Origin of the sequence: Parasphingopyxis sp., from assembly GCF_028279465.1 — a bacterium.
Lineage (GTDB): Bacteria > Pseudomonadota > Alphaproteobacteria > Sphingomonadales > Sphingomonadaceae > Parasphingopyxis.
This window is the reverse complement of sequence record NZ_JANQNS010000014.1, coordinates 1-57201: the sequence shown is the minus strand read 5'-3', so window position 1 is coordinate 57201 and position 57201 is coordinate 1. Positions and strand designations below refer to the sequence as shown.

The following is a 57201-nucleotide window of genomic DNA, read 5'->3' as shown; positions in this document are numbered from 1 at the left end:
ATCGGCCCTCGTTCGGGGTCGATTGGCTTGTGCTCCATTGTTCCAGGGTTGAGATATCCAACTGGAGCGCGATGTGTCCAAAGGCCATTTTTCCGGTTGCGGTGGATCGCAATTTTGACTTTCTCGCTCGTAATACGGGAGTGTGAGCGAGCGTACATGCCGTCAATATCCATGTGCAGATCGCCTGCGCTGCTGTTGTCATATGTGGCGAGCGCAAACCGAATATCGACGCGATTACGTTTTAGTTTTTTGAGGACAGTATCGTCACCGTCATTCCGACTGGCGCGATCCCAACACAGAAAAACGATACCCTTGAAGTAGCCAGCAGAAAGGAACTGCGCTGCCTGCAAAAATTTTGGGCGGTCGATGTGGTATTGCACCTTTCCGTCTTTGGAGAAGGAAATCTCGCCGTCCTCCTTGAAGCCGGAATGGCGCTCGTTGATAATGCCATTCTCGCAAAAGCCTTCAAGCGTTACGTCGGCAATGGGTAGGTTCTCTTTCGCCATGAACTGCCCATTGATTTCATCCTGATATTCAATGGAATTTACTTGGCTGTCTGCCTCGTCAGAACTCTTCCGTTGGTACTTGAGGTAGCAATCCTGATACTTGCCACGCCTAATTTCGCGAAGCACTTGCTCCGCTGTCTTTTTTCGATTCTTCATTTTTATCGGTGAGCTTAACGGGCTTGCCGTCGATCACGGCGTAGCCCGCTCGTTTCATTTCTAAATGGATCGTTCGCAGCACGAGACCGAGCTGTTCCAGTGCTTCAAGTGTCTCTTTGGGAAAGGGGGCCCGAGCTGATTTTTGAAGCGATCTACGTTTGTGTTTCATAGTAACATGCTTTGGTTAGAGATCATGAGCAGCGCTCGCGAGAAGTTCTAATGTCTTCGAGATTGAGCCTGTACCGACAGTTTCAATCATGGAAACGGCGGCCGAGTTTGGAACGAGAATGGAGCGGACTTTCGACCGTCAATCATAAGCTGCGCAAAGCCGTGATAGTTCGGCAGCGATACGAGAAAGCTGGAATCAAGATCGCCTAGTTGCCGAGCGATCTTCGGCGCGTCAGTCGCCCCTAGCCGCAAGGCCAGGAGCGTTCCGACATTCCCCAATATGGCGTCTAGGATCGGCTTGTCGGTCTGCGCCGTGTGTTGCTGGCACAGAATAGCGCCAAGCGCATATTTGCGGGCCTCTGCCAGCATGTCGGCAAAGACAGCCGTTGTGAAATTGTGGAATTCGTCGGCATATAGAAAGAATGGCCTTCGTTCCGTTTCGGCCTGTCCGCTCCGCGAAAACGCAGCGTTCATCACATTGCTTATCAATAGCCCACCGAGGACGTTGGCGATGTCGGCTCCGGTGCGTCCCTTCGCCAGATTGATAATGATTATCTGCCCCTCATCCATAGCCCGGCGGAACCGGAGGGGGTGGGAGGGCTGGCACACCGCATTACGAACAACTGGGTTCGCCAAGAATGCACCCAGCTTGTTCGTAATCGGGGGCAGCCCGTCGATTGTCCTCACGTAATTCAGCTTTGCAATTTCCACCGTCCAAAACGCGCGGACTTGGGGATCCCGAACACGGGCTATCACCTCGCGCCGAAAATCCTTCTCGAGATAGAGTCGGATAATGTCGCGCATATCGGCGTGCGGTAAATCAAGTAGGGCCAAGACCGCGTAGCGCAGCATATGCTCCATGCGAGCACCCCAGCTATTGGCCCACTGCTTCTTCAGCGCATCAATGAAGCCTGACGCTACCAGCGGTCGTAAGTGTCGTGGGACGCGGGCGAGCGGATTGTACCCGTAGGGGCTGTGTTCGTCGGCCACGTCCCAATAGACGTGCTCGACCGACAACGACCGAGACAATCGCTCGGCCGTATCGCCGTGCGGATCGACGAAGATCAGACCGCGCCCATGGTTAGCGTCTTGCCGGGCAAGGTTAGCGAGTAGCGTGGATTTCCCCGTGCCGGTCTGGCCGATGAGGTAGCAGTGATGCAGTCGGTCGGCTTGTTTGATGCCGAACGGTCGATCGCCGTAGCGATGATAGGCTAACCCTATGTGGGAAACCGACTGTTGTGGGAGAGACATGCAATGATCGTCTCACCCGGAGCAATCAGGGACTAGGGGGCGGTTATCCCTCTAGCTTCACGCGCCAGAGTTTTCATATCCTGTCCGTACACCTTGAGACTAACGCAGCATGACCACGAGGTCCGGAGACAAGCCGGAACGGTTCTACCGTTCCGTCCCGTTGGTCGGCCGGGCCTCGTGGTCATGGTGGTGGGCTTCTAAAGAAAAAATAGAATTGCCCCGCTACTGCCCGCTGGAGCCGGGCTCTAAACTGGGCGGGCTTTATCAGCTTAAGCATTCAAAACATGAAAACACTGTTCGCACATGATCTGCGGGTAGCGCGCCGGCGGGCCGCGCTGACACAACAGGACATTTCCATTCTGCTCGATACGAGCATCAAGGACGTGTCGGCGCTCGAAGCCGGAAAGCGGCTACCATCGATTGTCCAACTCACAAAGCTGGCGATCATCTTCCAACGCAATTTCCAAAGCCTGTACGCGATGATCTTCCCGACAGCGAAACGGGAGTTATTCCAACAACTGCCGTCACTGCCTGAGACGAGGCAGGGTCTCGTCAACAAATTTACCCGTGATAATACGCTGAAACGCCTAGAGAAGCGCCTGGTTGCAGACCTAACCAAGCGTAATGGCGAGGCTTAGCGTTCTGGCCTTTGCCGCGGCAAGCAAGCGGGTTGGGGTTGTCTATCTTGAGGGCAATCGATTGCTATTTTGGCAGATGTCCACCTACGCGGGCATAGATCACGCATTCGCCGAGAAATTTGCGAAGCGAATGATCAAACGCTGGCAGCCTGACGTCATCGTGACGGAGCGCGCGGATCAAGCCCGGCGCAAAGGGGCAAGAACCAAAGCGATCATCACGACGCTAACAAACGTCGCTGATGACAGTCCTATGCTCAGCGTCGCGATTGAGCGGCGGCAAAGACATAGAAACAAGTACAAAGAGGCGGCCGCGCTGGCCGAGCGCCACCCCCACTTAGCGCGGATCAAGCTAAAGCCGCGACGGGTATTTGATGATGAACCTCGCGCGACAGTTGTCTTTGAAGCTGTCGCCTTAGCCGAGAGCGTCAAGGAGGGGCCGATTGGTCGCGCAGCGGCGACCGAGCGGTAGCCCGTATGGGCCGAAAAAAAGGCAGCACTAAGAGCTGCCTTTTTTCTGTGAAGCCTCCAACTCGCGATATTCTTCGTACGTCAGGATTTCCACTCGGTCAGGAAACGACTTGTGAAGCCTCACGTCCTCGCCGCTGGTTATCAAGGTGGTCATTTCGTCGATCACATCGTGTGGATTGCAACCGATAACTCTGCAAAAGGCAAGAAAATCGACAACATCCAATCGAAGCGATCCATTTTCGAATTTTGAAATATAGGCCTGAGAGCGGTTTGTCTGTTCGGCCAAATCGCTTTGACGCAGGCCGGCCTCTTCGCGCTTGCGCTTCATAATCTTACGAAGCAACCAGTTTTCCCGCTGGTACAAATCAAATCGCATTTGGCACCGGTTTCCTTCCCCGGCGCAGCTAAATTCCTATTGTCATATATTCCAAACAGTTATATTGGCTCGTTTTCGAGTGTTGCGAGTTGGAAGTTGGGGAGGGTGATCAGTATGAGAACTTTGGTACACATTGCGATTGCTAGCCTGTGTCTGCCAATCGCCGGTTGCAACAATGACGCACCGATTGAGCCAACTTCCGAAGGAGGCGTGGCGGCGGAATCTGTTAGACTGCTGGAAGAAGACGCTCAGGTGAGCGAGGGCGAACTGGCGGCCACCGAACTGCAGCGAGCCGGCGATAACGCGGAAATTGAGACCATGAGTCTAAGGGACCGTTGTGGAAATGCGACGTCCGGCCAACTTGCCGTCCAAGGCATCACCATCGGCGCATGGGAAGACGACGTAATGAGGTGGTTTCAATGCGAGGGCGGATATCGCGTCAATCGGTCGCGCCTGAATGCAATGAGAAGCCAAATTTATGGTGAGAAACGGCTCGGCACAACTCGCGAGCGAATTCGATTTTATCTTGTTGGAGGAGCAATTCCGCGCGTGTGGAGAATTCGGCGCGAAGTAGAGTATCGCGACGAAGTGATCCCATTGCAAAATGCGATTGACAGTGTCGTTTCGACGTATGGCGTTTCACACCAAGGTTCGAACCAGTACGGCAGACGCTATGCCGGAACTGCAAGTGTGACCATCGATGAATTTGATTTTGATGCGGAAATAGCCGTTGGAATAGTCGCTCGTACCAGAAACAGGGTGACACCGATTGTTAGACGAATGTCAGTCAAAATCGAAAGCCGACCATTCAACCGTTATATTAGAAACCGGATGGCGGCCATGAATGAGGCGAGGAGTCGCGCCGCGATTGAGGCAGGCGTACGGCCCGAATTGTAGACCTACGTAGGAAAAGAACCCGGCATATGGTGGTGCCGGGTTCGGTGTGGGTGGCGTTAGACGCCTGCTTCGAGACGAAAATCGTCAGCATCATGATAGAGCGCTTCAAGCGCATCATCAGTGATTTCAACGCCCCATCGCGTGTCGCTCTGTTGCAGCAAGAGACGATAGGCGAATTTGAGCTTGCGTTTATGCTCAGTGGTCTTCTGCTCAAGCGCGCATTCGCTAAAACTGTGGACTGCGCCCACGGTTTCGGTGATGGCGGCGGCGTGATGATCAGCGAGCTTTGTTAGCTGCTCCTGCCAGAAAGCAGTTGCTTCACGCAGAAGTGCCTCCCTGCGAAGCCGTCGTTCGGACTGCTCGGGGGTTTCAGGACTGGGTTCCCAAAATGGCCGGTCGAACGGATCGCCAGTATGGGTGCCGCGAGAGCCACTTTTCAAGTTAAGAAAGGACATGTTGTGTTCCTGTGCGCTACTGACCGACGACTATTCGTGGGTCAGATGGCACACGGGAACCTCGCGATTGATTATGTCATAGATCGCAAAAATTGCAAATTTTGACCGGTGTTATAGTGTGCTCGCGACGGAGGGCATCGTGAGCGAAAAGAAAAACAGTCCAATTGAAATTAAGTCAAATAAACCGCCTGCGGTGCGCGAGAAGCGGAGTATTGCAGGCAATTATGTTGAGCGTCTTCACGAAGAGTCGGCGGCGAAGCTTGAACGAGCCAAGAACGCGCGACGATCGGAACAGGTCAGAGCGGGGGAACTTGGCGTTGCTTATGAAAATTCTAGGGCCGATTATGCTCGTGCTTTGGCGAGGAATGATCCGAAGAACTTACAGGAAGAGATTAAGCGCGACCGAGAAAGGGTAAAGGCGGATCGAGCCACAGCCAAAACGGAACGAAAGATGGCGGTCGCTCAAGGCAAGCAGATCGCCGGAGAATTTGAAGCTCTCGCGGAAGAAGCGAAACAACGCAAGAACGAGGCCCGACTGGCGAACATCAATCTGAAAAAGCAAATCAAGGCAGCGAAGAAAGCTAAGATCGAGGACGATATAGCTGAACTCGAAGCCGAGAAAGAACAGGTCGAACTGGCTATCGAGTCAAAGGCGGCCGAAGTCGAAGAATTGAACACGGCGGACGATGAGGCGAGCATTGCCACTAAGCGAGCGCTGGAAGCCGAGATTCGCGATCTCAGGGCGCGGCTGGCGGAAATCGATAAACAGCTAGCGGAGCTGAGCTTCTAGCGGTGGGAGATGGTTTCAGCGTTTCGCTCGGTCAAGGGGCCGACGGCCCGGTGTCGCTGTCCAAAAAGGCCCGAGACACCCACCTGCATCTGATTGGATTGTCGGGTCAGGGCAAGAGCTACCTGATCGAGCATATGATGCGCCAGGACATCGAGAACGGCGCTGGGGTATGTTTGATTGATCCGCACGGCGAAGTGTACCGGCATATGTGTGACTGGCTATCGGCGGGCGAATGGCACCGGACGCGCCGAATCCACCTAATAAACCCGGCCGACGGTCATTGGTCCATCGGTTTCAATCCGTTGTCGTTGGATGATCCATACATCCCCGCCCGAGTGGGAGCGATGATTGAGGGCTGTCAGAAGGTTTGGGGAGACGAAGAAAGCACTGGTCACAAGACGCTCGCAAACCTGCTTGAGATGGTGTTCACGACGCTCGCCTTTCACAAACTCAGCTTAATGGAAGCGCCGCTGTTAACCTCGCTCCAACATCGCGAGACGCGGCAGCGGCTAGTCGAAGCGACTGGTGACGCTGGGCTGATCGATAAGTGGAACGAACTCGATTTTTTGAAGACCAATGAGTTCGTCACGATCTTCAGCGCTGTCACCAATCGCATGCGAGCTCTGACAGGCAGTCCCGGCGTGGCGGAAATGTTGGGTCAAACTGAAGACGTGATCGATTTCAAACTATGCATGGATCGTGGCGATGTGATCTTGGTGAATTTGAACGATCAAGGTCGTGTTCCGCCTCAGGTGGCACAGACAGTCGGGGCATTGATTACGGCCGACTTATTCCGGGCAGCAAAACAGCGAGATGTTGATCGCGCCGGGGAGGCGCCATTCTATTGCTACATCGATGAATGCGGCGAGTATCTGAATGAGACCGTGATTCACGGCCTCGATCAAACTCGCAAATACGGTTTGCATTATATTCTATCTCACCAGCGATTGGCTCATCTCGGTGATAGTCCCAATCACCCGATCCGCAACGGTGTGATGAACGGAGCCCAATCGAAAATTGTTTTCCTCCAAGAAGATCGCGAAACGACCGGAGAGCTTGGTGAATTGCTGTTTGGCAAGACATTCGATTTGGAGCGCCCCAAAGAGGTGCTCATTAAGCCAACCGTCGTTGGCTACAGTCGCGAATGGCTGGAAGCGGAGGGTGAGGCGTTCGGTAAATTCGAAGCTGAAACCAGTGGTTCGATGTCCGGCGTGGCGACGGGCACCAGTGCCCTTGATATTGAAAATGCGATTCCGGTGATGTTCGAAACGGAATCGAGCGGCGATAGCAATTCAAGCAATTCAGGCACGTCACGGATTCAATCGCGGTCGTGGCATGAAGCGCTGGTGCCGATCCTCGAAGACTTGCCGGGGGGTGTCTATTCGCTCGAAGAGCTGAAACATGAGGCAGCGGTTGCCATTCGTTTGTTGCAAAAGCGACAGGCATTTGCCTATCGAGCCGATGATCGTCTTGCGCTCCAGTTTGCCACGGCTGACGTACATCCGGCTCGTCCAACGGCTGAGCAAAACCAATACTTTTATGACACCGTGCGCCGTCGTGAACCAAGCGCCAAACGGCCGGCGGACGTACAGCGGGACGTATCGAAACGTCGGGCACACTTAACCGGCGACGTCGTCGATACGTTAGACCCGGACGCGTGTTGGGAGGATGTTGATAGCTCCTGATGTGCAATCACTTTCGCAACCTGCCGGAAGCTCTTGCAACCGTCGAAAGCTGGCGCGAGTACGTAAGTCACTTCAGATATGATGACCCACCGGAAGAGGTTTATCCCAAAAGACAGGCGGTGGTGGTTCGCGCAACCGATGAGGGCAATGTCGCGGAAACGATGCACTGGGGTTTTCCGTGGGTGACTAAGGGCAAGCGACCCGGCACCACTAAGAAGATGAACACCACTAATGTGCGCAATCTCAAGAGCCCATTGTTTCGGGGGATCATCAATAGCCCAGAAAATCGGTGTTTGGTTCCTTTCACAGAATTTGCCGAGCCGAAACCGAAAGCCGGGCGCGAGGAGGTGTGGTTCACTGTTACCGAAGCAGAAATATCGGCTTTTGCTGGGATCTGGCGTCCCGACAAAGTCGTAGGAAACGTGTTCGCGTTTTTGACCTGCGAGCCGAATCCGCTGGTGAAGCCAATTCATCCCAAAGCGATGCCGGTAGTTCTCGAACCTGATGACTATGACCGTTGGCTGAGCGGCGAGGATGCAGCAAGTTTCCAACAACCGTTCCCATCACAACTCATGGCGATTGTGGACTAGTCGCCTTCTTCTCGGGCTTTGATCCGCTCTTCCATGGATTTGATGTCGGCGAGCGTTTCTTCTAGCTCGGCGGCCATTGACGCCCGCCGGACCTCTTTGCGTCGAGCCGACGGTGATCGTGGCATGTCCGGGCCAAACTCATCGTCAAAGCCAAACTCATCCGGTTCTTGTTGGAATCTAGCGGTCAATGCCGCTTTCACGCGAAGGAGAAACCGGATGAAGACCGGAACGCCAGTTAACAGGAGCATCAAGAACCAGAATACGGCGTGCGGTTCGGCGACGTGAACAGGAACCGTTGAGAGATAGTCTCCGGTATCGAGGAATGGAAGGAACGCGAAGACGAGTTTCAGATACCAGACGCATATGAATGAGAGGATGAGTATGGCGATCATCACTGGGAATAGAAGCAGCTTAACAAGGAAGGGAAACGACTGGACGTCAGACTGAAGCCAATCCGCAAGCAGAGGCGCCACGGTAACAAGGAATAGAACACCGCAAATCTGCGCTGCGCGCAATTGAATCCGGTGCAGCAACGCTTCGTTCATCGATCGCTCTTTTCTTGCATTGATCGTTCAACCTCTTCGGAGAGTTCCGTTACCCTCGCGACAGCAGCTTCATATTCTTCCATCAGGACATCGTCTTTCGATTGCTCGGCCTTCTGGCGTTGCTCGATGTCGGCCAAACGATCCTTCTCGGCCTTAGCTTCGTTTAGCAAACGCTGCAGCTCTTCGAGGTCTTGTTCGCGCCTAATGGGATTGCTGGCTGGACTGAAGAAAGCATTGCCAGTGTTAAGGCCAGCTCTGACTCTTCGGACTGTTTCGGACGGAAACACGGTCACCAATACCTTTATCGGACCGATGTAGACGACGACTGCGAGTGCGCCGATCAAGAATGCCCAGAATAATCCCCAGCGAGCTCCGGCGACTATATCTGCGCTAGAATCCAATGACGATAGACGTTGGATCGGCGGTTGGCATTGACTGCCGTAACACAGGTTTTCTTGATACCCGTGCGAGGGGGGTATGCTGATGCCGTATCGATACGTACCGAAGCCAGTTCGGATCATCTGCAAGCGGTCGCTCGTGAACGTCAGCCTGACAAAACCGGGCGTAGATCGCCCCTGGATTTGAACGATCTCTTCGAAATTGATTGGTTGCCAATTTCCCTCGCCGTCGCGTGTCACGGTTGGGGAGAACTCGGACCGCACTGAAAGGGAATCTGGTCCGTGTTCTGCTTCGTAGGACAATACGGTGCCAAAATTGTACCGGCGTTGAAGTCCGAAGGTTACAGTAACTGGCTGGTTTGGCGCAATGATCGTCTGATGGCTTTCCATCCAACCGGCTGTTTCGATTTCTTCCCATTCTCCGATAGAAAGGTGGAATTCGCCCACGTTTGCTAGCCGATACCAATACATGATCAGCAGCAAGACCGCTACGCCGGCCAGCATCTTGGCAACACGCTTATTGTCCCACTGCCCCCAATCCATTGGTAATAACTAACCGAATTTCTCGCAAAATCCAGCAGACAGCGCCAATAGAACCGAACTGAGTTCAATAGATCAATCAGGGCAATTTAGGCTTATTCATTTCGGCTTCGGCGCACGTTTATCGCCGCTGCATCCAGACTATTCTTGAGGTGCACTGCATAGTGCTTCTCGATCATCTCGACACTCGTGCGGCAGTTCTTGGCAATCTGATAGATGTCTGCGCCTTCGAGCAACCGGAAAGATATGTAGCTGTGGCGTAGCGAGTAGAGCGTGCGGCGGTTGCCGAGCCGGTCAATCTTCAATCCTAACTCATCGAGAATTTGGTTGAACTTCTTCTTGTGATCTACCGGAAAGAGACGGTCGGTCGGTTCCGGTTGGTTGCGTTCAACCATCCGTTCAAAGGGACGAACAGCGCCGGTGGTGCTTTTACAATATCCCACGCCGCGCTTGCCGCGCACTTCTATTTCGAGGATCGTCTCGCCGGTGGCGTCATCTACGACGATCTCGACATCACGGTATTGCAGGCCGTTGGCCTCATCAGGGCGAATACCGGTGTTAGCTAAGAACAGCACTTTGTCGTGCAGTTGCTCGGCATTCCATTGATGTTGCTTGCCTCGCTGCTCCCGCGCATATTTGCGCGTGGCTTCGTAGAGCTGCTTGTACTCGTCATGTGAAAACCAACCGCGATGGGTGATTTTTCCATTGGTTTTATAAGGGGCGGAAAAATCAGGCAGGTGTTTAATCCAACCGTGCCGCTGCGCGGTTTTCATAACTTGCCGCAACGTGACGATTTCCGAGTGTAAGGTGCTCCGCGACGGTGGGCGATCAGACTGCAAGCGGTGCGCTCGATAGTCCTGTACCTTGCCGGACGTCACCTCTGATAACGGTTCTTTCCCGAAATACGGATTGAGGTGTAGCCGTATTCGACTTTCGTGATCCCTAAGCCATTTATGGCTTCGTTCTTCCGCCAGAATGGCGGCCGATTCGGCGACGAACTTTTTGGCCGCGTCGCGGAAGGTCTTTTCGTTGGTCAGTTCCCCGCGATGTTGCTTGCCGCGTAACTCTAAATACCAATCTTCCGCAAAGTCCTTGGCGCGAGCCAAGCTGTCCTCTTTCGTACTGGCACGATGATTTTTGCCGTTGAGGTAGGTCGAGCATTGCCAACGGCTGCTGCGCTCGCGCTGATAGAGATGAACTTTCCCACCGAGGATCGTGTGTTTGGTCACTGAGACTTACTGCCACCCCTTTGTATGCAAGAGTGTGAAAGGAGTGTGTAAGGGTATTTCCAGCCTATCCGGCTGTCAAACGAGTGCCATAATTAATTGAAAATATGGGAGAAAATGGTGGACGCACCAGGGCTCGAACCTGGGACCCGCTGATTAAGAGTCAGCTGCTCTGCCAACTGAGCTATGCGTCCATACCGTTTCGGCGTCCCGCACGGCCTCTGCCTGTCGGGAAGGCGGGGCGGTTAGCATGGGGATTATCTTTCCGCAAGCGCGAAGCTGTACCCGATCAGCGGCGGCGCATCCGGTTCTCGCGATCGATCGACATCAATATGCCGATACAGATCAGCACAGTCAGCATCGCCGACCCGCCATAGGATACGAGCGGCAGCGGAATGCCGACCACCGGCGCGAGACCCATCACCATCATCAGGTTGATCGCGAAATAGAAGAAGATGGTGGTCGCGAGGCCCGCTGCGGTCAGTTTGGCGAAGGTCGATTCCGAGCGGCGGCCGACCCGGATCCCCCAGCGGATCAGCAGCGCGAAGCCGAGTATGAGCAATAGCCCGCCAAGCAGTCCGAATTCCTCGGCCATCGTCGCGAAGACGAAATCCGTATGGCCTTCGGGCAGATAGGCGAGGTGGCTCTGCGTGCCGTTCAAAAAGCCTTTGCCAAACAATCCTCCCGATCCGATTGCGATCTTGGATTGGGTGATATGATAGCCCGTCCCGAGTGGATCATTTTCGGGGTTGAGGAACGTCAGCACGCGATTCTGTTGGTAGGGTTGCAGTAGAAACTGGAAGGCGAGGGGGATCGCCGCCGCCATGGCGAGCGCGCCGCCGACGAAAATCCGCATCGGAAGACCTGCCAGAAACATGACGGTCACCCCAGCAGCGACCAGCACTAGCGTCGTACCGAGATCGGGCTGGATAACGACAAGCGCGGCGGGCATGCCGATGATAAGCAGCGCCGGCCATATTGCTATAAAACGGCGAAGCTCGCCCGAAGGGAGCGTGTCGTAGAATTTCGCGAGCGCCAGGATCAGCACCGGTTTCATGATTTCGGACGGCTGGATGCGCATGAAGCCGAGGTCGAGCCAGCGCTGGCTGCCGCCGCTGACCTGGCCCATGATCTCGACGCCCAGCAGCCCGAGCAATGTTGCGCCGTAGAGCGGGAAGGCGAAGAATTTCCAATGCTCCTCGCGGAAGCGTGACAAGATGATCGCAAAAGCGAAGAACAGAGCAAACCGAATAGCGTGGTTCGAGGCCCATGGCTGGAGATCGCCGCCGGCCGCGGAGTAGAGGACCGCAAGGCCTAGGCCGAATATGGCAAGCACCAGCAAGATCAGCCGCCAGGGCAGCTGGGCCAGCGGTTCAGGGACGAGGGAGTCGGGATTGGACGCCATCAGGTAGTCTGCCACCCGCCATCCTCGTCTTCGCTGTTGGTGCGCGCGGGGACGATCGGCAGTCCCTCGCGCGGCGCCAGCCCCTGGTCGCGGCGATATTCGGCTTCCTGCCGCGCCATCCGGGTGAAGATATCGCCGCCCCAGCCCTCTTCCAGCCGCTCCAGCTCTTCCATCGCCCGGTCTGGATCGTAGAGATAGGTGATCGCGTCGCGCGCGACGGGTGAGGCCGCCCGGCCGCCCGACATGCCGTGTTCGACAACGACGGCGCAGGCGTAGAGCGGATCGTCGGCCGGCGCGAAGGACACGAACAGGCCGTGATCGCGGAACCGCCAGGGTACACCGCGCCCGCCGCGTCCGGCCGAGAGGTTGACGACCTGCGCCGTGCCCGTCTTGCCGGCGAGCCGCACATCGTCGAGCGGCAGGCGCGCACGGGGCGCGGTGCCCGCACCATTTACGACCTCGTCCATGGCGGCGCGGACGAGCTGCAGATTTTCCGCCGAAACACCGGTGAGGCGGTTGGCCAGTCCGCGGTCATTCTGCAGGAAGCGGGGATTTACATCGCGTCCCGATGCAATCCGCGCGGACATGACGGTCAGCTGCAGCGGCGTCGTCAACAGATAGCCCTGACCGATAGACGTGTTGAGCGTGTCGGCCTCGGTCCATTCGCGATTGTGCCGACCTACGATCCATTCATCATCGGGCACCGTGCCATAATTCTGGTTGGCGACGGGAATCGGATATTCTGCGCCGAGACCCAATCTGCGGGCGGCCTCTGCGATCCTTTGGATGCCAACACGCCGACTCATCGCATAGAAATAGGTATTGCAACTGCGCGCTATGGCTTGGTGCATGTTCACCCACCCATGCACGCCAAGGCAGCGAAAGCGGCGATTGCCAAGTGTATAGCCGCCATCGCAGTAGATGCTTTCCTCCGGATCTACCCCGGCTTCCAACAACGCAAGGGCTGCCGCAGGCTTGAAGGTCGATCCGGGCGGATACATGCCGAGCAACGATTTGTTGCGCAGCGGCACGCGCTCGTCCTCGGACAGCATGTTATATTCTGGATGACTGATCCCATCGGAAAAACTATTGGGATCGAAGCAAGGCATGCTCGCCATCGCCAGCACATCGCCAGTCTGGCAGTTCATGACGATGGCCGCACCCGATTCATTGCCGAGCCTGCGCCCGATATATTCCTGCAGGCCCGCATCCACCGTCAGCTGGAGCGTTTCGCCGGGACGATCGGGTCGGGTATCGAGTTCGCGGACAAGCTGACCGCGCGCGGTAACCTCGGCGCGGCGCGCGCCCGGTTCGCCGCGCAAACTGTCCTCGAATGTCTTTTCCAGGCCGTCCTTACCCACCTTGAAGCCCGGGAAGAGGAGCAGGGGGTCCTCGTCTTCCTCCAGATATTGTTCGCGGGTCGGTGCGCCGACATAGCCGACCAGATGACCGACAGCCGCGCCTGCCGGATAGTAACGCGCAAAGCCCTGCACCGGCGCGACGCCCGGCAGTTCGGGCAGCCGGACGTTAACGGCGGCGAACTGCTCCCATTCCAGCCCGGCCGCGACTTGGACGGGTTGCGCGCCCGGAACCGTATCGAGCTCTTCATTGATGCGGGCGATCTCATCGCTTGGCAGATCGAGCAGCTCGGTCAGCGCAGCGAGCACGGGTTCGCGGTCATGCAGCCGGTCCGGGATCAGGTCGACGCGGAAATCGGACCGGTTCATCGCGATGGGCTGGCCGTCCCGGTCGACGATCCAGCCCCGGCGCGGCGGGATCAGGCTGAGCTGAACGCGATTGCTTTCGGACAGCAATTGCCATTGCTCATTCTCGGCGATCGATATCCAGGCCATCCGCGCACCGAGCAGCCCGGCGACACCGAGCTGTGCGCCGCCCAATATGATCGCGCGCCGCGAATACATGGTCTTGCGCATATTGTCGTTGATCGACAGCGACGGGCGGCGGCGTTTCATAGCATCAGCCTCCGCCGGTCGAGCCGCGCGCACAGGCGCAAGGCAAGCGGAAAGAGCAATATCGTCGCAGCAATTTGTGGCAGCAGCGGCCAGAATATCCAGCCACCGCCTGTCAACGCGTTCAACACCATGGTGCCGATGATATAGGAAGTCAGCGCGCCTGTCGCGACCAGCCAGTCGATCCAATAGTCGCGCCACATCGCCCGGTTCTCAGCGAAGTCGAGCGCGAGTAGGATCGCCGTCCAGAGCAGCATGCCGCTTCCGATCGGATTGCCGGAGAGAAGATCGTCGAAAAGACCGAAGGGCAAGCCCGCCCAGATCGGCCAGATTTCGGGCCGCAGAAAGCGCCAGGCGAGAAAGATCATCAAAGCGAAAGGCGGCAAAAGCGGCGCCTGGGCGACGATCGGCATCAGGCAAATCAGCGAGCCGGCGATGACGCTGGCCGCCGGTATCAGGCTCAGCTGCGCCCGGATTACCGCGATATTCTCGTCTGCCGCGCGTAACCGGCTCATGGCATTTCCGAAAATCCGGGCGCAGCCGCCGTCTCCGCCTCTTCGTCGCTTTCTGCCGCGTCATCCTCTTCGACAACCGGCTCATAGGCGGGCTGCACAATCGCGAAATCGAGCGATGCCGGGTTGGCGAGCGGCGTGGCCATGGCGGAGTCACCGAACACCTCGACGATCACGGCGACCGGTACATTGGGCGGGTAGATGCCGCCGGTGCCGCTGGTGATGAGGACATCGCCTTCTTCGAACGGGCTTCGGCCCGCTTCGAGGGCGCGCACTTCAATCTGTCCGTCGCCGCGGCCCGTTGTGAAGGCAGGCGTTCCGTCTCGCGTCAGCCGGACAGGGACGATATTGGAGCGATCGGTCAGCAGCAACACGCGCGACGCGGAGGGGCCGCTATCGATGATGCGCCCGACCAGGCCATCGGCGGCGCTCACCGGCTGGCCCGAGCGGACTCCCTGATTGCGGCCGGCGAACAGGGTCGCCGTGCGCCGGGCGCTGGTCAGGCTGGAATTGACGAGCCGGGCCGTGACGATGATTTCGCTCTCGCCCTCGATCAGGTTGACGAGTTGACGCAGGCGGCGGTTTTCCAAATCCGTCGCGCGCGCCTCGATAAGCTGCCGCCGGGCGATATCGAGTTCGGCCCGCAGTTCCGCATTTTGCCGCCCGGCGTTCCACCAATTCGCAATATAATCGTCGATTCTCCCGCCGCTCTGCACTGCGCCGCGTCCGGAGGCGGAAACGGGCGCCGTCGCGCTGCTCACCGCTCCGCGGATCGAGGCGAAGCCTTGCGGATCGAATATCGCGACAATGATAAGCCCTGCGCCGACAAGCGCGCCCGTGATGGCAACCACATAACCGGCGAACAGGCCGAAGCGCGCGCGGCGGGAAAAACCGGGGCGCTTCGATCCTTGTGAGGCCACTGGCCGTCTCCCTTGGCTTATCCGGCCCGATTATCCGGTGCTGAGCACGCCGCGGAAAACTTCCTCTTCGAGTGCGCGGCCCGTGCCAAGCGCGACGCAGGTCAGCGGGTCTTCGGCGATGGTGACCGGGAGGCCCGTCTCGCGCCGCAATACCTCGTCTATGCCTTCGAGCAGCGCGCCGCCGCCTGTGAGCACGATTCCCTGATCGACGATATCGGCGGCAAGTTCGGGTGCCGTGTTTTCCAGCGCGATGCGCACACCCTCGGTGATCGTGCCGACCGGTTCGCTCAAAGCTTCGGCGAGCTGGCCCTGATTGATCGAGATTTCCTTGGGCACGCCATTCACGAGGTCGCGGCCCTTGATGTGGATCGTCTGACCCTTGCCGTCGGCCGGCATCAGCGCGACACCAACTTCCTTCTTGATCCGCTCGGCCGTTGCTTCGCCGATCAGTAGGTTATGGTTGCGGCGGACGTAGGAAGAAATCGCCTCGTCCATCTTGTCGCCGCCCGTGCGGACCGACGTCGTGTAGGCAAGGCCGCGCAGCGAAAGCACCGCGACCTCGGTCGTGCCACCGCCGATATCGACGACCATCGATCCGATCGGTTCGGTCACCGGCATGTCGGCGCCGATCGCGGCGGCCATCGGTTCCTCGATCAGGAACACCTGACTGGCACCGGCATTGGAGGCGGCGTCGCGGATCGCGCGGCGCTCGACCTTGGTCGAGCCGGAGGGCACGCAGATCACGATCTGCGGCCAGCGCGGAAAACGGCGCGCGCCGTGCACTTTCTGGATGAAATGCTTGATCATCTGTTCGGCGACATCGATGTCTGCGATCACGCCGTCGCGCAGCGGGCGGATGGCTTCGATCGCGTCGGGCGTCTTGCCCATCATGACTTTGGCGTCCTCACCTACGGCCTTGACCTTCTGGATGCCGTTTTCGGTCTCGATGGCGACCACCGAGGGCTCGTTAAGGACGACGCCACGGCCGCGGACATAGACGACGGTGTTCGCCGTACCTAGGTCGATCGCCATGTCATGGGACATGATCTTGAAAAAACGTTGGAACCACATGTTTGGAACTGTCTCGTACAAAGGGTTTAAAGCTTGGGGAATCGGCGCTTGACAGGCCTTGACACCCCCATAGCGCTTATCGGCGCTTTTGCACTAATATTTTCCGCGAATCGCTGTGGATCGTCCGCTCGTACGATGGCGGCACATGCGGTAAAGACTTTTTATGGCAATCCGCCGTCTCCCCGAACACCTAGTCAACCGGATCGCAGCCGGCGAAGTCGTTGAACGGCCGGCGAGCGCGCTCAAGGAACTGGTCGAAAACGCCGTGGATGCTGGCGCGACGCGGATAACGGTGCGCCTCAGATCCGGCGGTATCGACCGGATCGAAGTGATCGACGATGGGTGCGGGATGAGTCCGGAGGAGATGGCGCTTGCGCTGGAGCGGCATGCGACATCCAAGCTGCCGGACGACGATATCGAGAACGTCGAAACGCTCGGTTTTCGGGGCGAAGCGCTGCCTTCGATTGCGAGCGTCGCGAGACTGACGATCGAAAGCCGCGTGCGCGGCGCCGAGGGATGGTCGCGGATCGTCGATAATGGCGAGCTGGCTGAGGAGGGACTGGCGGCGCTGCCGCCCGGCACGCGCGTGGTCGTCGAAAACCTCTTTGCCAAGGTACCGGCGCGGCGCAAATTTCTGCGTACGCCGCGATCCGAATATGGTGCGGCGGCCGATACGATTAGGCGGCTCGCGATGGCGCGACCCGATATCGGCTTCACGCTTGAGCATGACGGGCGGCGCAACATTTCCGTCCAGCCCGGCGAAACGCGCGCGGAACGCGTGGCCGCGCTGACCGACCGGCAGCTTACCGAGAACAGCGTTGCCGTCGATTATGAGCGTGGCACGGCGAAGCTCGAAGGCGTGGCGAGTCTGCCCACCTTCAATCGCGGCGTCGCCGATCATCAATATCTGTTCGTCAATGGCCGACCGGTGAAGGATCGCTTGCTGATCGGCGCTGTGCGCGGGGCCTATCAGGATTTGTTGGCGCGGGACCGGCATCCGGTGCTCGCCCTGTTCCTGACCGTGCCGCCGGGCGAGGTCGATGTGAATGTCCACCCGGCAAAGACCGAAGTGCGCTTTCGCGAGCCCGGCAATATCCGCGGGCTGATCGTCGGCGGGCTGCGCCATGCGCTGGACGAGGCCGGTTTTCGGAGCGTGCAGCGGCCGTCGGCGGGCGCGCTCGGCAATTGGCAGACGGAGCCGGTCGGTGCGGCATCCGCCGGCGTGCCCACGGCTTCTCCACAGGCTTATCAACAGGATTATGGACAGCGAGGCGCCTTTTTCGCCCCGTCACCCGGTTCCGAGCCAGCGCCCGGACAATCCAGCGTCTGGGACCGATCGCCGGATTATCGACCCGCGCCGGAAGGCCGGGCAGAAGCCGCCGAAGCACCGGTGCCCGAAGCCGCCGATCATCCGCTCGGCATCGCGCGCGGACAAGTCGCGGAAACCTATATTGTTGCCGAAGCCGAAGACGGCCTCGTGATCGTCGATCAGCATGCCGCCCATGAACGGCTGGTGCTGGAGCGCATGAACCGCGCCATGGCGGAGGGCGGGGTCGCGTCCCAGGGCTTGCTCGTCCCCGAGGTCGTCGAGCTCGACGAAAGCGCCTGCGATGCGCTCGAAGAACGGATCGGCGAGCTGATCGAACTCGGCCTCGAACTCGAACGCTTCGGCCCCAAGGCGATGCTGGTCCGTGCGACGCCTGCCATGCTCGGCGCCGGCGATATCAAAGGGCTGGTCACCGACCTCGCTGACGAGATCGCCGCCTATGATCAGCATCTGAGCCTGAAAGAGAAGCTCGATCATGTCGCCGCGACGATGGCCTGCCACGGATCAGTGCGCGCCGGGCGGATTCTCAATGTGGCCGAGATGAACGCGTTGCTCCGCGAAATGGAAGTGACGCCGCATAGCGGTCAATGCAATCACGGCCGCCCGACCTGGGTAAAGCTCGGCCATGGCGATATCGAGAAACTGTTCGGGCGGAAGTGATCGCGCGTCAGTCCGGCGACCCGTTACGATAATGCCCGGTCGTCGTCGTGCCGAAGCTGATCGCGCACATATGTTCGAAACGCGCATGGTCGCCACAGCCTACCCCGGCGTAACGAAATTCGTCGGTGAAGATCAGGTGGCGGTGGCCGCGATCGGGGACGCCATCGTCGACAATCAACTGACGCACCACTTCCGCGCCCTCCGACGGGCCATAGGATATCGCTTCGGCGACATAGCGGCCACCGCCGCGCCGCTGTGCCCGGTCGCCGGCTCGTGCGCCGTCGCGCGACGCATGGCCGAGCGCGCCGCGCGGTCCCTGCTCGTCGACATGATCGTCGGCCGCTCGCGCGAGGAGCCTGCTGGCAGCGAATGGCGGCAGCGGCGCCTGCAGTTCGAGAAAGGCGATCGCTTCGTCGACCACGGAGACGCCCTCGTTCGTCAGGATACCGTCGCGGTCGCCCGGTCGCCGCATGATCCGGCCATTGAAATAGGTACGATATTCGCGGAGCATATCGGCGTAGGCGGCTGGATCGGCGCGCGCCCGGTTCATTTCGGCAAGCACCGCGGATTCGCGCACCGATATTCCGTCCACGGATTGCGCATGCGTGGCGCCGGAAAACCCGTATAAGACCAGCCATGCCGCAATTAGCCATTTCATATGGTCTTGCTCCTCGGGCGCTGTACAATAGCGGTGCGCCGGTGATCGGCGGGTTAACGCGATCGGTGCGGAAAACGGAAGCGAAGATGCTGCGCATCCCTGTCCTGTCTGCTCAAGGCCATCGCCCATGAACGTCATCGCTGTCAGCCGAAAAGCCGCGCACGGGATCGCCAAACCCAATGTGGATGTCATCCGCCTGATCGCCGGTTATGGTATCGAAGGCGATGCGCATTATGGCACGACGGTTCAGCATCGTTCTCGCGTTGCGCAGAACCCGGATCAGCTCAATCTGCGCCAGGTGCATCTGATCCATGCCGAACTGTTCGATGAGCTGGAAGCGAAGGGGTTCTCCGTCTCGCCCGGCGATATGGGCGAAAATATCACGACGCGCGCCATTGACTTGCTGGCGCTACCTGCGGGAGCCGAACTGGCGTTGGGCGAGGCCGCGCGAATCCGGATCACCGGGCTTCGCAATCCCTGCAAACAGTTGAACGGTCATGCGCCGGGCCTGATGAATGCCGTGCTGGATCGAGGCGAGGATGGGGCGCTGATCCGCAAAGCCGGCGTTATGGGCATTGTCCTCGACAGTGGAGATGTGCGGGCGGGGGATACGATAGTCGCAACACTGCCCGAAGGCGAACGGCGCGCGCTGGAACCGGTTTAATCGATCCCGTTTGCCGCGCTCAGCACGGCCCGCACACTAGCTGTCGCGACGTCCCGGCTGATGCCCACGCCGAAGACCGTGTTTCCATCGCCATCCACACACTCGATATAGGCGGCCGCCTGTGCGTCCGAACCGTGGCCGATCGCGTGCTCGTTATAGTTCACGACGTCGAGGGCGATGCCCCATTCGTCTCGCAGCGCGGCGATGACGGACGAGATAAGCCCGTTGCCGCGGCCGCTTACAGACCGTTCTTCGCCGTCATGGCCGACCGTGCCGGTGAAAATGCGGTCCGAGCCGGCCCGGCCTTCTTCATAGTCGATCAGCGTGAAGCGCTGTTCGCCGGTCAGGCCATAGCGTTTTTGAAATGCCTGCCAGATATCGTCGGCATTGAGCTCACGGCTCGTCGCGTCGGCCAGTTCCTGCACCACAAGACTGAAATGCGCCTGCAGGCGTTTGGGCAGTTTGAGCCCCTGATCCTGTTCGAGCACCCAGGCGACGCCGCCCTTGCCGGATTGGCTGTTGACCCGGATCACCGCCTCATAATCGCTGCCGATATCGCGCGGATCGAGGGGGAGATAGGGCACTTCCCAGAGTTCGTCGTTGCGGCTTTCCTGCGCCGCGAAACCCTTTTTTATTGCGTCCTGATGCGAGCCGGAAAAGGCGGTGAAGACCAGTTCTCCGCCATAGGGGTGACGCGGATGCACGGGGATCTGGTTGCAATATTCGACGGTGCGTTTGATCTCCTCGATATCCGAAAAATCGAGGCCGGGATGCACGCCCTGGCTGTACATATTGAGTCCCATGGTCACGAGATCGCAATTGCCGGTGCGCTCGCCATTGCCGAACAGGCAGCCCTCAATCCGGTCGGCGCCCGCCATTAAACCGAGCTCGGCGGCGGCGATGCCCGTGCCGCGGTCGTTATGCGTGTGTAGTGAGATGACGACGCTGTCGCGGCGCGAGATGTGGCGGCCGAAATATTCGATCTGGTCGGCATAGATATTGGGTGTTGCCGCCTCGACCGTCGCTGGCAGGTTGAGGATCAGCGGCTTTTCGGGCGTTGGATCGGCAATCGCGATCACGGCGTCGCAGATGCGGACACTCAGATCGATCTCGGCCGTGCTGAAGGTTTCGGGCGAATATTCGAAATGCCAGTCGGTTTCCGGATATTTCGCGGCCTGCTCCATCAGGATGTCCGCGCCCTGTTTGGCGATATCGATTACGCCGTCTTCGTCCATCTGGAAGACGATCTTCCGCCACGCGGGAGAAATGGCGTTGTAGAGATGCACGATGGCCTTTTTCGCGCCCGCCATACTGGCGAAGGTCGTCTCGATCAGGTCGCGGCGCGACTGGGTCAGGCCCTGGATGATGACGTCATCGGGGATCGCATTGTTGTCGACCAGCCCGCGGATGAAATCGAAATCGGTCGCGCCGGATGCGGGAAAGCCGACCTCGATCTCCTTGAGGCCGACTTTGACGAGCAGATCGAAAAAGCGCCGCTTCTTCTCGCTGTCCATCGGGTCGATCAGCGCCTGGTTGCCATCGCGCAGGTCGGTGGAGAGCCAGCGCGGCGGCGCGGTAATCGTGCGCGTCGGCCATTGCCGGTCGGGCAGGTCGATCTGCGGAAAGGGTCGGTATTTTTGCGACGGATCGCTGAGCATGGGCATGACGATAGCCTGTATCTTCTTCGGTTTGCTGGTCTTTGGAGGGAAGCCCTTAGGCCGTGTGTGCTGTGTTCAGCACGAGGGGCACGCCTAAGGGCGTGTAAGTCGAAGAATAAGCAGGGCGCGTTGCGCTGTCATGGCCGCATTGTGTGACGGCAAATGGTTAACAAGTCCAGCTACTTTATCCGTCATTGCGAGGAGTCCCGAAATAAAGTTGGTGATTATCCCTTTCAAACAGGAGACACTCGTCATCCCAGCGAAAGCTGGGATCTCAGGCGGATAGGCATGGCTTTGCGGCCGGAGATTCCAGTTTTCGCTGGAATGACGAGATTGGATTTCGCACTACTTGAGGCGACAAAAGATAAACTTTCCGACCGGAAAAATCATAGTGCGTAACCGATCGTCGAGGGCGCGCGAAGCTCGTCGCGACCATGACGGTTCGATCAAGCGCCCGCATCCGGGCGGCCGGCATGAGGTTCAACAGGAGATTATTATCATGCGCACCATCGCTCTCGCGCTTGCCGCCGCCGCTCTTATCCCGGCCGCTTGCAGCGCCCCCGAAACCGTGACCGAAGAGGTTGCACAGGACGAACTGCTCGCCGAAGTGAATGACGATGCCAGCGGGCCCGTCTATCTGAGCTCCGGCCGCAATATCGGCCTCAGCGGATATGACGCCGTATCCTATCAAGTCGGTGACGGTACGCCGCAGCAGGGCAATGAAGAATTCGCCGTCAGTTATAACGGCGTGCAGTATCACTTCGCGAATGCCGAAAATGCGGAAACGTTTCAGGCCGATCCGGTCCGCTATGCTCCGGCTTATGGCGGTTTCTGCGCTTGGGCGGCCGCGCGCGGCGATCTCGCTGCCGGCAATCCAGAAAACTACCGCGTCGTCGACGGCCGGCTCTATCTGAACTTCAACGGGCTGATCCAGTCGCGTTGGGAGCAGGATATCGAAGGCTTTATCGAGAGCGCCGACGAGAATTACCCGCAATTCGCCGCTGATGCGACCGAGGGCGATTCGCTTAGCTAAGCCCTTGGAATATGGAGGCGGCACGCTCCCAAGCCGCCTCCATCATCTCCTAGTTTTTCTCTTTATCGACAAGTTTATTGGCACCGATCCAGGGCATCATTGCGCGCAGTTCCGCGCCTGTCTTTTCGATTGGATGCTCGGCCTGCAGCTTGCGGGCCGCCTTCATTTCGGGGTTGCCGGCGCGGTTGTCGGCGATGAAACGCTGGACGAATTTGCCACGCTGGATGTCGTCGAGCACGCGTTTCATCTCGGCCTTGGTTTCGTCGGTGATAACGCGTGGGCCGGTGTGATAATCACCATATTCCGCCGTGTTCGAGATCGAGTAGCGCATATTGGCGATGCCGCCTTCATACATGAGGTCCACGATCAGTTTCACCTCGTGCAGACATTCGAAATAGGCCATTTCGGGCGCGTAACCGGCCTCGGTCAGCGTCTCGAAACCGGCCATGACGAGACTCGTGAGACCGCCGCACAGCACCGCCTGTTCGCCGAACAGGTCGGTCTCGCATTCCTCGCGGAAGGTCGTTTCGATAATGCCGGAGCGGCCGCCCCCGACGCCGCTCGCATAGGCGAGCGTGACGTCATGCGCATTGCCCGTAGCATCCTGGGCGATAGCCATGAGGCAAGGGACGCCACCGCCGCGTTCATATTCGGCGCGGACCGTGTGGCCCGGACCTTTGGGTGCGATCATGATGACATCGAGATCCGCGCGCGGCTCGATCAGCCCAAAATGGACGTTGAGGCCATGGGCGAAGGCGAGGGCGGCCCCCTCCTTCATGTTCGGCGCGAGATCGCCAGCATAGATCTCCGCCTGATGCTCATCCGGCGCGAGCATCATGACGATATCGGCCCAGGCGGCGGCCTCAGCATTCGTCATCACGGAGAAACCCGCGGCTTCGGCCTTTTTGCGCGTCGCGGAACCCTCCCGGAGTGCGATCGCGACATCGCTGACGCCGCTGTCGCGCAGATTTTGCGCATGGGCATGGCCCTGGCTGCCATAGCCGATGATCGCGATCTTCTTGCCTGTAACGAGTCCCAGATCGGCGTCGGCATCGTAATAGACGCGCATAAGTTCACACTCCCTGTTTTTGCGCCGGACGACGGAAATAGTCGAAGATCCGCGTCCAGTAATAGGAAACCACATAGATGGAGACGGGCAGGCCCAGCGCTATGCCTTCATACCATTGCCACCCCCAGACATTGACCGCGCCGACTACCGCGAGGATCGGCAGCAAAGGCCAGAGACGCAGGATGATTATCCAGGTCATCGCGAAAGCGGCGAGCACCCAGTGCATCTGATCCTCAAGCGCCATGAATATCGCCGAGCCGAAGGCCAGAAAGTAGAAAAAGGCGAGGATGATCGCCGATATGCTGATGATTTCGCGCATTCCGGCGGCCTTAGCTTGCTTCCTTGCCGCGGCCAATGGCGACGACGCCGGTGCGGGCGACTTCGACCAGCCCGACTTCGCGCATCAGCTCGATGAAGCTGTCGACCTTTTCGCTGTTGCCGGTCACCTCGAACACAAAGCTGCCGGTGGTCGAGTCCACGACCCGGGCACGATAGACATCGGCGAGACGCAGTGCCTCGATGCGATGGTCACCGGTGCCCGCCACTTTGACGAGGGCCATGTCGCGTTCGACATGCGGGCCGATTTCGGTGAGGTCGGTAACCTTGTAGACGGGCGGCATGCGCTCGGTCTGCGCGATAATCTGATCGATGACGCGCGCGGACCCGTTTGTGACGATGGTGATCCGGCTGATCGCTTCATCCTCGCTGACGTCCGTCACGGTCAGGCTCTCGATATTGTAGCCGCGCGCCGTGAACATGCCGGCAATACGCGCCAAAATGCCCGGTTCGTTATCGACGAGAACAGAGAGCGTATGGCGCTCTGCGGCTTCGGCATGGATTTTCATCAGACCAGCGCCTTGGCTTCGTCATCCATCGTCCCCGATACCGTGTCGGATTCGAGGATCATTTCGGTATGCGCCGCGCCCGACGGGATCATCGGGAAGCAATTGGCGAGCTTGGCGACACAGCAGTCGACGAATACCGGCCCGTCATGCGCGATCATCGCTTCTATCCCGCTCTCCAGATCGCCGGGCTCCTCGATCCGGATGCCTTTCCAGCCATAGGATTCAGCCAGTTTCACAAAATCTGGTAGAGAGTCGCTGTAACTCTCTGCATAGCGACCGGAATATGTTAGTTCCTGCCATTGGCGCACCATGCCCATATATTCGTTATTGAGCACGAATATCTTGACCGGCAGGCGATATTGGCTCGCCGTTCCGAGCTCCTGGATGTTCATCTGGATCGAGGCTTCTCCGGCGATATCGATGACGAGCGCGTTGGGATTGCCGATTTGCGCGCCGATTGCGGCCGGCAGGCCATAGCCCATCGTGCCGAGACCCCCGGATGTCAGCCATTTATTGGGTTGCTCGAAGCCATAATGCTGGGCCGCCCACATCTGGTGCTGGCCGACTTCCGTCGTGATGATCGGGTCGCGCTTGTGCGTCGCCTGCCACAGCGCCTGAATGGCGGCTTGCGGCATGATTTCCTCTTTGTTCTCGGGGAAGGCGAGGCATTGGGTCGCGCGCCATCCGTCGATCCGCGCCCACCAATCCTGCAGATCGGCCTTTTTATGCTGCCGCGCCTTCCAGATTTTGACGATATCTTCCATCGCGCGGCCGGCATCGGCATTTATGGCGAGGTCGACCGGCACGATTTTGTTGATCGAGCTGCGGTCGATATCGATATGTATCTTCCTGGAATTAGGCGAAAAAGCGTCTAGACGGCCGGTTACCCGGTCGTCGAAACGCGCGCCGATCGCGATGATCAGGTCCGCCTTGTTCATCGCCATATTGGCTTCGAATGTACCGTGCATGCCCAGCATGCCGAGCCACTGTTCATTGGACGCCGGGAAAGCGCCCAAGCCCATCAGTGTCGAAGTGACCGGCGCGCCCGTGATCCGGGCGAGCTCGCGCAGGATCATGCTGGCGCCGGGCCCGGAATTTATGACCCCGCCGCCGGTATAGAAGATCGGCCGTTCGGCCGCGGCGATCATTTCGGCCGCTGCTTCGACGTTTTTCGGGTCGGGCTTGTCCCGCGGAACATAGGCTTTGTGCGGCATCGGGCCCGATTTGCGGTAGCGGCCGGTCGCGACCTGCACATCTTTCGGTATATCGACGACGACGGGGCCGGGGCGGCCGGTCGTCGCGATAAAGAAGGCTTCCTGCATCACGCTGCCCAGCTTGTCCGGGTCTTTGACCAGATAATTATGCTTGGTGCAGTGGCGCGTGATGCCCACCGTATCGGCTTCCTGAAAGGCGTCCGTGCCGATCAGCGTTGAGGGAACCTGCCCGGTGATCACGACCATCGGGATCGAGTCCATCAGCGCATCGGTGATGCCGGTAACCGCATTGGTTGCGCCCGGGCCGGACGTGACGAGTACAACACCGGGCTTGCCCGTGGCCCGCGCATAGCCTTCAGCGGCATGGGCCGCGCCTTGCTCGTGGCGGCATAGAATGTGGCGGATGCGCTTCTGTTTGAACAGGGAATCGTAGATCGGCAGCACCGCGCCGCCCGGATAGCCGAAAATGACGTCCACGCCGCAATCCAACAGCGCTTCGACCAATATATCTGCTCCGGCTTTTTCGCTTGCCATGATCTTCATCCATTACCCGTATTGCGCTGCAATAGCAGCGCGGGAACCGGGCTGCTAGACAGGGATATATTCCATGTCAACGGTTATTGGAGTAATTTAGTTACAATTTCGCTTTCATATTTCTCATATTCTGATTCATCGATGCGCGCCCAATCGGCAGGCGGCTGATTGGCGAACCAGGTATATTGGCGCTTGGCATAGCGGCGCGTGGCCTGTGCGGCGGCGGTGATCGCTTCGTCGCGGTCGAGATCGTCGGCGAGAAACGCTGCAATTTCCGGCACCCCGATGGCCCGCATGATCGGAAGAGATGGGTCGAGCTTGCGATCCAGCAGAGCGCGCACCTCGTCCACCGCCCCGCTGTCGAACATGTCCGCGAACCGCGCATCGCAGCGGGCATAGAGCCAGTCCCTGTCTGGCAACAGGATCAGCGGAGCCAACTCGACAGCACCTGCAATTCCGCCGCGTTTCTCCTTCTGCCATGCATCGATTGTGCGTCCGGTCGAGCGGATCACTTCAAGCGCGCGGGCGACGCGTGTCGTATCCGTTGCGCTGAGCCGCTCGGCCGATGCCGGGTCTTCGCGTTCGAGCGCCGTGTAGTTTTCCGCGACCGGATTGGCGCGAACATCCTCGCGAATGGTGGGATCGATCTCCGGAATCGGGGCCAAACCTTCCAGCAACGTGCGATGATAGAGACCGGTCCCGCCGACGAGTATCGCAGGCTGGCCCGCGCCGAGCGCCTCGGCGATTGACGCCTTGGCGTCACCGGCCCAGCGGGCGGCCGAGCAGGCTTCCGACCCGTCGATATAGCCGAACAGGCGGTGGGGCAGCGCAGCTTCATCTTCTGCGCTCGGCCGCGCCGTGACAATCCTCAGATCGCGATACACCTGCGCGCTGTCGGCGTTGACGATCACGCCATTTGTGCGTTCGGCGATCCGCATGGCGAGAGACGACTTGCCGCTGGCCGTCGGCCCGGTAATAAGCGCGACCCTGGCCCCGCGCAGTTCGTCCATGGAGTTTTCCGACATGCTCATTGCAACGCTCATAGCAGCAGATCGGCTGCCCGCAGGCGATATTTCGCGGGCATCGGACATGTTGGCTTCGGCGGGCGGTGAGGTTGCAGGCAGCGACTGGATTGAGCCGGACAAGGCCGCCGATATCCGCTTTTCAGGCGACATCGCGAACGCCCGGCAGGCGATGGCGGCGTTCGATGGTGCCGTCGATGCAATCGTCCAGCCTGAAAAAGGTCGAGCCAAGGCGCTTTTCGTGGCCGATATGGATTCAACGATGATTACCGTCGAATGTCTGGACGAGTTGGCCGATTATGCGGGGTTCAAGGATCACGTCTCCGCGATAACGGAACGGGCGATGCGCGGGGAACTCGATTTCGTTGAAGCGCTGGACGAGCGTGTCGCTTTGCTCGCCGATATGGACGCTGAAATCGTTACGCGCTGCCATGAAGAACGCGTGGAGATTTCGCCCGGTGCGACGACGCTGGTGCGCACGATGCGCAAACATGGCACCTATTGCCTGCTCGTCTCAGGTGGTTTCACCCTGTTCGCGGATCGCGTCGCGGCGGAAATTGGCTTCGACCGCGCCGTCGCCAACCGGTTGGAGATCGAAGCCGGGAGGCTGACGGGCCGCGTGATCCGGCCGATCGTGGATGGCGGCATGAAGGAAAAACTGTTGCGCGAGGAGGCAGAAAAGCGCGGTTTGCAGCCCGCCGAAACACTGGCGATCGGCGACGGCGCTAACGATAAAGCGATGGTCGAGCGGGCAGGGCTGGGTGTCGCCTATCGCGGCAAGCCGACGCTACGGGACGCGGCCGATGCACGCATCGATCATGGCGATTTGACCGCTTTACTCTATGCGCAGGGCTATGCGCGGAAGGACTGGGTTGACGCTTAACCTGTCCGGGTCATGTCGGAGGCAATCGCGGTAAGCGCAAAGGCCACCGATTGTTCGTCGCCCGCGAAACTGAGCTCAATTCCGGACTCCGATATAGCGTGGACCTCAGCAGCAATCTCGCCCGCGGAGGGATGGACTAGGGTCACGCGCGCACCGCATCGGGCGGCAATATTGCTGCGCACGGTCGCTCCACGGCCCGATACACTGTCCAAAGCAGCGGGTGCGGGCCCGTCCGCATGGAGTACGCACATGCGCCTCCTTCGCCATGGCGATGCCATCGATCCGGCATTCTGCACTCGATATTGACGCGCCATGGCTGCTCCCCTGTCGGAGACAGCAGTTAGACAGTATCGGCAAAAATTCGGTTAAGCGGGCGCGATCCTAGCGCCGGCGGACAGTGAAACACTCCGAACCGGCCCGGCTCGCGGCACCGCAGGCCCGCTGCGCTTCCGCGCGGGTCTGGAAGGGGCCCGCCTGAAGCCGTGTATAGGGTCCGGCGCGAACGAGATAGGGTTGCAAGCCTGCCAGTGTCGACGATCTTCCACTGACCGTCCGCCACAGCGTTTCGGCGCGTGCGCGCTCCCGGAACGAACCGAGCTGGATCCGCCAATCGCCGCTGCGCGCGGCCGGCGCGGGAGCAGGCGGTGGTGGCGGAGGCGGTGCTGCCGTCGTCATCGTCGGCGCAGGTTGGGTCTGTGGCGGCGATGCCGGTGGCGGCGAAGCGGGCGGATTGGCCGCCGGCGCCGGTACGGGGACCGGCGTGAACGTACTCGGTGGCGTGGGAGCTGGAGCAGGAGCAGGTACCGGGGCAGCCGGCGGGCTGGCGACTGCCACCTGTGTCGCCGCACTGTCGGCCGCCATGCGTTCCGCCATGGCGATGCCCTCTTCGCGCTGTTCAAGCGGAATATAGCTGTTCATCTGCTCGAGACTTGCCGTTGCCTGAGGCAGTCCGGCCTCGGCCGCATTTGTCATCATCGCATAGGCGCGCGGCCAGTCGCGCGGCGCATGGTCCCCGTTAAACAGCGCCGTACCGTAAATATATTGTGCGCGCGGTTCGCCGCGATTGGCCGCCCGGATGATGTAGGGCATGGCGTCCTCGCGATTGCCGTCCTGAAAAAGGATCAGGCCGTAATTCGCTTCGGCCTGCAGATGGCCACGCTGGGCGGCCTGGCCGAACAAATCACGGGCACGCTCCATATCCTGCGGGACGCCGCGGCCCAGCTTATAGGCCTGTCCAAGATTGAATTGCGCATCGGGATCGCCGGTCTGCGCCAGCGGCTGCCATTCGGCAACCGCGCGAGCATAATCGCCGCCGCGCCAGGCTTCGACACCGTCCTGCACGCTGGCATGAACGCTCCACGGTAGCGCCATGGCGGCCAATGCGGTGGCCATCGCCACGCTATGCCTCATAGCCATTTACCCATCTCCCTACAATCACGCCACTTTCACTATCGGGAATAATAGCAGGGTTAAAGCCGGATTAGCAAAGTTGAACCGTCCATTTCCGGGACATCAATCGAAATTTAACGCCGGCCGTTAACCAGATTTTAGGCACCCGAGTGGCAATGCCTCCCATGAAATACCGCCATCAAAGGGGAAATCATGCGGGTACTGGCATTAGCATCGCAGAAAGGCGGCTCGGGCAAGACGACGCTTTCCGGCCATCTTGCCGTCGAGGCGCAGCGCAGCGGCGCGGGACCGGTGGTTCTGATCGATATCGATCCCCAGGGTTCGCTCGCCGATTGGTGGAACGAACGCGAAGACGATATGCCTGCCTTCGCGCAGACGACCGTCGCCCGGCTGGCCGCCGATCTCGAAGTGTTGCGGCAGCAGGGTTTTAAACTCGCCATCCTCGATACGCCGCCCGCCATCACCATGGCGATCCAGAGCGTCATTCAGGTCGCCGAACTCATCGTCATTCCAACCCGCCCGAGCCCGCACGATCTGCGCGCCGTCGGCGCAACTGTTGATTTGTGCGAACGCGCGGGCAAACCGCTGATCTTCGTCGTCAACGCGGCGACGCCCAAGGCCAAGATCACCTATGAAGCGGCGGTCGCGCTGTCCCAGCACGGCACCGTTGCGCCCGTAACGCTCCATCACCGCACCGATTTCGCCGCATCGATGATCGACGGCCGCACCGTCATGGAAATCGATCCGGACGGCAAATCGGCCGCCGAAGTACAGGAGCTTTGGGGTTATATTTCCGACCGCCTCGAAAAGAATTTCCGGCGCACAGTTTTCAGCGGACCCAAATTTTCGACCCAGCCCGGAACGGTTCAGCGGCCCGCCACAGGTGGTTTCGGCCGCCGGGTGACAGGCCAGTAGGAGCGACATGATGGGCGAAGAAAAATTCGCGTCGCTTTCCTCGGGTCTGCTTGCGCGCAAGGGCGCGGCCAAGCCCGCCATGCGGCGTCAGGGCTTCATCAATCCGCAGGGTGACGTCACCGAAGATCTCGGCTGGAACGATATGGGCTTCGAACCGTCGCGCGCGTTCGACGGCGACGACGATCAGGCCGGCGAAACGCCGCGGCCTGCTGTACATGAGCAGCGCGAGCAGCTCGAAAAGGGACTGAACGGTTCTTCCGAAGAGACAGACGAGACCGCCGAGGGTGAGTATCCGGACATTGCCGACCATATGGTCGAACACCATGCCTTCGAGCCATACACGCCAAGTGGCCGCAGCGGGCTGAGCCCGATGGAGCCAGAAGACGCTGAAACGGACGATGGCGAGGACGAAGATATCGAAGCCGCCGTCGAGGCCGAGCCGGACGTCGAAACTGAAATCGTTAGCGAAGACGAACAGCAGGCTGAAATTGCTGCTGACGCGTCCGAAAGCGTCGAGCCGCACGATGACTCGCCGCTGTCGAGCAAATCGGCTGTTCCTGCCGCTGCGAAGCCAGCACAGCGCGAAACGCTCAAGTCTGCCGAAAAACCCAAAGCGGACTCAGTGCCGGCGCGCGAGAAGGTTGCCTTTACGCTGCGCCTCGACAAGGAACGGCATCTCAAATTGCGGCTCGCTTCGGCGATCACCAATCAATCGGCGCAGCGTCTCGTCACCGAAGCGCTCGACCGGTTTCTCGAAGAGCATCCTGACGTGCAGTCCATCGCCAGCCAGTCGGCTGACGGCAAGACGCACTGATTGAGGAGGGGTATAATGAAGCCTAGCATCATCAAACTCGCCGCTTCGACGCTTGCCGTCGGCGCATCTATCGCCGGGTTTACGCCGCTTGCGAACGGGGCGTTCTCGACGGGGGCAACCGAGGTCGACAGCCGGGCTTCGCAGGAAGCCGCGCGCGCTGCTTCCGACGCGCGCCAGGCGCTTTCCGCGAATGACAGCGTGGCGGCAATTCGCCATGCCGAGCGCGCGGTACAGCACGTTCCGAACAGCGCCGAATATCGGCATCTGCTGGGCCGGGCCTATCTGGCCGCCGGGCGTTTTGCATCGGCCGAAACGAGCTTTCACGATGCGCTGTCGATCAATCCCGATCTCAATCGGACGGCGTTTAATCTGGCGCTCTCGCAGATCGCGCAGGGCGATCGCGCCGATGCGCTGGTTGAACTCAACAATCTCGAAGGCCGGATGGGCGCGTCCGATCTCGGTCTCGCCATGGCGCTGGCCGGCAATCACGACCGTGCTATCGAAATCCTTCAGCAGGCCGCGCGCGCCAATGGCGGCGATCCGCGCGCCCGGCAGAATCTCGCGCTGACATATGCGATGGCAGGCCGCTGGGCCGAAGCACGCGTTACGGCGGCGCAGGATATCAGCATGGCCGATCTCGACTCGCGCATGCAGGATTGGACACGCTTTGCGTCGCCCGAGCATGATTGGGATCAGGTGGCGAGCCTGCTTGGCGTCACCGCCGACGTTAATGATCCGGGTCAGCCGGTCCGGCTTGCGCTGGTGACCACTCCGGCGCCGGTCGCCGTTGCCGAAGCGCCAGTTGAAACGCCGGCCGTCGACGAAACAGTCGAAGAAGATGTCGTCGTCGCCTTCACCGCGCTGGTCGAAGAAGAAAATCCGCCGGTTATCGAAGCCGATGAAGAGCCGATGCGTGTCGCGGTTGCTGAAACCGAAGATTATACCGCGCCGGCCGCGGATGCGTTCATCGTCGAGGAAGAGGATGAATTCGAGATCGTCGAGGCCGACGAGGCGATTGCCGCGGCTGCCGCGCCGTCCGAAGAAGTTATCGTCGCGCTGACGGCGCCCGTGGTCTCCGCTGAGGCGCCAGCCGAAGAAGAATGGCTGGCGGTTCTGCGTGCGGCTCGTGCGCCGGAGCGCACTGCACAGCCCGTCACGCCGGCAGCTCCCGTCGCGCAACCCGAGGCACCGCAACGTCAGGCGGGCAGCAATGACGGCCGCTATGTTATCCAGCTCGGCGCTTTCGCGACGCGTTCTAACGTCGAAGTCGCCTGGGATCGCGCGGTGCGCCGTCATGGCGCGCTGGCTGATTACACACCGTCGCACGCGACCTTTGAGCAGGGCCGCACGCTGTACCGCCTGTCGTTCGGCGGTTTCGAAAGCCGGCGCGAAGCGGCGCGCATGTGCCGGACGCTTCGGTCACGCGGTCAGGAATGTTTTGTGCGGACCCGCGCGGGCGATGCACCGCTGCAGATGGCCGCTCGCAACGGTGCGGGAGCCGCAGGACTCCGCTAGAACGAGGCCAACTCGATATTAGAAGGGCGGTCGATCGAGAGATTGGCCGCCCTTTATCGTATGGACGACCTTGCCCTGGACCGGCAGCTCGTCGAACGGCGTATTGCCGGCGCGTGAAGCCATGGCGGCGGTATCGATCTTCCAGGGCGCTTCCGGATCGAAGACGATCAGGTCGGCGGCCGACCCCGGCGAAAGCGATCCGCCGTCCACGCCAAGCAGCTTTGCCGGATTGGCCGAGAGCAGGGCAAACAACCGCGCCATATCGATATGGCCGTCGCGCACGAGATTGAGCGATAGAGTCAGCAACGTTTCCGCGCCGGACATGCCCGCTTCCGCATCGGCATAGGGCAGGCGTTTGGCCTCGGGGCCTTGCGGGTCGTGGCCTGAGCAAATCACATCAATCGTGCCATCCGCCAGAGCCGCCAACGCGGCATCGCGATCTTCTGCGCTGCGCAATGGCGGGGAGAGTTTTGCAAAGGTGCGATAGGGACCGATATCGACGTCGCATAGCAGCAGATGCGCCGGCGTCGTGCCGCACGTAACCCGGAGGCCGCGCGCCTTGGCGCTGCGGATCAGATCGAACCCGTGGGCTGTCGTCACGATGCGGAAATGGACATGCCCGCTGCTTTCCTCGGCAAGCATGATGTCGCGCGCGATAGCCATCGCCTCCGAAACGGCCGGAGCGCTTGCAAGGCCGAGCCGCGTTGCCGTCTCGCCATCGGTGGCGACGGCATGGCCGGACAGGCTTTCGTCCTCGGCATGGGTAATCACCGGTAGATCGAGCGCATTGGCATAGCGGAGCAGGCGCAGCATGATCCCGGCATTGGCGATCCGTGTGCGGCCCGTGGACACGGCGACCGCGCCGGCCCGCTGCATCAGGCCAAGCTCCGTCAGTTCCTTGCCGGCCAGGTCCTGCGTCGCTGCAGCGAGAGGATGGACCCAGACGGACGGCTTACCCGCGGTGGCCGCATGCTGAACCATGGACGGCTCGTCGATGACCGGAACCTGATCCGGCATCAGCGCAACCCGCGTGATGCCGCCTGCCACGAAGGCTGGCATATCGACCGCGAAGACGCCGAGATCGACGATGCCAGGCGCCACATGCAGGCCGCTGGCGTCGATTTGTGCGGCATCGTCCGCCGGTGTCTCGGCGATCAGGCCGTTGGCACAGGCGATATCGCGCTCCGTCACGCCCCCGGTTGCTGGATCGACGACCGTGCTGCCTGTGATCGTCAGGCCGCTCATGCCCAGCCCTCCACGCCGCGCTGCTTGCGGGTCAGTATGTCGAGACAGGCCATGCGGACGGCAACGCCCATCTCGACCTGCTCCGTGATCGCCGAACGCTCCAGATCATCGGCAATGTCGCTGGCGATCTCCACGCCGCGGTTCATCGGCCCCGGATGCATGACGAGCGCGTCCGGCGCGGCGCGGTCCAGCCGCTCGCGCGTCAGACCGTAGAGCGCGAAATATTCGCGCGGGGAAGGGATGAAGCCGCCCTGCATCCGCTCATTCTGGAGGCGCAGCATCATCACGACATCCGCGCCTTCGAGCCCCGCATCGAAATCGGTGAAGGGGATCACGCCAAGCCGCTCGATGGCCGGCGGCATGAGCGTCGGCGGCGCGATCACATGCACTTCCGCGCCGAGCGCCGTCAGCGCGAGGATGTTCGAGCGCGCCACGCGCGAATGGAGTATATCGCCGCAGATCGCGATGCGCAGCTTTTCGAAAGCCCCTCGCCGCCGCCGGATGGTCAGCGCGTCGAGCAGCGCCTGTGTCGGATGCTCGTGCCAGCCGTCCCCGGCGTTGAGCACCGGGCAATCGACCTTGTCGGCAATCAGCTGCACCGCGCCCGACGCCTGGTGCCGGATCACGATGACGTCCGCGCGCATCGCATTGAGCGTCACCGCCGTATCGATCAGCGTCTCGCCCTTTTTCACGCTTGATTGCGCGGCATGCATGTTGACGACATCCGCCCCGAGCCGCTTGCCCGCAATCTCGAACGAGAGCAAAGTGCGCGTCGAGGCCTCGAAAAAGGCGTTCATCTGCGTCAGGCCCGCGAGCCGGTCGTCATGCTTCGAAGATTGGCGGTTCAAATCGACCCATTGCTCGGCCTCGTCGAGCAGGAAGGTGATCTCCCAAGGCTGGAGCCCGAAAATACCGGTGAGATGCCTGTGCGGAAACGGATGCGCGCCCTCAGGTGTGGCCGCAGCAGTGGGAATCGCGTTTTGCATTAAAGGGGTGCTTTAGACGCGGGCGGGGGCGGGGGCAATATGGGCGCGAGCAAACAGGTACAACGCATTTGCTCTATTGGACCCAATCAACTCCAAGTTCTTCCGCGCGCTCGTTCATTCGGCGCTGAAGGTCTTCGGATTGTTCGTATTCAGGCGATCCTTCGGTGAACATTCCAACACGGGCTTGAAGCTCTGCAAACCGCCTATGCAACGCATAATACTGATCGTCGGAAAAAACGGTCCTCACATTATTGAGTTGAACGAGCCGATGAGCCTTAAACTCGGCAAGCACATTTCGATACGATTCCTGATCTGGATAATCGGCAACCTCCCAACCCGGATCATATGCGCTGTCGAACTGCGGTCGCCAATCCTCGATCATTTGCGTCAATTCTTCGAACTGGCTTTCATTCCTATAAATCACTTCTTCGCCAGGGCCGCCTAAGTGAAAGAATATTAGGCCATAAATCGAAGCTGCGGCATCTTCATCAGACTCGGTCATTGGTTCTAGGATTGACAAATCCGCCGTGGCTCTGACTTGGCCAGCAGCCAGCAGCCAGCAGCCAGCAGCCAGCAGCCAGCAGCCAGCAGCCAGCAGCCAGCAGCCAGCAGCCAGCAGAAAGTTGCCCCGTAATGGGTTTTCGACCGCGAAACATACGGCTGACGCATAGAATAGGTCACTAGCATTGAGCTGCTCGGCGCGCGAAAACTGAGATTCGCAGTCGCTGCTGGTTATGCTCTCAGCGTCAATTTCTTGTAGTCTGCTCAAATGCCCTTCAACAGAAGTGATCCGCTGCGGTGTTTCGACCAGTTGCGTGGCGGCTGTTTCAGGAGAGCAGGCAACAGAAACAACGAGCAAAATCGCGGCGGAAACGGTCCGGGTCAGGTAACGTCTCGACTGTAAGGCAACAGCGCTCATCATTGTGGAATAGCATCGCGGTACGTCTACGACCAACTCTTATCGGGTAAGCGCATCAATCGCCCCCTGCAGGATAAACGCCGCCGCCGCCGCATCCACCCGTTCCGCCCGTTTCTTCCGCGTCATATCGGCGTCGATCATCGCGCGTTCCACGGCTTGCGTGGACCAGCGTTCGTCCCAGAGGAGGATGGGGAGGTCGAGGGCTTGATCGAGGTTCCGGGCGAAGGCGCGGGTGGATTGGGTTTGCGGGCTGTCCGTGCCGTCGAGATTGAGCGGGAGGCCGATGACGAGGCCGGCGACCTGCTGCTCGGCGAAAATCGTCTTCAGTCGTTCAAGATCAACCGAGAATTTGCGGCGCTTCACCGTCTCGGCCGCGCTCGCAAAGGTCCATTCGGCGTCGCACAGCGCCACGCCGATCGTCTTGCTGCCGACATCGAGCCCGGCCAGCCGCCCGCCATCGGGCAGCGCTGCGCGGAAATCGGCGGGGGCAGTGGTGATCATTGAGGCAGGTTCCGCTTTCGAGGATCGGACGCACTAAGCCCTCCCCCTTGATGGGGGAGGGTTGGGTGGGGGTGAGCTATCCGGAAACAATCGCCTGACTGGTAGGTCACCCCACCCCTAGCCCCTCCCCATCGAGGGGAGGGGAACACATGCCGTTCGAGATCGCTCACCGCGTCGCCGCCCGATAGGCCGCCACGCGCCGCTCCACATCGGCGCGCAGATTGCTCCAGAAGAGCATAAAATCGAAGACGTGATAGTTATTGCCGGGCAGGACGTAGCGGCCATAGTCTTCCGGCGGCTGGCCGACCAGCAACAGGCCTTGATGGTCGCAGCGCGCCGGGATCAGCCCGGGCACGAGCGATGCGTCGTTCATATCCTCGTTGGGGAGCAGCGAACCGCTATTGGCGTCGGCATCGGCCGCGCCGTCGCGGTCGCCGGTCAGCGGGTTGACGCAGAGCATCGCCGTGTCGCCACGGAGATCGCCGGTATAGCCGGTGCTGCCGTTATAGATGCGCGTGATCTGGTTCGCGTCGGCGGGTTCGCCGAAACTCTGGAAAGCGATGATGCAGTTCACGGCGTCCGGCGCGGTGCAGGGTTGCAGGGGCAGGGCGGGCAGGTCCGCCTCGACCGAGATCGGCCAGCCGATGATATAGGCCGCCGCGATCCGCCCGGCGAGGTCTGTTCCCGCGATCCGCTCATGGAGCAGCGTCGTGACATGCAGCCCGCCCTGGCTGTGGCCGGCAAGGATGAAGGGTTGGTCCTCGCCAATTTCAGAGAGGAAATAGTCGAACGCCGCCTCGACGTCATTGTACGCGTAGCGCAGCGCCACTTCGGCATTGCCGTGATCTGTGAGAAATGCGCCGATTACGGCCTGGCGGTAGAGCGGCGCCCAGATTTCGCCGACGCCGTTGAAGATGCTCGCCTGGCTTGCGGCGAACAGCTCCTGGCGCGGGCGCGCGGCCGGGCTGTCGATCGGCGCGTTCCAGCGGTCCCGGTCCAGATAGGTGGTCGGGAGGACATAGAAGACGGGGATGCGGGGGGTGTCGGCGTCTTCGGCAGGCGCAGCAGGCGGCGGGGCCGTGTCGCCCATCGTTTCCTCTTCGGGCAATTCGGTTTCGCCGTCAGCCTCTTGGGCTGGTTCCTCGCCGAAACCCTCGGGCAGCCAGTCGCTCGGCGGGTCCGCGATATCGGGCCGGATCAGCCACATCGCCCGGTCCGCATAGGCGCTTTCCTCGACCTCTTCGAGCACTTCGACCTCGGCGCTGGGCACGAGCACCATCTCGAGCAGTTCGTCCTGAAACAACGTCCACGCGATGCCGGCCATCAGGATCAGCACGATGATGATCGCGATCAGATAGAGGAAAATTCGGGCGGCCATTGCGTCACTTTTCAAAGCGCTAAGTTTTGGTCTGGCGCGCGCCATAGGCCAAGCTGTCCCAAAGGCCAACGCCGGGCGGGCTCGGCTGCGTCATACGCGCTTGCAGCAGGGGCAGGGCGATGCTAGCCGCGCGGCCATGTCCGTCGATACCGAAACCGTGCTCCGCATCGCGAGCCTCGCTCGCATTGCGATGAGCGAAGAGGAGGCCGAGCGCCTCAAGCCCGATCTCAACGATATCCTCGGCTTTGTCGAGCAACTGGGCGAAGTCGATACGTCCGGCGTCGAGCCGCTGTCGGTCGTCATCGAGAACCACACCCGCATGCGCGAGGACGTGGTCACGGATGGCGACAAACGCGACGATATCCTCGCCAATGCGCCGGTGGCCGAACATGGCTTTTTCGGCGTGCCGAAGGTGATCGAATAGTGGCGGACATTATCGATCTTGGCGTTGCGGAGATCCGCGACGGGTTTCGCGGCGGTCAGTTTTCCGCGCGCGAAGTCGCCGATGCGTTCAACGATGCCGTTGCCGGTGCGGAGGCGCTCAACTGCTTCATCGTGACGACGCCGGAAAAGGCGATCAAGGCGGCGGAAGAAGCGGACCGCGCGCTCGCGGCGGGCGATGTGGCCGCGCTGTCCGGCGTGCCGCTCGGCATCAAGGACCTGTTCTGCACGAAGGGCGTCCAGTCGACGGCGGCGAGCCACATACTCGAGGGCTTTGTCCCGCCCTATGAATCGACCGTGTCGGGCAAGCTGCTCGCGGCGGGCGCGGGGATGCTCGGCAAGCTCAACATGGACCAGTTCGCGATGGGCTCCTCCAACGAGACGAGCTATTTCGGCAATGTGATTTCGCCCTGGAAGCGCAACGATGGCGGCAATGCGCCGCTCTCGCCAGGCGGCAGTTCGGGCGGGACCTCGGCGGCGATCGCCGCGCATATCGTGCCCGCGGCGACCGGCACGGATACAGGCGGTTCGATCCGCCAGCCTGCCGCTTTCACCGGCATTGTGGGCGTGAAGCCGACCTATGGCCGCTGTTCGCGCTTCGGCATCGTGGCCTTTGCGAGTTCGCTCGACCAGGCCGGGCCGATGGCGCGCAGCGTAAAGGATTGCGCGATCCTGCTCGAGGCGATGGCCGGATACGATCTGCACGATGCGACGTCGCTGGACGAGCCCGTGCCGAACTGGGAGGCCGGACTTAGCAGCGACCTTAAGGGCAAGAAGATAGGCATTCCCAAGGAATATCGCGTCGACGATATGCCCGAGGAAATCGATGCGCTGTGGAAACAGGGCGAGGAATGGTTGCGCGATGCTGGGGCGGAGATTGTCGAAGTCTCGCTACCGCACACGAAGTACGCGCTGCCCGCCTATTACATCATCGCGCCGGCTGAGGCCTCGGCCAATCTCGCGCGATACGATGGCGTGCGCTACGGCCAGCGCGAGCTGCCCGAGGGCGCGAACCTGCAGGAAATGTACGCCGCGACCCGCGCAGCCGGGTTCGGCGACGAGGTGAAGCGCCGGATCATGATCGGCACCTACGTCCTGAGCGCCGGCTTCTACGACGCCTATTATACGCAGGCTGCAAAGGTGCGCACGCTCATCGTGCGGGATTTCGATGCTGCCTGGGAGAGCTGCGACTATCTGCTGACTCCGACCGCGCCCTCCGCCGCCTTCGGACTCGGCGATCTGAGCGACGATCCGATCGCCATGTATCTAAACGACGTCTTCACCGTGCCGAGTTCGCTGGCCGGGCTGCCAGCGATCGCCGTTCCGGGCGGGCTGAATGGCCAGGGCCTGCCGCTGGGTCTGCAGGTAATCGGCAAGGCGCTGGACGAGCAGGGTGTGATGAACGCCGGGCTAGCGCTGGAGGAACGCGCCGGCTTCACGCATCGGGCGGAGAAATGGTGGTGAGTGAATATCGCATACAGGGCGCAACGGGAGACTGGGAGGTCGTGATCGGCCTTGAGGTCCATGCTCAGATCACATCCAACGCCAAGCTCTTTTCCGGCGCTTCGACCGAATTCGGTGCGGAGCCCAACTGCAATGTGTCGCTAGTCGATGCGGCGATGCCCGGGATGTTGCCGGTCATGAATGGCGAGTGCATTCGTCAGGCAGTGCGGACGGGGCTCGCGCTCAACGCGCAGATCAACCGCTGGTCGCGCTTCGATCGCAAGAATTATTTCTACGCGGACTTGCCGCAGGGCTACCAGATTTCGCAACTGTTCCACCCTATCGTCGGCGAGGGCGAGATCGAGGTGTCGCTCGACGAAAAAGATCCCGAGGGCACGGTCAAGAAGATCGGTATCGAACGCATCCATGTCGAGCAGGATGCGGGCAAGCTGATGCACGATCAGCATCCGACGATGAGCTATGTCGATCTCAACCGCTCGGGCGTCGCGTTGATGGAGATCGTTTCGCGGCCCGATATGCGATCGCCCGCCGAAGCAGGTGCTTATGTGCGGAAGCTGAGATCGATACTCAGGTACGTTGGCTCGTGCGACGGCAATATGGAACAGGGCTCGATGCGCGCCGATGTGAATGTTTCCGTGCGCAAGCCTGGGGATGAATTCGGTATTCGCACCGAGACGAAGAACGTCAATTCGATCCGCTTCATTCAGCAAGTCGTCGAGACCGAAGCGCGCCGCCAGGTCGATCTGATCGAGGATGGCGGGACGGTCGTGCAGGAAACGCGGCTGTTCGATCCCGATCGCGGCGAAACCCGCTCGATGCGGTCCAAGGAAGATGCGCACGATTATCGCTACTTTCCCGATCCCGACCTGCTGCCGATCGAGCTTTCCGAGGAATTCGTCGCGGACGCCCGCGCGAGTCTTCCCGAATTGCCGGATGACAAGCGCCACCGTTACGAGAACGAACTGGGCCTTAGCGCCTATAACGCCGCCGTGCTGACCGCCGAGGCGGAGACGGCGCGCTGGTTTGAGGCGCTGCTGGCCGAGAGCGCCAAGAAGCAGGACAAGCCCGAAAGCGACGTCGCCAAAGCGGCGTCCAACTGGCTGATTTCCGACTTGTTCGGCGGTCTCAACAAGGCTGGCGTCACGCTCGAGGAATCGCCGATCAGCGCGGCGCAGGGTGCGGAACTGCTGGCGCTCGTCGCCGATGGTACGCTTTCCGGCCCGCTGGCGAAACAGGTGTTCGAGATCATGTTCGAAACCGGCGACGATCCGGAGAAGATCGTCGAGGAGAAGGGGCTGAAGCAAACCTCCGACACGGGCGCAATCGAGGCGGCGATTGCCGAGATCCTCGAAAACAATGCCGACAAGGTCGAGGAATATAAGGGCGGCAAGGACAAGCTGTTCGGCTTCTTCATCGGCCAGACGATGAAGGCGATGCAGGGCAAGGCCAACCCGGCGGTGGTCAACCAGATTTTGAAGGACAAGCTGGGGTAGGGCTTAGTTTCGCACCACCTGCGTCGCCACAAAGGCGGCGAGATTCTGGTCGTCGTCGCGGGCCCAGAACAGCGGGCCAGCTTCGTCGTGAAACAGAACGGGGCCGTGATAGCCAGCCGCGGTTACGCTTTCGCGATCAAGATCGGTCGCTTGCTCGAACCCGGCTTCGTCCTGCGCCAGGATATGCGGCAGCATGTCCCCCGCCCGTGCGAAGGCGCGGGCGATTGCCGTCTTCGCGAGGGCCCCGTCATTGGCGGCCCAAATAGCGACATTCTCCTCTTCGACGAAGGATGGTCGCCGAAGGCGTACCGAGCTGATGAGTTGCTGGGTGTAGAAGGCTTCGCTCTCGCCGGGCCGGAACAGGGACACGTCGGCAACCACCTGCACCTGCGTGAAATCGGGCGACATCTGGTAGCGCCACAGGAATTGCGCGACTTCCTCCGCGTCGGCATGCGCGGCGTTGAATTCACGTTGCAAATAACTGGTGTTGGCGACCCATGCCTCCGCGGCTTCGGTCTGGTTTGACTCGTACTCGAACAGCCCGCCGCTGCGCGGGTTCGAAAAGCTGACGCCTGTGCTCGCCCCTTCGCCGTCGGGTTGCTCCGGTGCACGAGAGAGTAATTCGGGCGGACCTGCGCCCAGCCACGGGGTGTTTTCCAGCACGACCTGTGTCGCGCCAGTTGCCAGCGGAGCCACGTCGAAACTGTCAAGCGCTTCGAGCAGTGGCACAATTCGCGTTTCGGCGCGCTCTAGAGCACCTTCGGCCAGCCGCTCGGGAATGCTGTTCTGGCCATGGACCAATATCGCCCCCAGCGCGCCACCGCCGCCGCCCGGGAACATGATCCGCCCCAGTTCGATACTGCTGGCAATCCGCGACTGCGGCAGCAGCACGGCCACGGGACGAGCAGGCTCAACCTCGCGCGCCTCAACCGGCACATAGTTATTCGGATCGGCGAAGGCGGGAATGGGCAACAGAGTTAGTGTCACCCCCGCCGCCAGCAAACGGCTCGCCAGTCGCACGGGCTTACCTCCGGAAACGACGCGAGTACTCCTCGAAGTTTTCGAGAAATGCCTCGCGTAAATCGGCATCGGCTGCATCACGCTCTTCGGGTGTTTCAGGCGGGAAATGGGAAAGCCCGTTGCCGCCGCGCCCGCGCCGCATGCGCGCTTCTTCAACGCCGTCACGGAAATCCTTGAAGATGAAGCGGTTGTTGAGCGAGCGGCCATAGATCGCGCGCTTGAGATAGAGGTTCTGCGTGACGATCAGCTCGGCATAGCATTCATGCGTGCTCTCGGTCAGTCGGGTACGGACTTCGGTGGTGATGTCACGGTCGGCAATCGGGGTCTGGAAGATTACTTCGGTACCCTCGGGCATTCCCAGCTGGGCGGGCAGGTCGATGGTCTGGAACGCCTCAACCTGAAAGCGCGGGCTGAGCGCATCGCGCAGATACTCTGCGTCGGACACATTCTCGTCCTCGTTTCCAGCTGCATCGGCAACTGCACCAATGACACCAAAGCCCGACAGCAGGGTGGTTGTCTGCGCCTGGCCTTCGAGCGTCGGGAAGACGTGCAACTCGCATACAGGAGGCACTTCCTCGACTTCCATCGCTGTTGTTTCCTCTGCAGCGATGGCGCCTCCAGCTGCATCCTCGGCAACTGCTGCTTCCGCTGCGGTGATGACGCCGTCATCTGCATCCTCGGCAACTGCTTCCGCCTCTGCAACTGCTTCGACTACTGTGTCTTGTGCCTCCGCCGGAGCGTCGGCATCCTGCGCCAGCAAAGGGGATGTGAGCGATGCGGTGAGGCCAAGGCCAAATACTGTCTTCGAAAATTTCATGTGCGCCCCCTCCAAAAAACGGCCGGTAGTGCAGAAACCAAGCAGCCATCCGCTCTCAGCCAGAAAGCTGATATGCCCGGATTTGCCTGAATTGCAACGCAAAAAGCAATTGTGGACCGTTTCGTTCGGCAAATTGCTCGAATGCTGCCGGAGCGAACGATTTGGCGGGTAACGCAGGCGAGAGAAACTCACAGGTGGTGAATGAGCTGCTGAGGAAGACGCTGGGTTAGGTGCCGGTCGCCACCCAGCGAAGGCCGGGGTCTATTCCAGATTGGAAATCGCAAGACTGAGGTCTGGGATAGTTTCCAGTCTTCGCTGGAATGACGACTGCACTAACGGTAACTGCGTGCTCCGTCGAAAGCCGGAGCCCAGTCCCGACCGTTGGACTGGACTCTTGCCTGCGCAGGAGTACGGTCGCGCCATGCCCGAAATCATCCTCCACCATTATGACAATTCGCCGTTCGGCCAGATCATCCGGCTGTGCCTCGCGCACAAACGTCTCGCGTGGAAGTCTGTCGAGGCACCGGTGGTCGTGCCGAAGCCCGATCTCAGCGTGCTGACCGGCGGCTATGAGCGCATTCCCGTCCTGCAGATCGGTGCCGATATCTATTGCGATACGGCCATCATCACGGCCGCGCTCGAAGATCATATGCCCGAACCGAGCCTCTATCCCGCACCGTTCGGGGTGGCGGCGAAGATGATCGCGCTCTGGTCGGCGAACAGCTGGTTCATGCCCGCCGTCGGTGTCGCGCTAGGGACCAACCCTGACGCCTTGCCGGATGCGTTCTGGGAGGATCGCGGCCGCCGCTTCGGCATGCAGCGCGAGACCTTCCTGCCGATGGTGCCGCATCTGCAGAGCCAGTTCCGCGGTGGCGCGCAGCTTGTCAAAGACGCCCTCGCCGATGGCCGCGCCTTTATCGGCGGCGACCATCCCGGCCATGCCGATTTCGCGCTCTATGTGAACATGAAATTCGTCGAGTTTGCGGGCGTGCAGCCCGGTGATTTCGGATCGAATGTGGCAAACTGGCTTGATCGGGTGGCTGCACTCGGCGATGGCAATCGCGAAGCCTGGTCGGCCGAACAAGCCATCGAACATGCGGGCGAGAGCGATCCCGTGGGCGGATGGTCAGTTGCGGAGGATAGCGGCTTCTCGGCCGGTCAAATGGTTTCCGTGACGACAGAATCGCCCGATCCCGCAGCCCCGGAAGGCGCGCTGGAGGGTCTCGACGACAGCCGGATCGTGCTATCGCGCGAGCATGAGCGGACCGGCGAAGTCCATGTCCACTTCCCGCGCCTCGGGCAGATCGTAAAACCCGTTTAGGGGCGTTCTAGAAAACCGGCTGGTTCGCCTCGTCGTCGTCCGCGCCGTCGATTGGCGTGTGGATACCGCATTCCGTCTTGTCCCAGCCACGCCAGCGGCCTGCGCGCGGATCTTCGCCGGGGAGCACCTTGCTCGTGCACGGCGCGCAGCCGACCGAGAGATAGCCTTCGGCTTCGAGCGGGTGACGCGGAAGGTTGTGTTCCTCGAAATAGGCGTCGAGATCGGCCTTTACCCAGTCGCCGAGCGGATTGAGCTTGAGCCGGCCGTCCTCGACTTCGAAGCGCGCGATATTTTCGCGCGTGACCGACTGGAACGCCTTGCGCCCCGAAATCCAGGCATCGAGGCCGTGCTTCGCGCGGGCCAGGGGCTCAACTTTGCGGATCGCGCAACAGCCATCGGGATCGAAAGACCAGCGCAGGCCATTTTCGTCCTTCTCGGTGAGCGTTTCGGGAGCGGGTGTCACGATCGACGCATTCTTGATGCCGAACGCTTCGATCAACGTGTCCCGATAGTCGAGCGTTTCGGGAAACATCTTCAGCGTGTCGACGAAGATGACCGGAATCGCCGGATCTGCTTTGGCGACGAGATGCAACAGTACCGCGCTTTCCGTGCCGAACGAGGATACGACGGCGATCTCGCCCAGCTCGTCTTCGGCGAATAGCGCACGCAGCATGGTCTGCGCGTCCACACCCTCGAAGCGCGTGTTCAGCGCATCGGCATCGGCCTGCGTGTAAGCCGGCCGGGCATCGATCACGTCCAGTTTCCGGGCGGCCGAGCTAGCCATGTCGCTTGCTCCAGATGGGGTGTCTGTCATCGGCCGCCTCCTGATACACATGCTTCCAGCGGGTCAGCGCGATCTCCGTATCCGCGGGATCGAGCGGCGTTTCGGGCGCAAAACTGTCGAAGCCGCAGCGACGCAGAAAATCGAGCTGATCCACCAGCACATCGCCTTGGGCGCGCAATTCGCCGGTGTAACCGTGTTCGCGCAGAATGCGGGCGGCCGAATAGCCGCGTCCGTCGCCGAAGGTCGAAAAGCCGATTTCGATCAGCGCGAGCCGATCAAGATAGGGGAGGAGCTGGCGCGCATCTTCGCCATCTTCGAGGCGCACTGCCGTCGCGTTCGACTGATCGAGAAAGGCATCGAGCGTCACCGCCGGTTCCTCGAGCGGCTCGTCGTCACGGAAGCTCAGCACATCAGCCATAAAGCGCCTCCTTGAACGGTTCCATGCCGAGGCGGCGATAGGTATCGACGAAGCGTTCGCCGTCCTCGCGCTCCGCGACATAGACGTCCGTGACCTTTTCTACCGCGTCGACGATGCCGTCCTCGTCGAAGCCGGGGCCCGTGATCTTGGCGAGGCTCACATCTTCTGCGCCCGACCCGCCGAGCAGTAGCTGATAATTCTCCACACCTTTCCGGTCGACACCGAGAATGCCGATATGGCCGGCATGGTGATGACCGCAGGCGTTGATGCAGCCCGATATTTTGAGCTTGAGCTCGCCCAGCTCCTTCTGCCGGTCGATATCGGCAAAGCGTTTTGCGATCTTCTGCGCGACCGGAATCGAGCGCGCATTGGCGAGGCTGCAATAATCGAGGCCCGGGCATGCGATGATGTCGCTGATGAGATCGAGATTGGGGCTGGCGAGGTCGGCGTCGACGAGCTTCTGCCAGACCGCATAGAGATCCTGCTTGCGGATATGCGGGAGCACGATGTTCTGCGCATGCGTCACGCGGCACTCGTCGAAGCTATATTGCTCCATCAGGTCCGCCATCACGTCCATCTGCGCCGAACTGGCATCGCCCGGAATGCCGCCGACCGGCTTCAGGCTGATCGTCGCGATCGCATAGCCGGGCTGCTTGTGGGCATGGACATTCTGATCGAGCCAGACCGCGAAATCGGGGTCGGAGCGGTCGATCTCGTCGCTGAGCCCGGTCTCATAGGCTGGGTCCTCGAAATAGCCGATGATGCGTTCGAGCTCGGCGGCCGGTGCATCGATATTCTGGCCCTGGAGATGCTCGAACTCGGCGTCGACTTCCTCGATAAACTGCTCCGCGCCCATCTCGTGAACGAGTATCTTGATCCGTGCCTTGTACTTATTATCGCGCCGTCCGTAGCGGTTGTAGACGCGCATGATGGCTTCGGCGTAACTCACCAGCTCTTCGGCCGGCACGAAATCGCGGATCAGCGGCGCGATCATCGGTGTCCGGCCCATACCGCCGCCTGCATAGTAGCGCGCACCGATCTCGCCAGCATCGTTCTTCACGATCTGGATACCGATATCGTGGAGGCGCATGGCGGCGCGATCTTCGTCGGACGCGATCACGGCGATCTTGAACTTGCGGGGCAAGTGGCTGAATTCCGGGTGGAAGCTCGACCATTGGCGCAACAGTTCGGCATAGGGGCGCGGATCGGCCACCTCGTCCGCCGCGGCGCCGGCGAACTGGTCCGAACTGATATTGCGGATGCAGTTGCCGCTGGTCTGGATCGCGTGCATCTCGACCGAAGCGAGATCGGCGAGCAGGTCGGGCATGTCTTCAAGCTTGATCCAGTTATACTGGATATTCTGCCGGGTCGTGAAATGGCCGTAATCGCGATCATATTTGCGCGCGATTTCGGCGAGCATGCGCATCTGCTTGCTGGAAAGCGTGCCATAAGGAATGGCAACGCGCAGCATATAGGCGTGCAGCTGCTGATAGAGGCCGTTTTTCAGGCGCAATGGGCGGAACTGTTCCTCGGTCAGCTTGCCGGCAAGGCGGCGCTCGACCTGATCGCGAAATTCCGCAACGCGGGTATCGACCATTTCCTGGTCGTACGTGTCATATTTGTACATGTCAGATTACCCAGTTTCCGGCGGCCGGGTCCGGCGGCGCGATTTTGAGGTCGGGGCGGACGGTCGGGCCGGTGGCGCGGACCTTTTCCTTGATATGGACCGGGAGGATGCCGTTCTCGGTGCGCTCGGCATCGACGAGATAACAGTCGTTAACGACGCGCTTGGCGACTTCGCGCGCCATGACGTCCGGCGCATTGTCGCCCATTTCGGCGGCGTCGGACACGTGGCGAGACCAGTCATAGCCCGTCCACCACACGACATCGCCGGTTCTGAGATCGTTGCCGGTCAGAATCTTCATGCCATCTTCTCCGCATTTTCGGCGAGCGCGACCAATCGGTCTTCGGCCAGCGATCGATCCACGACCTCGCCGACGATGATGACCGCCGGGCTTTTAATGTTTTCGCGCTCGACCAGTCCGCCGAGATCGGCGAGCAGGCTGCGCATCGCGCGGGCACCGGGCAGCGTGGCGCGCTCGACAATGGCGACCGGCATGGCCGGCGACACGCCGTCCGCGATCAGCTTGTCGGCAATATCGGCGGCCGTCGCCACGCCCATATAGATGACGAGCGTGCGGCCCGTGCCCGCAAGACCCGACCAATTCTGATCGGACAGGCCCTTGCACTGACCCGCGACAAAGGTAACCGCGCTCGACGCCTCGCGATGGGTGAGGGGGAGCACTGCCTCCGCGGCGGCGCCGAGCGCGGCTGATATGCCGGGGACGATATCGACTGCGATCCCGGCCTTGCGGAGGGATTCGGCTTCTTCGCCGCCCCGTCCGAAAATGAATGGGTCGCCGCCTTTGAGGCGCAGCACGGTCAGCCCTTCGCTGGCTTTCTCGACCAGCAAGGCATTGATTCCCGGCTGCGGCACTGTGTGGCGACTGCGTTTCTTTGCGACCGAAATGCGCGGGGTTTTGTCCGGAATGAGCTTCAGGATGCGCGCATCGACCAATCCGTCATGCACGACGATATCGGCTGTACGGATCGCGTTATAGGCGCGCATGGTCAGCAGATCAGGGTCGCCGGGGCCCGCGCCGACCAGCAAGACCTTCCCGGTGTCTTTCCCAGTAAAGTTTTGGCTCGCTCTTTCCATGGCCGCAACATGGTCAAAACCGTGCGGCCAAACAAAGCATGGTTGCTTGTCGCGGGTTTAGCTCAGCTTTCGTCGGATGCCGTGCGCTCCATCTCCGGATCCTTGAGGCCGATCTTGATCGCCGCACGCGCAGAAGGCGCTTCGGCCGATGCGACGGGATAGGCGCAATAATCCGCAGCATAATAGGCGCTGGGTCGATGATTGCCCGACATACCGATCCCGCCGAACGGCGCAGCCGAGGAAGCGCCGTTGGTCGGCTTGTTCCAGTTGACGATGCCCGCGCGGCTTTGCGCCCAGAAGCGGTTGTAGAGATCGGGTGATCCGCTGAGCAGTGAGGCGGACAGGCCGAACCGGGTGTTGTTGGCTTCCTGCATCGCGCTCGCGAAGTCGGGGACGCGGATGACCTGCAGCAACGGGCCGAAAATCTCTTCGTCGTCGCGCTTCTCGATGGCCGTCACGTCGATCAGGCCCGGCGTGAGAAAGGGCTTGTCGTCATCGATCCGGCGCAGATGCGCGATCGGACTGCCGCCCTTCATCATCAGATCGAGAAAACCGTCGGTCACCGCCTCGGCCGAGCGATTGTCGATCAGGCAACCCATGAAAGGCGCGGGGTCTGCATCCGGTGGGCCGACGATGATACGATCGATAATTTTGCGGATTGCGTCGATCAGCGGCTGGTGTTCGCCGTCTTTGACGATCAGCCGGCGGGCCGCCGTGCAGCGCTGCCCGGCCGTCATATAGGCCGACTGGACAATGATTGCCGCCGCTGCGTCCGCGTCCGGCGAATCCCATACGACCAGCGGATTATTGCCGCCAAGCTCGAGCGCAAGGATTTTATCGGGCCGCTTTCCGAACTGTTTGTGCAAGGCGAGTCCCGCGCGCGCAGATCCGGTAAAGAGCAATCCGTCTATGCCCTCATGCGCGGCCAGCGCCTTGCCCTCTTCGGGCCCGCCGACGAGCAACCGGATAACATTCTCCGGAACCCCGGCCTCCAGATAGCAGTTGACGAGAAATTCGCCGGTCGCCGGTGTCTTCTCCGACGGTTTGAACACCACCGCATTGCCCGCGATCAGCGCCGGCACGATATGGCCGTTAGGCAGATGCGCGGGAAAGTTGAACGGGCCGAGCACCGCCAGCACGCCATGCGGCTTGTGGCGCAGCGCATTCTGTTCGCGGAGTTCGCCCTGCTTGTTACGCGATGGCGTGCGCTCGAAATAGGCCTCGGCCGAGATATCGACTTTGTTCACCACGGCTTCGACTTCGGTGCGCGCTTCCCACAGAGGTTTGCCGGTTTCGCGCGATATTAGATCGGCGAATTCGTCGAGCTTACCACGCACGATATTGGCGAAGCGGCGCATCGTTTCGATCCGGAAACTGTGCGATTGCGCGGCCCATTGCGCCCAGCCGCCTCGCGCTACGCCCACTTCCGCATCCGCATCGCCCACCGGCGCTTCCCAGATCGAGTCGCCGGTTGCCGGATTGATGGAACTGATTGTGTCTGTCATGCGCAACTACCTTGCGGCATGCTCCAACACGGCGGCTCGTCAAGGTCAAGCGCCGCGCGCGCAAAGCGCGGTTAACCGGCGTTAAGACCCTCCGAAAACTCCAAGGTAAACAAAAGTGTAATATCGCTTGGCTTGACTCCCTGTCAGGTTGATTTGACAGTGCGCAACATTGCTATGTGAGTCGGTGTCGCGCTGACAACAAATAGTCAGCCCCGGACCGGCTCGGCGTAATCGTGCTTCACGCGCGGTTTTTTGGGGGCTTATCATGCGAATTTTCCGTCTCGTTCCCGGCGTGGTCTCGTTGGCCATAGCCGCAACCTTCAGCGCGACTGCTCTGGTCCCGATAGACGCCGCGCGAGCGGAGACTGTTCTCGAATGCGATGCCAATGCGCAGGCCGGCGATTTGCCCCTCGAGGCCGATGCCCGGGAAGAATGCGATGAAATGGTCGATCATGTTGCGACGCGCACGATAGCCCCCGCGCTGAGCAGCTCGATCGAGCTGAGCGGCCCCATCGATCAGCCGCAGGGTGCGGGAGCAGGATGTGTCGATGGGAACGGCACCGATACGCTTGAATGCGGTACGCGATCGTCCACGGGTACGTCTTCAGAATCGACAGCGATCGGCGTCGACAGCGATGCTCAAGGCCCGGCGGCCGTAGCAGTCGGCTTCTTCGCAACGGCGACCGGCACGGATTCTACGGCAGTCGGTCGTTCTTCCTTTGCGAACCAGACCGATAGTACGGCGATTGGTGCCACCGCCACGGCAAGCGGCACAGGGGCGACGGCCCTTGGGCACGACGCTGACGCAACCGCTGCTAATGCGGTGGCGATTGGCCGAGGCTCGGATTCGAGCGCAACGGAATCAATCACGGTCGGCGCTTTCAGCGATGCTACGCAACCCGGTAATGTCGCGATTGGCGGTGATAGCAGTGACGGCGATACGCTCGGCGCACAGGCAATCGGAAACTCCGCGACGGCCATCGGCGCCGATGCGGTCGCGAGCGGACCAGCTGGAGTCGCCATCGGGGCGCGCAGCATCGCCAGCGGAAGCAGTTCGACTGCCGTGGGCACGGCAGCCGAAGCGACAGGAAATGTAAACGCTTCGGCCTTCGGTCTACAGGCCATGGCATCGGGGCCAAGCGCAACCGCGCTTGGCTGGTTCTCAAACGCGACGCAGGACAGTGCGACAGCTGTCGGCGCCGCCGCGCAGGCGTTCGGCAATGGCTCGACCAGCCTAGGACGGGCGGCCACGGCCACGCAGAATAACACGACGGCAATCGGCTCGCTCGCGGATGCGAGTGGCGCCAATGCGACAGCCTTGGGTCGCGATGCGCAATCCACGCGCGGAAACACCACGGCGCTCGGCCATCAGGCGGTTGCAAGCCGCGGCAGTGCGACTGCCGCCGGCGTGGGATCCCGGGCGACGGGCGAGCGTAGCGCGGCATTCGGCCGCAGCTCGGATGCGTCGGGCAACAATGCGCTCGCTATGGGCGCGGATGCGGATGCGTTCGGCAACTCGTCGGTCGCGATCGGCGGCGATGGCAATGATGGTAATATGAGCGGAGCGCGCGCGACGGCTGGCCATTCGGTTGCGGTCGGCGCGGATGCGCAGGCCAGCGATATATTCGCGGTTGCGGTCGGCGCGGGAGCCGATGCCGACGGGCCGACCGCGATTGCAATCGGCCGCAATGCGAGCGCGCAGCACAGCAATTCGGTCGCTCTGGGCTTCGGCGCGACCAGCACCGGCGCGAACAATTTCGCGATCGGCAACGCCAATGCTACCTATACGCTGGCCGGCCTCGGCGCACTCGTGCCGGGCGGCGAAGTGTGGAATGTCACGGTCAACGACAGCGGCATGCTGTCGGCCTCCGCGCCGCCAGCGCCGCTCTCGGCATCGACCAGCAGCCTGCAATTAGCAGGCGCGCCGATCGATCAGCCGCAGGGCGCTGGTGCGGCATGCGTCAATGGCAGCGGCGGCACGACGACGCTCGAATGCGGTAACGGATCGAGTACCGGCTCCGCTACGCTGGCGACGGCAGTCGGCACGAGCGCGAGCGCCAACGCGACCGGCGCATCGGCGTTCGGTCGGTTCGCGACCGCGACTAGCACCAACACCACCGCAATCGGAGGATCTGCTCTTGCTAACAGCACAGGGGCCGTAGCGCTCGGCAGTTCTGCCCAAGCACTAGGAAGCGATTCGACAAGCGTCGGCCGTGGCGCCAACACCAACCAAACAAATGCGACTGCAATCGGCTCTCTTTCCACCGCGAGCGGTGTGAATGCCACAAGCCTAGGCCGCGATGCGTTTGCGAACGAAATAGGCGCAACGGCTCTTGGTGCTATTGCCAGCGCTAGAGGCACTAACGCGATTGCAGTTGGGCATGACGCAGATGCTACCCAAGCCGGCAGCATCGCCATAGGTGGTGACAGCACTGACGCGGGAGTTGCCGGCGCACAAGCGACGGGCGTTAGATCTATTGCAGTTGGTGCGGATTCCGAAGCTAGCGACGAAGGTGCGGTGGCCCTTGGGGCCGATGCGAGCGCCACCGAACAGTCCTCGACGGCATTGGGGCAGGGCGCGCAGGCGACAGCCGGCAATTCCGTGGCGCTTGGCAACAATGCGCTGGCCAATCGAGCCAGTGCGACGGCGATTGGTTCGGGTTCGCGAGCCACGGGCAACAGGAGCTCAGCATTAGGACGCAGCGCCGCTGCGACGGGTGATTTCTCGACAGCTATCGGTCCGGATTCGACGGCGAGCAACATTCATGCGGTAGCCATCGGCAACCAGTCGACGGCGAGCCGGGCCGGTGCGGTGGCGATTGGCCGCGGCACGGATGCGTTTGGCACATCCTCGGTGGCGATCGGCAATCAGGCGTCAGCGACGCATAATTTCTCGATGGCAATCGGCTTCCAAGCCGCGAGCAACGGCGTCAACAACATCGCGATTGGCAATGCTGATGCGACCTACACGCTGGCCGGCCTTGGTGCCCTCGTACCGGGCGGTGAGGTCTGGAATGTCACAGTCAACGATAGCGGCATGCTGTCGGCGGCAGCGCCGCCCGCGCCGTTTTCGGCACCGGCCCCAGGAGCTGGTGGCTTGGCGCTCGCTGGCGCGCCGGTCGATCAGCCGCAGGGTGCGGGCGCGGCATGTGAAGAGAGTCCGGGCCTTGAATGCGGGACGTTGTCGAACACCGGGGACAGTAGGGCTACTGCCATCGGTAAGAACACTAATGCGACCGGAACGAATGGCTCTACCGCGTTGGGTACCTTTGCCGAAGCGACCGGCAACAGAGGTACAGCGTTGGGAGATAGCGCCATTGCAAGCGGACGTGGCAGCACGGCAGTGGGTAACTCCGCTCGGGCGGGCGGCACCAGCAGCACGTCGTTAGGCAACTTTGCCCAAGCGACGGGTGTCAACAGTACAGCGGTCGGAAATTTTACCAACGCCTTCGACTTCAGCACGGCGGTGGGCACGTTAGCCCAAGCGACAAACAGCCGAAGCATCGCAATAGGCGCTTCGGCAAATGCGACTGGACAAGAAAGCATATCTCTTGGCGCTTTCTCTGACGCAACACAGACCGGAGCAATCGCCATAGGCAGCGACGGCGACGATGGCGATGCGGACGGCGCACAGGCAAGAGGAGTCAGGTCCACTGCACTGGGCGCAGACTCGGTGGCGTCCGACATCAATACGACTGCAATTGGCGCGAACAGTCAGGCCACCGGCAACACGGGAATGGCGATCGGTGCTTTCAGCAGTGCAACTGGCGGAGGCTCCGCTGCGATCGGATTTTCGGCTGAGGCAAGAGGATTTCTCAGTCAGGCAATTGGCTATGGTGCGGAAAGTGAAGGAGACGGCTCCATCGCGATAGGTGCGGCCGCGACAACACAAAATCTCTCTGCGGAAACAAATGGCAACATCGCCATTGGCAGCTCTAGCCTTTTTGTCGATGGCGTTGGCTCGTCGGAAACGACTGCGAATGGTGGTGATTCGATTGCAATCGGAACGGCTGTTTTGTCGGCTGGCGCTGGCTCGATAGCAATTGGTGGTGATGGCGAAGATGCCGGAGAGATCGGTGCGCGAGCGACTGCCGACAATGCCGTCGCGATCGGTGTCGATGCTCGATCAACCGGTCCGCAGAGCGCGGCACTTGGGCGATCGGCGAGCGCATTGGGAACAGATTCGTTGGCCCTTGGATCGGGTACCGAGGCGAGGGCCAGATCGTCTGTGGCAATCGGCGTCGACGGCAATGATGCTGATACTCTGGGCGCACAGGCGACGGCGAGCCATGCGGTTGCGATCGGCCCGGATGCGACGGCGACGCAAATCCATGCGGTCGCGATCGGTACACGCTCGGAGGCGAGCGGCACGACATCGGTGGCGATGGGCCGGGATTCGACGGCGAGCGGATCGGGTTCGATTGCGGTGGGCCGCCTATCGATAGCGAGTGCACCGTCTTCGCTGGCCTTGGGCCCCTTGGCGCAGGCGACGCACAACAACTCGATGGCGATCGGCTTCGGCGCGGCGAGCAATGGCGTCAACAATATCGCCATTGGCAATTTGGGCGCGACCTACACGCTGGCAGGCCTTGGCGCGCTCGTCCCAGGCGGTGAGGTCTGGAATGTCACGGTCAACGATAGCGGCATGCTGTCGGCCTCCGCGCCGCCAGCCGGAGCCTCGGCACCAGCGCCGCTGAACGGTAGTCTGGCGCTTGCCGGTGCGCCCATCGATCAACCACAGGGCGCGGGTGCCGCCTGCGAGGAAAGTCCGGGTCTCGAATGTGGATCGGGTTCGTCTTCAGGAGCCAACAGCTCCAATACGGCGATAGGAATAGGCGCAACTGCGACGGGAGCTTTTGACGGCACTGCCGTTGGAAGAGGTGCAATAGCCGGAGAAGAGTCGACTGCTATCGGCGAAGATGCCCAAGCAACTGCTTTACAGGCTACTGCTATTGGTGAAGGGAGCCGAGCGACTGCCAGTGAGGCAACGGCACTGGGCAGCGCCGCCAATGCTTCGGGCGTGGACTCAACTTCCATAGGCGCATTCAGCACGGCTTCCGCTGGGCAGTCGGTTGCGGTCGGCCAAGGCGTGACCGCCGACTTTACCGACAGCATTGCGATCGGACAGAGCGCCGATGTTGGCGGTATAGCGGCTATCGCGCTCGGCGCGGATGCGAATGCCGATGCGCTGAGTGCGATCTCGATCGGCGGACAAAGCGGTGCGACGGCCGAGGCCACCGTAGCAATTGGTGGGGATGGCGATGATGCGGACACGCTAGGCGCGCAAGCCAGCTCGGCGGGCAATGTCGCCATTGGTGCAGATACCGTCGCTTCCGGTACTTTCAGCACCGGGTTGGGCGCCGGAACAGATGCCACCGGCGACTTCTCGACCGCAGTGGGTGTCGGTGCTCAGGCAACAGCCGATAACGCGGTTGCGTTGGGTGTGATCACGACAGCAACCGGCATTGGCTCGACGGCACTCGGGAATAGCGCATCTGCTGCTGGTAGTTCTTCCACGGCTGTTGGTCTGGCGGCAAATGCGGCGGGAATTGTCGCGGTTTCGATCGGTCAGGGATCGGATGCCACACAGCCCGGAACGATTGCGATCGGCGGTGATTCCAGTGATGCAGACATTGATGGTGCACAAGCAACGGCAACCAGCAGCATTGCAATTGGCGGCGATGCCGTGGCCAGCGGGTCCGAAGCGATCGCTATCGGCGTCGGCGCGTCGGCGGCGGATCGTGGAACGATTGCGCTCGGTGGCGGCGCCACGGTCGGCGCATTCGATTTCGGCACGGCGCTCGGCGCTGACACGAGCGTTACCGGCGATGGCGGCACAGCGGTCGGCCAGAATGCGATTGCGGCGGTCAACTCGACATCGATCGGCCAGGATGCGAATGCGCTCGCCGGGCGGTCGACGGCGCTCGGCGATGCCGCACTGGCAAGCCGGACCAGCGCGGTTGCGCTCGGCGCGCGGGCGACGGCGCTGGGAGATGCTTCGGTTGCCGTGGGCGGCAATAGCGCGCTCGGTGCCAGTTTCGGCGCCAGGGCAGATGGGGCCCAGTCGACAGCGGTCGGCGCATCGGCCTTTGCGGACCAGACCAACGCCACCGCGCTCGGCGCGGATTCTGACGCCACCGGCACCGCCGCGACGGCGCTGGGCGCCGACTCCACGGCAAGCGGGGCCAGCGCAGTCTCAGTCGGCAGCAACGCCCTGGCTAATCAGTCCCAAGCCATCGCGATCGGTGAAACATCCGCTGCGGTGAGCGCAAATGCCATCGCGCTGGGCGGGCTGACCGACTCGTCAGGTGCCGGTGCGATAGCGATTGGCGGTGACGGCGCCGACGCCGACACGATTGTCGGCGCAGCTGCATCGGGGACGGAAGCCGTGGCGATCGGCGCAGATGCGTCGGCCAGTCAGGCCAACACCACGGTGGTCGGCGGTCAGGCGTCCGCGCTCGCGCAAGGCGGCACCGCGGTTGGTCATAATGCGGATGCTACCGGCGAAGCAGGCGCCGCCTTTGGCAGAAATACGACGGCAGCCGCCAATGCGGTTGCCGTCGGCGCCCTTGCATCGGGCGGCGGAACCGGCGCGACGGCGGTCGGCGGATCGGCCAATGCCAGTGCCGCCGACGCGACGGCTGTAGGCAACTCGTCTCTCGCGCAGAGCGCCGGCTCGGTCGCGATGGGCAATGACAGTCGTGCCAGTGGCATCGATTCGATCGCCATCGGCGGCGATGACGGCGGCACCGGCGCTTTTGCAAATGGCAATTCGACGACGGCTGTCGGCGGCGAGAGCGAAGCGGCCGGCACCGGCGCGACGACCTTTGGCTGGCAATCGGTCGCCTCGGCGGAACGCGCCACGGCGCTCGGCCATCTCGCGACAGCACAGGGCGTCCGTTCGGTAGCGGTCGGCGAAAATGCCGATGCGCAGTCGAACAACGCAATCGCGCTCGGCAATGAAACGGTTGCGAGCGAGGACAGCGCCATTGCGATTGGCGGCGATGGCGGCGACGGCGACACCGACGGCGCGCAGGCGACAGCAGAAGGCGCGGTGGCGCTGGGCGCGGATACCGAGGCGAGCGGCGTGTTTACGGCGGCTGTGGGACGGGCGGCGACGGCCTCTGGCGGTAATTCGACAGCGATCGGCAATGGCGCGCAAGCGACCAATGTGCGGACGATGGCGGTGGGCCGCGGCGCAGTCGCTTCGGGCATTAACTCGCTGGCGCTGGGCTCGAACTCTGAAGCGACGGGCAATTCGTCCGTGGCGATCGGTGTTGATGGTGGCGATGCAGGCACGGAGGGCGCACAAGCGACGGCAGGTCAGTCGGTAGCGATCGGCTCGGATGCGGCGGCGACGGAAATTCATGCCGTGGCGATCGGCACCCGGACGGTAGCAAGC

At 61.2% G+C, this 57201-nt stretch carries 51 protein-coding genes, 1 tRNA gene and 1 pseudogene (1 of these 53 only partly in view); 18 read left to right on the top strand and 35 right to left on the bottom strand.

Features of this window, described 5'->3' with window-relative positions; all coding sequences use genetic code 11:
• The 3 genes from Q0974_RS08350 to Q0974_RS08340 all read right to left on the bottom strand — a co-directional run.
• Positions 1-662 carry the 5' portion of a recombinase family protein gene (locus Q0974_RS08350; protein ID WP_299326394.1) on the bottom strand. Its footprint begins 1081 nt before the window's first position, so the window shows 662 of its 1743 coding nt (coding positions 1-662); the start codon lies at positions 660-662; its stop codon lies beyond the left edge, outside the window.
• Positions 616-831 (bottom strand): hypothetical protein, encoded by a 216-nt coding sequence (locus Q0974_RS08345; RefSeq protein WP_299326391.1) that lies wholly within the window; start codon positions 829-831, stop codon positions 616-618. Before Q0974_RS08345 ends, Q0974_RS08350 begins: the two co-directional genes overlap by 47 nt.
• Positions 832-917: 86 nt before the next feature.
• The gene (locus Q0974_RS08340) at positions 918-2081 is read right to left on the bottom strand and encodes a DUF87 domain-containing protein (RefSeq protein WP_299326389.1); all 1164 of its coding nucleotides are present in this window, start codon (positions 2079-2081) and stop codon (positions 918-920) included.
• A gap of 284 nt (positions 2082-2365) precedes the next feature.
• Between Q0974_RS08340 and Q0974_RS08335 the strand changes: the two genes are divergently transcribed.
• A complete protein-coding gene (locus tag Q0974_RS08335; RefSeq protein ID WP_299326386.1) occupies positions 2366-2719 on the top strand; it encodes a helix-turn-helix transcriptional regulator in 354 nt (117 codons plus the stop codon).
• Positions 2706-3188 carry a hypothetical protein gene (locus Q0974_RS08330; protein WP_299326383.1) on the top strand — a complete coding sequence of 161 codons (483 nt, stop codon included), beginning with the start codon at positions 2706-2708 and terminating at the stop codon, positions 3186-3188. The genes Q0974_RS08335 and Q0974_RS08330 overlap by 14 nt, the downstream gene beginning before the upstream one ends.
• A 27-nt stretch (positions 3189-3215) precedes the next feature.
• Here Q0974_RS08330 and Q0974_RS08325 read toward each other — a convergent pair whose 3' ends face one another.
• Positions 3216-3563, bottom strand: coding sequence for a helix-turn-helix transcriptional regulator (locus Q0974_RS08325; RefSeq protein ID WP_299326381.1), 348 nt, complete (start codon positions 3561-3563; stop codon positions 3216-3218).
• Positions 3564-3677: 114 nt separating this feature from the next.
• On the opposite strand from Q0974_RS08325, the gene Q0974_RS08320 reads away from it, so the two are divergent.
• Positions 3678-4460 (top strand): hypothetical protein, encoded by a 783-nt coding sequence (locus tag Q0974_RS08320; RefSeq protein WP_299326378.1) that lies wholly within the window; start codon positions 3678-3680, stop codon positions 4458-4460.
• 56 nt (positions 4461-4516) lie between these two features.
• Here the strand turns inward: Q0974_RS08320 and Q0974_RS08315 are convergent, their stop codons facing one another.
• Positions 4517-4915 carry a hypothetical protein gene (locus tag Q0974_RS08315; RefSeq protein WP_299326376.1) on the bottom strand — a complete coding sequence of 133 codons (399 nt, stop codon included), beginning with the start codon at positions 4913-4915 and terminating at the stop codon, positions 4517-4519.
• Positions 4916-5054: 139 nt separating this feature from the next.
• Here Q0974_RS08315 and Q0974_RS08310 point away from each other — a divergent pair, with 139 nt between their 5' ends.
• From Q0974_RS08310 to Q0974_RS08300, 3 genes are read left to right on the top strand one after another with little or no spacing between them, the layout of a single operon-like run.
• Positions 5055-5705 carry a hypothetical protein gene (locus Q0974_RS08310; RefSeq protein ID WP_299326373.1) on the top strand — a complete coding sequence of 217 codons (651 nt, stop codon included), beginning with the start codon at positions 5055-5057 and terminating at the stop codon, positions 5703-5705.
• 2 nt (positions 5706-5707) lie between these two features.
• On the top strand, positions 5708-7390 hold the full coding sequence (locus Q0974_RS08305; RefSeq protein ID WP_299326370.1) for a DUF87 domain-containing protein: 1683 nt from the start codon (positions 5708-5710) through the stop codon (positions 7388-7390).
• Positions 7390-7980 carry an SOS response-associated peptidase family protein gene (locus Q0974_RS08300; RefSeq protein WP_299326367.1) on the top strand — a complete coding sequence of 197 codons (591 nt, stop codon included), beginning with the start codon at positions 7390-7392 and terminating at the stop codon, positions 7978-7980. The genes Q0974_RS08305 and Q0974_RS08300 overlap by 1 nt, the downstream gene beginning before the upstream one ends.
• Here the strand turns inward: Q0974_RS08300 and Q0974_RS08295 are convergent.
• The 9 genes from Q0974_RS08295 to Q0974_RS08255 form a co-directional block, all read right to left on the bottom strand.
• The gene (locus Q0974_RS08295; protein WP_299326364.1) at positions 7977-8525 is read right to left on the bottom strand and encodes a hypothetical protein; all 549 of its coding nucleotides are present in this window, start codon (positions 8523-8525) and stop codon (positions 7977-7979) included. The genes Q0974_RS08300 and Q0974_RS08295 overlap by 4 nt on opposite strands.
• Positions 8522-9466 (bottom strand): hypothetical protein, encoded by a 945-nt coding sequence (locus tag Q0974_RS08290; RefSeq protein WP_299326361.1) that lies wholly within the window; start codon positions 9464-9466, stop codon positions 8522-8524. The genes Q0974_RS08295 and Q0974_RS08290 overlap by 4 nt, the downstream gene beginning before the upstream one ends.
• A 92-nt stretch (positions 9467-9558) precedes the next feature.
• Complete coding sequence (locus Q0974_RS08285) at positions 9559-10692, bottom strand: site-specific integrase (RefSeq protein ID WP_299326359.1); 1134 nt, start codon at positions 10690-10692, stop codon at positions 9559-9561.
• Positions 10693-10807: 115 nt separating this feature from the next.
• A tRNA-Lys gene (locus Q0974_RS08280) sits at positions 10808-10883 on the bottom strand.
• A 95-nt stretch (positions 10884-10978) separates the two neighbouring features.
• Positions 10979-12094 carry a rod shape-determining protein RodA gene (rodA, locus tag Q0974_RS08275; RefSeq protein ID WP_299326857.1) on the bottom strand — a complete coding sequence of 372 codons (1116 nt, stop codon included), beginning with the start codon at positions 12092-12094 and terminating at the stop codon, positions 10979-10981.
• On the bottom strand, positions 12094-14067 hold the full coding sequence (gene mrdA, locus Q0974_RS08270) for a penicillin-binding protein 2 (protein WP_299326357.1): 1974 nt from the start codon (positions 14065-14067) through the stop codon (positions 12094-12096). Before mrdA ends, rodA begins: the two co-directional genes overlap by 1 nt.
• Positions 14064-14579, bottom strand: coding sequence for a rod shape-determining protein MreD (locus Q0974_RS08265; protein WP_299326355.1), 516 nt, complete (start codon positions 14577-14579; stop codon positions 14064-14066). The genes mrdA and Q0974_RS08265 overlap by 4 nt, the downstream gene beginning before the upstream one ends.
• Entirely contained in the window at positions 14576-15496 is a 921-nt protein-coding gene (gene mreC / locus Q0974_RS08260; RefSeq protein WP_299326350.1) for a rod shape-determining protein MreC, read from the bottom strand. The genes Q0974_RS08265 and mreC overlap by 4 nt, the downstream gene beginning before the upstream one ends.
• Before the next feature lie 30 nt (positions 15497-15526).
• Complete coding sequence (locus Q0974_RS08255) at positions 15527-16567, bottom strand: rod shape-determining protein (protein WP_299326347.1); 1041 nt, start codon at positions 16565-16567, stop codon at positions 15527-15529.
• A gap of 163 nt (positions 16568-16730) precedes the next feature.
• Here Q0974_RS08255 and mutL point away from each other — a divergent pair, with 163 nt between their 5' ends.
• Entirely contained in the window at positions 16731-18554 is a 1824-nt protein-coding gene (mutL, locus tag Q0974_RS08250) for a DNA mismatch repair endonuclease MutL (RefSeq protein WP_299326344.1), read from the top strand.
• A gap of 7 nt (positions 18555-18561) precedes the next feature.
• On the opposite strand, the gene Q0974_RS08245 is transcribed toward mutL, so the two are convergent.
• Complete coding sequence (locus Q0974_RS08245; RefSeq protein ID WP_299326341.1) at positions 18562-19212, bottom strand: CAP domain-containing protein; 651 nt, start codon at positions 19210-19212, stop codon at positions 18562-18564.
• Positions 19213-19339: 127 nt separating this feature from the next.
• Here Q0974_RS08245 and Q0974_RS08240 point away from each other — a divergent pair, with 127 nt between their 5' ends.
• Positions 19340-19876 (top strand): MOSC domain-containing protein, encoded by a 537-nt coding sequence (locus Q0974_RS08240; protein ID WP_299326339.1) that lies wholly within the window; start codon positions 19340-19342, stop codon positions 19874-19876.
• Here Q0974_RS08240 and leuA read toward each other — a convergent pair.
• Positions 19873-21534, bottom strand: a complete 1662-nt coding sequence (gene leuA / locus Q0974_RS08235; RefSeq protein ID WP_299326336.1) for a 2-isopropylmalate synthase — start codon at positions 21532-21534, stop codon at positions 19873-19875. The genes Q0974_RS08240 and leuA overlap by 4 nt on opposite strands.
• Positions 21535-22033: 499 nt before the next feature.
• On the opposite strand from leuA, the gene Q0974_RS08230 reads away from it, so the two are divergent.
• Positions 22034-22567, top strand: a complete 534-nt coding sequence (locus tag Q0974_RS08230) for a YHS domain-containing (seleno)protein (protein ID WP_299326333.1) — start codon at positions 22034-22036, stop codon at positions 22565-22567.
• A 49-nt stretch (positions 22568-22616) separates the two neighbouring features.
• Here the strand turns inward: Q0974_RS08230 and ilvC are convergent, their stop codons facing one another.
• The 5 genes from ilvC to miaA form a co-directional block, all read right to left on the bottom strand.
• Complete coding sequence (ilvC, locus tag Q0974_RS08225) at positions 22617-23636, bottom strand: ketol-acid reductoisomerase (protein WP_299326330.1); 1020 nt, start codon at positions 23634-23636, stop codon at positions 22617-22619.
• Positions 23637-23640: 4 nt separating this feature from the next.
• Positions 23641-23955, bottom strand: a complete 315-nt coding sequence (locus tag Q0974_RS08220; RefSeq protein ID WP_299326327.1) for a hypothetical protein — start codon at positions 23953-23955, stop codon at positions 23641-23643.
• Positions 23956-23965: 10 nt separating this feature from the next.
• Positions 23966-24481 (bottom strand): acetolactate synthase small subunit, encoded by a 516-nt coding sequence (gene ilvN, locus Q0974_RS08215; protein ID WP_299326324.1) that lies wholly within the window; start codon positions 24479-24481, stop codon positions 23966-23968.
• Entirely contained in the window at positions 24481-26229 is a 1749-nt protein-coding gene (locus Q0974_RS08210) for an acetolactate synthase 3 large subunit (RefSeq protein WP_299326321.1), read from the bottom strand. The genes ilvN and Q0974_RS08210 overlap by 1 nt, the downstream gene beginning before the upstream one ends.
• A gap of 83 nt (positions 26230-26312) precedes the next feature.
• Positions 26313-27254 (bottom strand): tRNA (adenosine(37)-N6)-dimethylallyltransferase MiaA, encoded by a 942-nt coding sequence (gene miaA / locus Q0974_RS08205; RefSeq protein WP_299326855.1) that lies wholly within the window; start codon positions 27252-27254, stop codon positions 26313-26315.
• On the opposite strand from miaA, the gene serB reads away from it, so the two are divergent.
• On the top strand, positions 27253-28134 hold the full coding sequence (gene serB, locus Q0974_RS08200) for a phosphoserine phosphatase SerB (RefSeq protein WP_299326319.1): 882 nt from the start codon (positions 27253-27255) through the stop codon (positions 28132-28134). The two genes, miaA and serB, sit on opposite strands and share 2 nt — an antisense overlap.
• Positions 28135-28515: 381 nt before the next feature.
• Here serB and Q0974_RS08195 read toward each other — a convergent pair whose 3' ends face one another.
• Positions 28516-29550 (bottom strand): SPOR domain-containing protein, encoded by a 1035-nt coding sequence (locus Q0974_RS08195; RefSeq protein ID WP_299326316.1) that lies wholly within the window; start codon positions 29548-29550, stop codon positions 28516-28518.
• A gap of 186 nt (positions 29551-29736) precedes the next feature.
• Between Q0974_RS08195 and Q0974_RS08190 the strand changes: the two genes are divergently transcribed.
• The 3 genes from Q0974_RS08190 (at position 29737) to Q0974_RS08180 (ending at position 32788) form a co-directional block, all read left to right on the top strand.
• Positions 29737-30459 carry a ParA family protein gene (locus Q0974_RS08190; RefSeq protein WP_299326313.1) on the top strand — a complete coding sequence of 241 codons (723 nt, stop codon included), beginning with the start codon at positions 29737-29739 and terminating at the stop codon, positions 30457-30459.
• Positions 30460-30601: 142 nt separating this feature from the next.
• Positions 30602-31273, top strand: a complete 672-nt coding sequence (locus Q0974_RS08185; protein WP_299326853.1) for a hypothetical protein — start codon at positions 30602-30604, stop codon at positions 31271-31273.
• Positions 31274-31288: 15 nt separating this feature from the next.
• Positions 31289-32788 (top strand): tetratricopeptide repeat protein, encoded by a 1500-nt coding sequence (locus Q0974_RS08180; protein WP_299326310.1) that lies wholly within the window; start codon positions 31289-31291, stop codon positions 32786-32788.
• A gap of 18 nt (positions 32789-32806) precedes the next feature.
• Here the strand turns inward: Q0974_RS08180 and Q0974_RS08175 are convergent, their stop codons facing one another.
• The 5 genes from Q0974_RS08175 to Q0974_RS08155 form a co-directional block, all read right to left on the bottom strand.
• A complete protein-coding gene (locus Q0974_RS08175) occupies positions 32807-34033 on the bottom strand; it encodes a dihydroorotase (RefSeq protein ID WP_299326308.1) in 1227 nt (408 codons plus the stop codon).
• Positions 34030-35019, bottom strand: a complete 990-nt coding sequence (locus Q0974_RS08170) for an aspartate carbamoyltransferase catalytic subunit (protein ID WP_299326305.1) — start codon at positions 35017-35019, stop codon at positions 34030-34032. Before Q0974_RS08170 ends, Q0974_RS08175 begins: the two co-directional genes overlap by 4 nt.
• Before the next feature lie 73 nt (positions 35020-35092).
• Positions 35093-35941 (bottom strand): hypothetical protein, encoded by an 849-nt coding sequence (locus Q0974_RS08165; protein WP_299326300.1) that lies wholly within the window; start codon positions 35939-35941, stop codon positions 35093-35095.
• Positions 35942-35977: 36 nt separating this feature from the next.
• Positions 35978-36439, bottom strand: coding sequence for a Holliday junction resolvase RuvX (gene ruvX, locus Q0974_RS08160; protein ID WP_299326298.1), 462 nt, complete (start codon positions 36437-36439; stop codon positions 35978-35980).
• 166 nt (positions 36440-36605) lie between these two features.
• The gene (locus tag Q0974_RS08155; RefSeq protein WP_299326296.1) at positions 36606-37817 is read right to left on the bottom strand and encodes a DUF3089 domain-containing protein; all 1212 of its coding nucleotides are present in this window, start codon (positions 37815-37817) and stop codon (positions 36606-36608) included.
• Positions 37818-37953: 136 nt separating this feature from the next.
• On the opposite strand from Q0974_RS08155, the gene gatC reads away from it, so the two are divergent.
• The 3 genes from gatC to gatB are packed head-to-tail and all read left to right on the top strand — an operon-like array spanning position 37954 to position 41215.
• Positions 37954-38241: an Asp-tRNA(Asn)/Glu-tRNA(Gln) amidotransferase subunit GatC gene (gene gatC / locus Q0974_RS08150; protein WP_299326293.1), complete on the top strand. Its 288-nt coding sequence runs from the start codon at positions 37954-37956 to the stop codon at positions 38239-38241.
• Positions 38241-39722: an Asp-tRNA(Asn)/Glu-tRNA(Gln) amidotransferase subunit GatA gene (gene gatA / locus Q0974_RS08145; RefSeq protein ID WP_299326291.1), complete on the top strand. Its 1482-nt coding sequence runs from the start codon at positions 38241-38243 to the stop codon at positions 39720-39722. Before gatC ends, gatA begins: the two co-directional genes overlap by 1 nt.
• Positions 39713-41215 carry an Asp-tRNA(Asn)/Glu-tRNA(Gln) amidotransferase subunit GatB gene (gene gatB, locus Q0974_RS08140; protein ID WP_299326289.1) on the top strand — a complete coding sequence of 501 codons (1503 nt, stop codon included), beginning with the start codon at positions 39713-39715 and terminating at the stop codon, positions 41213-41215. The genes gatA and gatB overlap by 10 nt, the downstream gene beginning before the upstream one ends.
• A gap of 3 nt (positions 41216-41218) precedes the next feature.
• On the opposite strand, the gene Q0974_RS08135 is transcribed toward gatB, so the two are convergent.
• Both Q0974_RS08135 and Q0974_RS08130 read right to left on the bottom strand, forming a co-directional pair.
• Complete coding sequence (locus tag Q0974_RS08135; protein ID WP_299326287.1) at positions 41219-42235, bottom strand: hypothetical protein; 1017 nt, start codon at positions 42233-42235, stop codon at positions 41219-41221.
• A gap of 4 nt (positions 42236-42239) precedes the next feature.
• Positions 42240-43052: a hypothetical protein gene (locus tag Q0974_RS08130; protein WP_299326285.1), complete on the bottom strand. Its 813-nt coding sequence runs from the start codon at positions 43050-43052 to the stop codon at positions 42240-42242.
• 421 nt (positions 43053-43473) lie between these two features.
• Between Q0974_RS08130 and Q0974_RS08125 the strand changes: the two genes are divergently transcribed.
• Entirely contained in the window at positions 43474-44373 is a 900-nt protein-coding gene (locus tag Q0974_RS08125) for a glutathione S-transferase family protein (protein WP_299326283.1), read from the top strand.
• Between the two features lie 7 nt (positions 44374-44380).
• Here the strand turns inward: Q0974_RS08125 and Q0974_RS08120 are convergent, their stop codons facing one another.
• From Q0974_RS08120 to astD, 6 genes are all read right to left on the bottom strand, one after another.
• The gene (locus Q0974_RS08120) at positions 44381-45157 is read right to left on the bottom strand and encodes a phosphoadenylyl-sulfate reductase (RefSeq protein WP_299326281.1); all 777 of its coding nucleotides are present in this window, start codon (positions 45155-45157) and stop codon (positions 44381-44383) included.
• On the bottom strand, positions 45150-45575 hold the full coding sequence (locus Q0974_RS08115) for a DUF934 domain-containing protein (RefSeq protein WP_299326279.1): 426 nt from the start codon (positions 45573-45575) through the stop codon (positions 45150-45152). Before Q0974_RS08115 ends, Q0974_RS08120 begins: the two co-directional genes overlap by 8 nt.
• On the bottom strand, positions 45568-47202 hold the full coding sequence (locus Q0974_RS08110; protein ID WP_299326276.1) for a nitrite/sulfite reductase: 1635 nt from the start codon (positions 47200-47202) through the stop codon (positions 45568-45570). The genes Q0974_RS08115 and Q0974_RS08110 overlap by 8 nt, the downstream gene beginning before the upstream one ends.
• 1 nt (position 47203) lies before the next feature.
• Positions 47204-47500 (bottom strand): DUF2849 domain-containing protein, encoded by a 297-nt coding sequence (locus Q0974_RS08105; protein WP_299326273.1) that lies wholly within the window; start codon positions 47498-47500, stop codon positions 47204-47206.
• Entirely contained in the window at positions 47497-48294 is a 798-nt protein-coding gene (cobA, locus tag Q0974_RS08100) for a uroporphyrinogen-III C-methyltransferase (RefSeq protein ID WP_299326270.1), read from the bottom strand. The genes Q0974_RS08105 and cobA overlap by 4 nt, the downstream gene beginning before the upstream one ends.
• 62 nt (positions 48295-48356) lie before the next feature.
• Positions 48357-49799, bottom strand: coding sequence for a succinylglutamate-semialdehyde dehydrogenase (astD, locus tag Q0974_RS08095; RefSeq protein WP_299326268.1), 1443 nt, complete (start codon positions 49797-49799; stop codon positions 48357-48359).
• A 265-nt stretch (positions 49800-50064) separates the two neighbouring features.
• On the opposite strand from astD, the pseudogene Q0974_RS08090 reads away from it, so the two are divergent.
• A pseudogene (locus Q0974_RS08090) lies at positions 50065-57201 on the top strand (hypothetical protein); the annotation flags it as partial.

Excerpts from the sequence above, each read along its gene's own strand:
- Q0974_RS08345 (WP_299326391.1), bottom strand. The coding sequence starts at position 831 with ATGAAACACAAACGTAGATCGCTTCAAAAATCAGCTCGGGCCCCCTTT.
- Q0974_RS08340 (WP_299326389.1), bottom strand. The coding sequence starts at position 2,081 with ATGTCTCTCCCACAACAGTCGGTTTCCCACATAGGGTTAGCCTATCAT.
- Q0974_RS08335 (WP_299326386.1), top strand. The coding sequence starts at position 2,366 with ATGAAAACACTGTTCGCACATGATCTGCGGGTAGCGCGCCGGCGGGCC.
- Q0974_RS08330 (WP_299326383.1), top strand. The coding sequence starts at position 2,706 with ATGGCGAGGCTTAGCGTTCTGGCCTTTGCCGCGGCAAGCAAGCGGGTT.
- Q0974_RS08325 (WP_299326381.1), bottom strand. The coding sequence starts at position 3,563 with ATGCGATTTGATTTGTACCAGCGGGAAAACTGGTTGCTTCGTAAGATT.
- Q0974_RS08320 (WP_299326378.1), top strand. The coding sequence starts at position 3,678 with ATGAGAACTTTGGTACACATTGCGATTGCTAGCCTGTGTCTGCCAATC.
- Q0974_RS08315 (WP_299326376.1), bottom strand. The coding sequence starts at position 4,915 with ATGTCCTTTCTTAACTTGAAAAGTGGCTCTCGCGGCACCCATACTGGC.
- Q0974_RS08300 (WP_299326367.1), top strand. The coding sequence starts at position 7,390 with ATGTGCAATCACTTTCGCAACCTGCCGGAAGCTCTTGCAACCGTCGAA.
- Q0974_RS08295 (WP_299326364.1), bottom strand. The coding sequence starts at position 8,525 with ATGAACGAAGCGTTGCTGCACCGGATTCAATTGCGCGCAGCGCAGATT.
- Q0974_RS08290 (WP_299326361.1), bottom strand. The coding sequence starts at position 9,466 with ATGGATTGGGGGCAGTGGGACAATAAGCGTGTTGCCAAGATGCTGGCC.
- rodA (WP_299326857.1), bottom strand. The coding sequence starts at position 12,094 with ATGGCGTCCAATCCCGACTCCCTCGTCCCTGAACCGCTGGCCCAGCTG.
- mrdA (WP_299326357.1), bottom strand. The coding sequence starts at position 14,067 with ATGAAACGCCGCCGCCCGTCGCTGTCGATCAACGACAATATGCGCAAG.
- Q0974_RS08265 (WP_299326355.1), bottom strand. The coding sequence starts at position 14,579 with ATGAGCCGGTTACGCGCGGCAGACGAGAATATCGCGGTAATCCGGGCG.
- Q0974_RS08255 (WP_299326347.1), bottom strand. The coding sequence starts at position 16,567 with ATGTGGTTCCAACGTTTTTTCAAGATCATGTCCCATGACATGGCGATC.
- mutL (WP_299326344.1), top strand. The coding sequence starts at position 16,731 with ATGGCAATCCGCCGTCTCCCCGAACACCTAGTCAACCGGATCGCAGCC.
- Q0974_RS08245 (WP_299326341.1), bottom strand. The coding sequence starts at position 19,212 with ATGAAATGGCTAATTGCGGCATGGCTGGTCTTATACGGGTTTTCCGGC.
- Q0974_RS08240 (WP_299326339.1), top strand. The coding sequence starts at position 19,340 with ATGAACGTCATCGCTGTCAGCCGAAAAGCCGCGCACGGGATCGCCAAA.
- leuA (WP_299326336.1), bottom strand. The coding sequence starts at position 21,534 with ATGCTCAGCGATCCGTCGCAAAAATACCGACCCTTTCCGCAGATCGAC.
- Q0974_RS08230 (WP_299326333.1), top strand. The coding sequence starts at position 22,034 with ATGCGCACCATCGCTCTCGCGCTTGCCGCCGCCGCTCTTATCCCGGCC.
- ilvC (WP_299326330.1), bottom strand. The coding sequence starts at position 23,636 with ATGCGCGTCTATTACGATGCCGACGCCGATCTGGGACTCGTTACAGGC.
- Q0974_RS08220 (WP_299326327.1), bottom strand. The coding sequence starts at position 23,955 with ATGCGCGAAATCATCAGCATATCGGCGATCATCCTCGCCTTTTTCTAC.
- ilvN (WP_299326324.1), bottom strand. The coding sequence starts at position 24,481 with ATGAAAATCCATGCCGAAGCCGCAGAGCGCCATACGCTCTCTGTTCTC.
- Q0974_RS08210 (WP_299326321.1), bottom strand. The coding sequence starts at position 26,229 with ATGGCAAGCGAAAAAGCCGGAGCAGATATATTGGTCGAAGCGCTGTTG.
- serB (WP_299326319.1), top strand. The coding sequence starts at position 27,253 with ATGCTCATTGCAACGCTCATAGCAGCAGATCGGCTGCCCGCAGGCGAT.
- miaA (WP_299326855.1), bottom strand. The coding sequence starts at position 27,254 with ATGTCGGAAAACTCCATGGACGAACTGCGCGGGGCCAGGGTCGCGCTT.
- Q0974_RS08195 (WP_299326316.1), bottom strand. The coding sequence starts at position 29,550 with ATGGCTATGAGGCATAGCGTGGCGATGGCCACCGCATTGGCCGCCATG.
- Q0974_RS08190 (WP_299326313.1), top strand. The coding sequence starts at position 29,737 with ATGCGGGTACTGGCATTAGCATCGCAGAAAGGCGGCTCGGGCAAGACG.
- Q0974_RS08185 (WP_299326853.1), top strand. The coding sequence starts at position 30,602 with ATGGGCTTCGAACCGTCGCGCGCGTTCGACGGCGACGACGATCAGGCC.
- Q0974_RS08180 (WP_299326310.1), top strand. The coding sequence starts at position 31,289 with ATGAAGCCTAGCATCATCAAACTCGCCGCTTCGACGCTTGCCGTCGGC.
- Q0974_RS08175 (WP_299326308.1), bottom strand. The coding sequence starts at position 34,033 with ATGAGCGGCCTGACGATCACAGGCAGCACGGTCGTCGATCCAGCAACC.
- Q0974_RS08170 (WP_299326305.1), bottom strand. The coding sequence starts at position 35,019 with ATGCAAAACGCGATTCCCACTGCTGCGGCCACACCTGAGGGCGCGCAT.
- Q0974_RS08165 (WP_299326300.1), bottom strand. The coding sequence starts at position 35,941 with ATGATGAGCGCTGTTGCCTTACAGTCGAGACGTTACCTGACCCGGACC.
- ruvX (WP_299326298.1), bottom strand. The coding sequence starts at position 36,439 with ATGATCACCACTGCCCCCGCCGATTTCCGCGCAGCGCTGCCCGATGGC.
- Q0974_RS08155 (WP_299326296.1), bottom strand. The coding sequence starts at position 37,817 with ATGGCCGCCCGAATTTTCCTCTATCTGATCGCGATCATCATCGTGCTG.
- gatC (WP_299326293.1), top strand. The coding sequence starts at position 37,954 with ATGTCCGTCGATACCGAAACCGTGCTCCGCATCGCGAGCCTCGCTCGC.
- gatB (WP_299326289.1), top strand. The coding sequence starts at position 39,713 with ATGGTGGTGAGTGAATATCGCATACAGGGCGCAACGGGAGACTGGGAG.
- Q0974_RS08130 (WP_299326285.1), bottom strand. The coding sequence starts at position 43,052 with ATGAAATTTTCGAAGACAGTATTTGGCCTTGGCCTCACCGCATCGCTC.
- Q0974_RS08125 (WP_299326283.1), top strand. The coding sequence starts at position 43,474 with ATGCCCGAAATCATCCTCCACCATTATGACAATTCGCCGTTCGGCCAG.
- Q0974_RS08120 (WP_299326281.1), bottom strand. The coding sequence starts at position 45,157 with ATGGCTAGCTCGGCCGCCCGGAAACTGGACGTGATCGATGCCCGGCCG.
- Q0974_RS08115 (WP_299326279.1), bottom strand. The coding sequence starts at position 45,575 with ATGGCTGATGTGCTGAGCTTCCGTGACGACGAGCCGCTCGAGGAACCG.
- Q0974_RS08110 (WP_299326276.1), bottom strand. The coding sequence starts at position 47,202 with ATGTACAAATATGACACGTACGACCAGGAAATGGTCGATACCCGCGTT.
- Q0974_RS08105 (WP_299326273.1), bottom strand. The coding sequence starts at position 47,500 with ATGAAGATTCTGACCGGCAACGATCTCAGAACCGGCGATGTCGTGTGG.
- cobA (WP_299326270.1), bottom strand. The coding sequence starts at position 48,294 with ATGGAAAGAGCGAGCCAAAACTTTACTGGGAAAGACACCGGGAAGGTC.
- astD (WP_299326268.1), bottom strand. The coding sequence starts at position 49,799 with ATGACAGACACAATCAGTTCCATCAATCCGGCAACCGGCGACTCGATC.